The 56759-nt window shown below is 56.5% G+C and carries 58 protein-coding genes, 1 other RNA gene and 1 riboswitch (2 of these 60 cut by a window edge); of the genes, 16 read left to right on the forward strand and 43 right to left on the reverse strand.

The window, feature by feature from the left end; all coding sequences use genetic code 11:
* Positions 1–1601, reverse strand: the 5' portion of a protein-coding gene (glmS, locus tag ACRTGH_RS00550; protein ID WP_368847740.1) for a glutamine--fructose-6-phosphate transaminase (isomerizing). The gene continues 229 nt to the left of window position 1, outside the view; the window shows 1601 of its 1830 coding nt (coding positions 1–1601); its start codon is at positions 1599–1601; the stop codon falls past the left edge of the window.
* 496 nt (positions 1602–2097) lie between these two features.
* Here glmS and ACRTGH_RS00555 point away from each other — a divergent pair, with 496 nt between their 5' ends.
* A complete protein-coding gene (locus tag ACRTGH_RS00555) occupies positions 2098–2814 on the forward strand; it encodes a Bax inhibitor-1/YccA family protein (RefSeq protein WP_368847741.1) in 717 nt (238 codons plus the stop codon).
* A 140-nt stretch (positions 2815–2954) separates the two neighbouring features.
* Here ACRTGH_RS00555 and truA read toward each other — a convergent pair whose 3' ends face one another.
* The 25 genes from truA to ACRTGH_RS00680 form a co-directional block, all read right to left on the reverse strand.
* On the reverse strand, positions 2955–3740 hold the full coding sequence (truA, locus tag ACRTGH_RS00560; RefSeq protein WP_368847742.1) for a tRNA pseudouridine(38-40) synthase TruA: 786 nt from the start codon (positions 3738–3740) through the stop codon (positions 2955–2957).
* A complete protein-coding gene (locus ACRTGH_RS00565; RefSeq protein ID WP_368847743.1) occupies positions 3737–4543 on the reverse strand; it encodes an energy-coupling factor transporter transmembrane component T family protein in 807 nt (268 codons plus the stop codon). Before ACRTGH_RS00565 ends, truA begins: the two co-directional genes overlap by 4 nt.
* Positions 4537–5400 carry an energy-coupling factor transporter ATPase gene (locus tag ACRTGH_RS00570; protein WP_368847744.1) on the reverse strand — a complete coding sequence of 288 codons (864 nt, stop codon included), beginning with the start codon at positions 5398–5400 and terminating at the stop codon, positions 4537–4539. The genes ACRTGH_RS00565 and ACRTGH_RS00570 overlap by 7 nt, the downstream gene beginning before the upstream one ends.
* Positions 5391–6224, reverse strand: a complete 834-nt coding sequence (locus tag ACRTGH_RS00575) for an energy-coupling factor transporter ATPase (protein ID WP_368847745.1) — start codon at positions 6222–6224, stop codon at positions 5391–5393. The genes ACRTGH_RS00570 and ACRTGH_RS00575 overlap by 10 nt, the downstream gene beginning before the upstream one ends.
* Positions 6225–6371: 147 nt before the next feature.
* Positions 6372–6542: a 4Fe-4S ferredoxin gene (locus ACRTGH_RS00580; protein ID WP_368847746.1), complete on the reverse strand. Its 171-nt coding sequence runs from the start codon at positions 6540–6542 to the stop codon at positions 6372–6374.
* Positions 6526–6750 carry a PASTA domain-containing protein gene (locus ACRTGH_RS00585; RefSeq protein ID WP_368847747.1) on the reverse strand — a complete coding sequence of 75 codons (225 nt, stop codon included), beginning with the start codon at positions 6748–6750 and terminating at the stop codon, positions 6526–6528. The genes ACRTGH_RS00580 and ACRTGH_RS00585 overlap by 17 nt, the downstream gene beginning before the upstream one ends.
* Positions 6750–7307 (reverse strand): ribosome recycling factor, encoded by a 558-nt coding sequence (gene frr / locus ACRTGH_RS00590; RefSeq protein ID WP_368847748.1) that lies wholly within the window; start codon positions 7305–7307, stop codon positions 6750–6752. Before frr ends, ACRTGH_RS00585 begins: the two co-directional genes overlap by 1 nt.
* Positions 7304–8032: a UMP kinase gene (pyrH, locus tag ACRTGH_RS00595; protein ID WP_368847749.1), complete on the reverse strand. Its 729-nt coding sequence runs from the start codon at positions 8030–8032 to the stop codon at positions 7304–7306. Before pyrH ends, frr begins: the two co-directional genes overlap by 4 nt.
* A 273-nt stretch (positions 8033–8305) precedes the next feature.
* Entirely contained in the window at positions 8306–9178 is an 873-nt protein-coding gene (tsf, locus tag ACRTGH_RS00600) for a translation elongation factor Ts (protein ID WP_368847750.1), read from the reverse strand.
* The gene (gene rpsB, locus ACRTGH_RS00605; protein WP_368847751.1) at positions 9165–9887 is read right to left on the reverse strand and encodes a 30S ribosomal protein S2; all 723 of its coding nucleotides are present in this window, start codon (positions 9885–9887) and stop codon (positions 9165–9167) included. Before rpsB ends, tsf begins: the two co-directional genes overlap by 14 nt.
* Before the next feature lie 157 nt (positions 9888–10044).
* Positions 10045–11136 carry a 3-dehydroquinate synthase gene (aroB, locus tag ACRTGH_RS00610; protein ID WP_368847752.1) on the reverse strand — a complete coding sequence of 364 codons (1092 nt, stop codon included), beginning with the start codon at positions 11134–11136 and terminating at the stop codon, positions 10045–10047.
* Entirely contained in the window at positions 11129–11659 is a 531-nt protein-coding gene (locus ACRTGH_RS00615) for a shikimate kinase (RefSeq protein ID WP_368847753.1), read from the reverse strand. The genes aroB and ACRTGH_RS00615 overlap by 8 nt, the downstream gene beginning before the upstream one ends.
* Before the next feature lies 1 nt (position 11660).
* A complete protein-coding gene (gene aroC / locus ACRTGH_RS00620) occupies positions 11661–12815 on the reverse strand; it encodes a chorismate synthase (protein ID WP_368847754.1) in 1155 nt (384 codons plus the stop codon).
* A 119-nt stretch (positions 12816–12934) separates the two neighbouring features.
* Positions 12935–13453 carry a type IV pilus inner membrane component PilO gene (locus tag ACRTGH_RS00625; RefSeq protein WP_368847755.1) on the reverse strand — a complete coding sequence of 173 codons (519 nt, stop codon included), beginning with the start codon at positions 13451–13453 and terminating at the stop codon, positions 12935–12937.
* A gap of 60 nt (positions 13454–13513) precedes the next feature.
* A complete protein-coding gene (locus ACRTGH_RS00630; RefSeq protein WP_368847756.1) occupies positions 13514–14746 on the reverse strand; it encodes a PilN domain-containing protein in 1233 nt (410 codons plus the stop codon).
* Positions 14747–14765: 19 nt separating this feature from the next.
* Positions 14766–15272: a hypothetical protein gene (locus ACRTGH_RS00635; protein ID WP_368847757.1), complete on the reverse strand. Its 507-nt coding sequence runs from the start codon at positions 15270–15272 to the stop codon at positions 14766–14768.
* An 8-nt stretch (positions 15273–15280) separates the two neighbouring features.
* On the reverse strand, positions 15281–15844 hold the full coding sequence (locus tag ACRTGH_RS00640; RefSeq protein WP_368847758.1) for a PilW family protein: 564 nt from the start codon (positions 15842–15844) through the stop codon (positions 15281–15283).
* Positions 15837–16226, reverse strand: a complete 390-nt coding sequence (locus ACRTGH_RS00645; protein ID WP_368847815.1) for a TolQ protein — start codon at positions 16224–16226, stop codon at positions 15837–15839. Before ACRTGH_RS00645 ends, ACRTGH_RS00640 begins: the two co-directional genes overlap by 8 nt.
* A 2-nt stretch (positions 16227–16228) precedes the next feature.
* Positions 16229–16705, reverse strand: a complete 477-nt coding sequence (locus ACRTGH_RS00650) for a prepilin-type N-terminal cleavage/methylation domain-containing protein (RefSeq protein WP_368847759.1) — start codon at positions 16703–16705, stop codon at positions 16229–16231.
* A complete protein-coding gene (locus ACRTGH_RS00655; RefSeq protein ID WP_368847760.1) occupies positions 16702–17274 on the reverse strand; it encodes a prepilin peptidase in 573 nt (190 codons plus the stop codon). The genes ACRTGH_RS00650 and ACRTGH_RS00655 overlap by 4 nt, the downstream gene beginning before the upstream one ends.
* 2 nt (positions 17275–17276) lie before the next feature.
* Positions 17277–17741, reverse strand: a complete 465-nt coding sequence (locus ACRTGH_RS00660) for a competence type IV pilus major pilin ComGC (RefSeq protein ID WP_368847761.1) — start codon at positions 17739–17741, stop codon at positions 17277–17279.
* Between the two features lie 36 nt (positions 17742–17777).
* Entirely contained in the window at positions 17778–18974 is a 1197-nt protein-coding gene (locus ACRTGH_RS00665; RefSeq protein ID WP_368847762.1) for a type II secretion system F family protein, read from the reverse strand.
* Positions 18975–19010: 36 nt separating this feature from the next.
* Positions 19011–20096 carry a type IV pilus twitching motility protein PilT gene (locus ACRTGH_RS00670; protein WP_438474476.1) on the reverse strand — a complete coding sequence of 362 codons (1086 nt, stop codon included), beginning with the start codon at positions 20094–20096 and terminating at the stop codon, positions 19011–19013.
* Entirely contained in the window at positions 20077–21468 is a 1392-nt protein-coding gene (locus tag ACRTGH_RS00675; RefSeq protein WP_368847764.1) for a GspE/PulE family protein, read from the reverse strand. The genes ACRTGH_RS00670 and ACRTGH_RS00675 overlap by 20 nt, the downstream gene beginning before the upstream one ends.
* Positions 21469–21588: 120 nt before the next feature.
* A complete protein-coding gene (locus ACRTGH_RS00680) occupies positions 21589–22470 on the reverse strand; it encodes a shikimate dehydrogenase (protein ID WP_368847765.1) in 882 nt (293 codons plus the stop codon).
* 323 nt (positions 22471–22793) lie between these two features.
* On the opposite strand from ACRTGH_RS00680, the gene trpD reads away from it, so the two are divergent.
* From trpD to ACRTGH_RS00730, 10 genes are all read left to right on the forward strand, one after another.
* Positions 22794–23813 (forward strand): anthranilate phosphoribosyltransferase, encoded by a 1020-nt coding sequence (trpD, locus tag ACRTGH_RS00685; protein ID WP_368847766.1) that lies wholly within the window; start codon positions 22794–22796, stop codon positions 23811–23813.
* 334 nt (positions 23814–24147) lie between these two features.
* The gene (locus tag ACRTGH_RS00690) at positions 24148–24516 is read left to right on the forward strand and encodes a hypothetical protein (protein WP_368847767.1); all 369 of its coding nucleotides are present in this window, start codon (positions 24148–24150) and stop codon (positions 24514–24516) included.
* Between the two features lie 21 nt (positions 24517–24537).
* Positions 24538–25179, forward strand: a complete 642-nt coding sequence (locus tag ACRTGH_RS00695; protein ID WP_368847768.1) for a hypothetical protein — start codon at positions 24538–24540, stop codon at positions 25177–25179.
* Between the two features lie 3 nt (positions 25180–25182).
* Positions 25183–27465, forward strand: a complete 2283-nt coding sequence (locus tag ACRTGH_RS00700) for a hemagglutinin repeat-containing protein (protein WP_368847816.1) — start codon at positions 25183–25185, stop codon at positions 27463–27465.
* 3 nt (positions 27466–27468) lie between these two features.
* Positions 27469–28119 carry a hypothetical protein gene (locus tag ACRTGH_RS00705; protein ID WP_368847769.1) on the forward strand — a complete coding sequence of 217 codons (651 nt, stop codon included), beginning with the start codon at positions 27469–27471 and terminating at the stop codon, positions 28117–28119.
* 291 nt (positions 28120–28410) lie between these two features.
* Positions 28411–28611, forward strand: coding sequence for a hypothetical protein (locus tag ACRTGH_RS00710; protein ID WP_368847770.1), 201 nt, complete (start codon positions 28411–28413; stop codon positions 28609–28611).
* The gene (locus ACRTGH_RS00715) at positions 28574–30016 is read left to right on the forward strand and encodes a ShlB/FhaC/HecB family hemolysin secretion/activation protein (protein ID WP_368847771.1); all 1443 of its coding nucleotides are present in this window, start codon (positions 28574–28576) and stop codon (positions 30014–30016) included. The genes ACRTGH_RS00710 and ACRTGH_RS00715 overlap by 38 nt, the downstream gene beginning before the upstream one ends.
* Positions 30017–30290: 274 nt before the next feature.
* Positions 30291–30722 (forward strand): nucleoid-associated protein NdpA, encoded by a 432-nt coding sequence (locus ACRTGH_RS00720; protein WP_368847772.1) that lies wholly within the window; start codon positions 30291–30293, stop codon positions 30720–30722.
* A gap of 530 nt (positions 30723–31252) precedes the next feature.
* Positions 31253–31594: an Imm40 family immunity protein gene (imm40, locus tag ACRTGH_RS00725; protein ID WP_368847773.1), complete on the forward strand. Its 342-nt coding sequence runs from the start codon at positions 31253–31255 to the stop codon at positions 31592–31594.
* Between the two features lie 13 nt (positions 31595–31607).
* Positions 31608–32072 (forward strand): hypothetical protein, encoded by a 465-nt coding sequence (locus ACRTGH_RS00730; RefSeq protein ID WP_368847774.1) that lies wholly within the window; start codon positions 31608–31610, stop codon positions 32070–32072.
* A gap of 295 nt (positions 32073–32367) precedes the next feature.
* Here ACRTGH_RS00730 and ACRTGH_RS00735 read toward each other — a convergent pair whose 3' ends face one another.
* The 3 genes from ACRTGH_RS00735 to ACRTGH_RS00745 form a co-directional block, all read right to left on the reverse strand.
* Positions 32368–33315 (reverse strand): DUF1848 domain-containing protein, encoded by a 948-nt coding sequence (locus ACRTGH_RS00735; protein WP_368847775.1) that lies wholly within the window; start codon positions 33313–33315, stop codon positions 32368–32370.
* Positions 33316–33403: 88 nt separating this feature from the next.
* A complete protein-coding gene (locus ACRTGH_RS00740; RefSeq protein WP_368847776.1) occupies positions 33404–34429 on the reverse strand; it encodes a branched-chain amino acid aminotransferase in 1026 nt (341 codons plus the stop codon).
* Positions 34430–34601: 172 nt separating this feature from the next.
* Entirely contained in the window at positions 34602–35603 is a 1002-nt protein-coding gene (locus tag ACRTGH_RS00745) for a phosphatase domain-containing putative toxin (protein ID WP_368847777.1), read from the reverse strand.
* Positions 35604–35835: 232 nt separating this feature from the next.
* Between ACRTGH_RS00745 and ACRTGH_RS00750 the strand changes: the two genes are divergently transcribed.
* The 4 genes from ACRTGH_RS00750 to ACRTGH_RS00765 are packed head-to-tail and all read left to right on the forward strand — an operon-like array spanning position 35836 to position 40896.
* Positions 35836–36837 (forward strand): HlyD family secretion protein, encoded by a 1002-nt coding sequence (locus ACRTGH_RS00750; protein ID WP_368847778.1) that lies wholly within the window; start codon positions 35836–35838, stop codon positions 36835–36837.
* Positions 36834–38639 carry an ATP-binding cassette domain-containing protein gene (locus ACRTGH_RS00755; protein WP_368847779.1) on the forward strand — a complete coding sequence of 602 codons (1806 nt, stop codon included), beginning with the start codon at positions 36834–36836 and terminating at the stop codon, positions 38637–38639. Before ACRTGH_RS00750 ends, ACRTGH_RS00755 begins: the two co-directional genes overlap by 4 nt.
* Before the next feature lie 14 nt (positions 38640–38653).
* Positions 38654–39775, forward strand: coding sequence for an ABC transporter permease (locus tag ACRTGH_RS00760; protein WP_368847780.1), 1122 nt, complete (start codon positions 38654–38656; stop codon positions 39773–39775).
* Positions 39772–40896 carry an ABC transporter permease gene (locus ACRTGH_RS00765; protein ID WP_368847781.1) on the forward strand — a complete coding sequence of 375 codons (1125 nt, stop codon included), beginning with the start codon at positions 39772–39774 and terminating at the stop codon, positions 40894–40896. The genes ACRTGH_RS00760 and ACRTGH_RS00765 overlap by 4 nt, the downstream gene beginning before the upstream one ends.
* A gap of 179 nt (positions 40897–41075) precedes the next feature.
* On the opposite strand, the gene hslU is transcribed toward ACRTGH_RS00765, so the two are convergent.
* The 14 genes from hslU to ACRTGH_RS00835 form a co-directional block, all read right to left on the reverse strand.
* A complete protein-coding gene (gene hslU / locus ACRTGH_RS00770; protein WP_488657295.1) occupies positions 41076–42476 on the reverse strand; it encodes an ATP-dependent protease ATPase subunit HslU in 1401 nt (466 codons plus the stop codon).
* A 19-nt stretch (positions 42477–42495) separates the two neighbouring features.
* Positions 42496–43038, reverse strand: a complete 543-nt coding sequence (gene hslV, locus ACRTGH_RS00775) for an ATP-dependent protease subunit HslV (RefSeq protein ID WP_368847783.1) — start codon at positions 43036–43038, stop codon at positions 42496–42498.
* Positions 43039–43049: 11 nt separating this feature from the next.
* Positions 43050–44363 (reverse strand): methylenetetrahydrofolate--tRNA-(uracil(54)-C(5))-methyltransferase (FADH(2)-oxidizing) TrmFO, encoded by a 1314-nt coding sequence (gene trmFO / locus ACRTGH_RS00780; protein ID WP_368847784.1) that lies wholly within the window; start codon positions 44361–44363, stop codon positions 43050–43052.
* Positions 44360–46867 (reverse strand): type I DNA topoisomerase, encoded by a 2508-nt coding sequence (gene topA, locus ACRTGH_RS00785; protein WP_368847785.1) that lies wholly within the window; start codon positions 46865–46867, stop codon positions 44360–44362. Before topA ends, trmFO begins: the two co-directional genes overlap by 4 nt.
* A gap of 62 nt (positions 46868–46929) precedes the next feature.
* The gene (gene dprA, locus ACRTGH_RS00790; protein WP_368847786.1) at positions 46930–48021 is read right to left on the reverse strand and encodes a DNA-processing protein DprA; all 1092 of its coding nucleotides are present in this window, start codon (positions 48019–48021) and stop codon (positions 46930–46932) included.
* 53 nt (positions 48022–48074) lie between these two features.
* Positions 48075–48437, reverse strand: coding sequence for a dihydroneopterin aldolase (gene folB, locus ACRTGH_RS00795; RefSeq protein ID WP_368847787.1), 363 nt, complete (start codon positions 48435–48437; stop codon positions 48075–48077).
* 45 nt (positions 48438–48482) lie between these two features.
* Positions 48483–48848: a dihydropteroate synthase gene (locus ACRTGH_RS00800; protein WP_368847788.1), complete on the reverse strand. Its 366-nt coding sequence runs from the start codon at positions 48846–48848 to the stop codon at positions 48483–48485.
* A gap of 259 nt (positions 48849–49107) precedes the next feature.
* Positions 49108–49737 carry a C40 family peptidase gene (locus ACRTGH_RS00805; protein WP_438474836.1) on the reverse strand — a complete coding sequence of 210 codons (630 nt, stop codon included), beginning with the start codon at positions 49735–49737 and terminating at the stop codon, positions 49108–49110.
* Between the two features lie 39 nt (positions 49738–49776).
* A riboswitch (cyclic di-AMP (ydaO/yuaA leader) is annotated at positions 49777–49921 on the reverse strand.
* Positions 49922–49951: 30 nt separating this feature from the next.
* Positions 49952–50307: RNase P RNA component class A (rnpB, locus tag ACRTGH_RS00810), an RNA gene on the reverse strand.
* A gap of 43 nt (positions 50308–50350) precedes the next feature.
* Entirely contained in the window at positions 50351–51148 is a 798-nt protein-coding gene (locus ACRTGH_RS00815; RefSeq protein ID WP_368847790.1) for a Nif3-like dinuclear metal center hexameric protein, read from the reverse strand.
* Positions 51142–51837 carry a tRNA (adenine(22)-N(1))-methyltransferase gene (locus ACRTGH_RS00820; protein ID WP_368847791.1) on the reverse strand — a complete coding sequence of 232 codons (696 nt, stop codon included), beginning with the start codon at positions 51835–51837 and terminating at the stop codon, positions 51142–51144. Before ACRTGH_RS00820 ends, ACRTGH_RS00815 begins: the two co-directional genes overlap by 7 nt.
* 14 nt (positions 51838–51851) lie before the next feature.
* Positions 51852–52976 (reverse strand): RNA polymerase sigma factor RpoD, encoded by a 1125-nt coding sequence (gene rpoD / locus ACRTGH_RS00825; RefSeq protein ID WP_368847792.1) that lies wholly within the window; start codon positions 52974–52976, stop codon positions 51852–51854.
* Positions 52977–53054: 78 nt separating this feature from the next.
* Positions 53055–54845, reverse strand: a complete 1791-nt coding sequence (gene dnaG / locus ACRTGH_RS00830; RefSeq protein ID WP_368847793.1) for a DNA primase — start codon at positions 54843–54845, stop codon at positions 53055–53057.
* 185 nt (positions 54846–55030) lie between these two features.
* Positions 55031–56038: a deoxyguanosinetriphosphate triphosphohydrolase gene (locus ACRTGH_RS00835; protein WP_368847794.1), complete on the reverse strand. Its 1008-nt coding sequence runs from the start codon at positions 56036–56038 to the stop codon at positions 55031–55033.
* A gap of 205 nt (positions 56039–56243) precedes the next feature.
* On the opposite strand from ACRTGH_RS00835, the gene ACRTGH_RS00840 reads away from it, so the two are divergent.
* A protein-coding gene (locus tag ACRTGH_RS00840; protein WP_368847795.1) for an LptA/OstA family protein crosses the window boundary here: on the forward strand, positions 56244–56759 show its 5' portion. The gene runs 21 nt beyond the window's last position; only the first 516 of its 537 coding nucleotides appear in the window; it begins with the start codon at positions 56244–56246; the stop codon falls past the right edge of the window.

Here is a 56759-nt window from a genome sequence, read left to right on the forward strand (position 1 = left end):
ATGTTCGAGAGTGTCTTTTCGTAGACGCTTTTTTGCGTCGCCAGCGCGATGACGGGAACGCCTTCGACGATGAGCGCCAGGGTGCCGTGCTTGAGCTCGCCCGCCGCATAGGCCTCGGCATGGATATAAGAAATCTCCTTGAGCTTCAGGGAGCCTTCGAGTGCAACATCGTAGTCAAGCCCGCGCCCGATGAAAAAGACGTCCTCGTTGAAGCCGTACTGCTTGGCAAAGGTCTTGATCGGCTCTACATCGCTCAGAGTCTCGCTGATCTGCGCCGGAATCTTCTGGAGCCCTTCCAGAAGAGCCTCGCAGCGCTCTTCCTTCAGCATCCCCTTGATATTCGCCATATACAGCGCCAGCATGAACATGAGGATGAGCTGCGTCGTATACGCCTTCGTCGAGGCGACGGCGATCTCCGGGCCGGCCCAGGTATAAAGCACCTGTGCGGCTTCACGCGCGATGGAGGAGCCGACGACGTTCGTCACGGCAAGGCTCTTCGCGCCGAGACGTTTCGCCTCCTTCAATGCCGCGAGCGTGTCGCTCGTCTCGCCCGACTGGCTGACGACGATCATCAAGGTATTCTCATCAATAATCGGCGAACGGTAGCGGAACTCGGACGCAACATCGACCTCGACGGGAATGCGCGCAAGCTTTTCAATGTAATACTTGCCGACAAGCCCCGCGTGATACGCCGTGCCGCAGGCGACGATGTAAACCTTGTTGAACGACGCGAGGAACTCCTTGTCCCAACGCAGTTCATCCATAACGAGGGATTTGCCGTCCTTGGAAATGCGCGGCGACATCGTATCGCGCACGGCTTTCGGCTGCTCGTGGATCTCCTTGAGCATGAAATGCTCGTAGCCGCCTTTTTCCGCTGCCTCAGCATTCCAGTTGACCTCGAAGACCTTTTTCGTCACCGTCTCGCCCCGACGGTTCGTGATGTGTACACCATCGGCCTTCACGACAGCCATCTCGCCGTCGTTTACAATATACGTGCGCCGCGTGCGCGCAATGATTGCCGGGATATCCGAGGCAATGAAATTCTCCCCCTCGCCGAGACCGATGACGAGCGGGTTGTCCTGCTTCGTGCAGATGAGGCGGTCGGGATGCGCGCGCGACATGAATACGAGCGCGTAAGAGCCCTCGATGCGCGAAAGCACCTCGCGTACCGAAGCTTCAAAGTCGCCGTTGTAGACCTCTTCCAACAGATGTGCGACGACCTCCGTATCCGTCTCTGATTTGAAGGAATGCCCCTTTTCGATCAGGTCTTCCTTCAGCGACAGATAGTTCTCTATGATGCCGTTGTGCACCACAGCAAAATCGCCCGAGCAGTCCGTATGCGGATGGGCGTTGCTGTCCGACGGGCGTCCATGCGTCGCCCAGCGCGTATGGCCGATGCCGATCTGCCCCTTCGGCTCATCGCCCTCGATGATCCTCTTGAGCTCGGCGAGACGGCCCACGCATTTTTCCACACGAATCTTGTCTTCATTCAAAACGGCAATGCCCGACGAATCATAGCCGCGATACTCAAGCTTCGTCAACCCTTCGACGAGAAACGGCGTCGCCTGGCGCTTGCCGACATAACCCACGATTCCACACATAGGCAAAAACCTCCTTGGAAGTACAGCGGGAAGCCCTTCCCGCCCCATATTCGATTCCTGCCTGGCCTTATGCACTGGCTTGTCCCCACTGTCACCAACGGGCTTTCCAGCTTTTTACGACCGACCCGGCCGAGAGGCATCCGCTGAATGTTCGACAACCTCTTCCTCGTCCCCTTGCAGCTCTTCCCGCAAGATCTAGCGCTAAGGCATCCGCCTTTTCTCTTTTCCCTATGCTCCTTCCCATCACGGCGGCCGGCAGGCAGTGGCCGCTTGGACTGGCGCACACAGGCTGTATTCCGGCCCCATGCGCCCTGTGATACATATTTTCGCCATTTTAATTTATCTGCCCCGATTTGTCAATAGGGCTTCTACGCCCCTTTCCCACCTGCAAAAGCCGCTAAAGATAGACAAAACTGGCTTTTCCTATTATAATGGCAAATAGGCGCGCAAAAATGCGTCTTTTATTAGCAAGAAATAATGCAAAGGAGCTGATCCCTTGAAAAATCCCATGTTGGCAAAAGTAGGCAGCGCTTCCGAAAGCGTCTTTTCCGGTGAAGCCGCAACTTACAGCGGCATTGCCGCGAAGAGTATCGGTCTTGTCCTCATCGTGGCGGCTTCCGCCGTCATCACTTGGATGACGGGCTATGCAACACCGACAACCACGACGGTCACGGCCGTCATGGCTCTTGTCACGGTTCTGGTCGTCTCCTTCAAACCCAGCTTGGCAGGCCTTCTCGCGCCGCTTTACGCTATTCTTGAGGGCATGTGTCTTGCCTGCATCTCTGTGACGGTCGAAATCTTGTACCCCGGCATCCTCATCAATGCCGTCATGCTCACCTTCGGCATCGCTATTGCCGCGGGTATCATCTACTCACGCGGTCTTGTGACGGTCGACGCTAAGTTCATGCGCCTCACGATGATTGCCCTCACCGGCGTCGTCATCACCTATGTGGCGGAAATCGTGCTCGGCTTCTTCGGGATCCATTTCCCCATGCTGCACGACGGCGGCATCGTGGCCATTGCTGTCGAACTCGTCATCATCGGCGTTGCTACGCTCTGCCTCTTCATGGACTACGAGCTCATCAGCCGAAGCGTGCGCGAGGGCATGCCCAAAGACTTCGAATGGTACTGCGCCTTCTCCCTCCTCATAACGCTCATCTGGCTTTATGTCGAAATCCTCGACCTCCTGCGCATGTTGTCCGGCCGCGACTAACACGCAAAGGACTCCGCTGCACGCAGCATAAACGATATAAACGGCAAGCCGAATCACCCGATAAAGAAAGAGGCTGTGCACGCGTCGAATCCGACGGGAGCACAGCCTCTTTCTTTATCATCGTCTGCCGGCGGCAGGTCTCAATAAGCGCAATACTCCACGCTTTCCAAAAACAAGCCCCTGGCCGGGGCTGTCGCCGAAGCCCGTTTTCTCTCGCGGCTTTCCAAAATCGCCTGAAAATCGCGCACACTTAGGCGGCCTTTTCCCACATCAGCCAAGGTGCCGACAATATTCCGCGCCATATGGTAAAGAAAGCCGTTCGCATGAAAGCGGAACTCGATCCTGTCCCCTTCACGCTTTCTTCCCTCGGCCAAGAACATCGTGCGCACGGGCAGCATGGGCGCACCGCCTGCAGCACGGAAGGCGGAAAAATCATGTTCGCCGCAGAGAATCTGCGCCGCCTCATTCATCGCCGCAAGGTCGAGCGTCTGGCGAATGTACCAGGCATATCGCTCCGCGAAGGGGTTCGGCGTCTCTCCTTGCTGGATGCGATAGAGATACGTTTTGCTTTTCGCACTGTGGCGCGCCGAAAAATCGCGCCCGGCTTCCCGCGCCTCCTTTACGACGATATCGGGCGGCAGGATGCTGTTGACAGCCCGCGCAATGCGCTCCAACGGAATGCGCCCATCCGTGAAAAAGTTCACGACCTGCCCCATAGCGTGGACACCCGCATCGGTGCGCCCTGCCGCCGCCAGCTCGATCGCATCGCCAAAGACGAGGGCGAGCTTTTCCTCCAGGACATTCTGCACGGCGCGAATCGGCGGGCTCTGGCGCTGGAAGCCATGGTAGGCCGTGCCGTCGTATGCCACCGTCAGGCAGATATTGCGGCTGCGCGCCTTCATCATCGCTTTATGCTCCCGTTTCATGCAATACCTCCAAATTTCAGCACAGCAAGCACCGCAATAAAGACTGCGCTGAAGGCATAGGCGATGTAGTCTATAGAACTTATGCGAAAGGCCTTCATCTGCGTGCGCCCCATGCCGCCTCGGTAACAGCGCGCCTCCATCGCGAGCGCCAGCTCATCGGCTCGGCGAAAGGCAGAGATGAAGAGCGGAACCAGAATGGGAACGAAGCCCTTTATGCGCACGAGGAGGCTTCCCTCGGAGAAGTCCGCACCGCGCGCCTGCTGCGCTTTCATGATCTTGTCCGCTTCCTCGATCAAGGTCGGTACAAAACGCAGTGCAATCGTCATCATCATGGCGATCTCATGCGACGGTACACCGATGCGCTTCAACGGTTTCAGCAGCGTCTCGAGCGCGTCGGTCAAGGCAAGCGGCGATGTCGTATACGTCAAAAGCGCGGAAAGGAGCAGCAGGAGCACGAGCCGCAGGGCGATGAAGAAGCCTTTGGCCGCCCCCTGCCAGGTGAGATCAAAAATCCAGACATGAAAAAAAACATCGCCCGGCGTGCTGCAAAGGTGGATGAGAAAGGTGAAGCCGATCATCCACCAAAGCGGCTTCACCGCCTTGAGCATCAAGACGGGCGGCACACGGCTCACGCCGATCAGCGCCGCTGTAAAAGCCGTCAGCGCCGCATAGGCAGCGGGCGAGTCGAAAAGAAAAATCGCGGCGAGAAAGCAGAAAAGCAGGATGATCTTGGTACGGGCATCGAGTCTATGCAGCAGGGAACTGCCCGGAAAGAACTGCCCCAGTGTGATGTCCTTCAGCATGATCCCTGCCTCCCCAATGCACCAAGGATGCGCTCCGCCGCCTCTTCCAGCGAGAAGGCGTCGGCATCCAGCGCCAGTCCGGCTGCGTAGAGCTCCTGCAGCAGCTCTACGAGATGAGGCGGGCGCAGCCCTGCCTCAGCAAGCTTTTCCGTCGCCAGAAAAACTTCTTCCGGCCTGCCCTCAAGCGTCGCCCTGCCCGCGTGCATGACGATGAGCCTGTCCGCAAAGCGCGCGATATCATCCATATTATGCGAAACAAGCACGATGGCTGTTCCTTCCTTCTCGTGCAGCTCACGCACGCGGCTCAGAAGCTCCTCGCTGCCGCAAGGGTCAAGCCCGGCCGTCGGTTCGTCGAGCACGAGATAGCGCGGTTTCAGCGCCAAAACCCCCGCGATTGCGACGCGGCGCATCTGACCGCCGGAAAGCTCGAACGGCGAACGTGCGGCAAAGGTTTCGTAATCGAGGCCGACAAAAGCGAGCGCCGTGCGCACGCGTTCCTCCGTCTCCTCCGCCGAAAGTCCGAGACGCGAGGGGCCGAAAGCCACATCCTTGGCAACGGTCTCCTCAAAAAGCTGATGCTCAGGATATTGGAAAACCATGCCGACACTCCTGCGCGCCTCTTTCGCTTCCGGGCTCTTCTCCAAGAGATCCGTCCCATCGACGAGCACGCGCCCCTTGTCCGGGCGCAAAAGGCCGTTGAACTGCTGCACGAGCGTCGACTTGCCGGATCCCGTATGTCCGGCCAAAGCCGTGAAGCTGCCATCGGGAATCGTGAGCGTGACATCCTGCAAAGCCATGCGCTCAAACGGCGTATCCCGCATATAGGTATAGCTTATATTTTCCAAGATTATGGACAAAGCGCTCTCACCAAATCCTTATCCGTCAAAATATCCTCGGGCAAGGAAAGTCCCTTGCCGCGCAAAAAGGCTGCAAGCTCCACGGCCAGCGGCACGGCAAGGCCGCGCGCCTTCATGCCCGCCACATCCTGAAAGATCTCACGCGGCGTCCCTTCCGCCGCCGCGCGTCCGCTCTCCATGACGACGATGCGGTCGGCAGCGGCAGCTTCTTCCATAAAATGCGTGATATAGATGACGGTGATGCCGCGCTCCTTGTTCAGGCGCTGCACCGTTTCCAGCACCTCCTGCCTTCCCAATGGGTCGAGCATCGCCGTCGGCTCATCCAGCACGAGACAGTGCGTCTGCATCGCCAGCGCTCCCGCAATGGCGACACGCTGCTTCTGCCCGCCCGAGAGCAGGTGCGGCGCCGCCTTGCGGTAATGTTCCATGCCTACAGCACACAAGGCTTCGTCGACACGACGGCGGATCTCTGCCGGCTCTACCCCGAGGTTTTCCGGACCAAACGCGACATCATCTTCGACGACTGCTGCAATAAGCTGGTTGTCCGGATTCTGAAAAACCATGCTGACATGCCGGCGAAGCGGCCAGAGCGCCTCCGCTTCCTTCGTATCAATGCCGGCGACAATGCAGCGCCCCTCCGTCGGCAGAAGCAGCGCATTGAAGTGGCGTGCCAGCGTCGATTTGCCGGAACCGTTCGTACCGAGCACGGCGAGAAATTCCCCCTCCGCCACGGACAGCGAGACATCCGAAAGAGCCGTATAGGCCCCTTCTTCCCCCGCATGGAAAACATGCGAAAGATGCTCTGCGCGAATGAACTCTCCCATGCTTCTCCCCTTCCTGCAGCCTCCTGACAAAACACTATCATTATACTCGATTTTAATTGTCAACACAAACAAAAAGTCGAGATAACGGTTCAAACCTGCCCCCTATACGCAAAAACCCGCTGCCGAAGCAGCGGGCTTGCTTTTTTCTCAGGGCGCGGAAATCGCGGAAACGGGACAGCCTTCCGCACAAGCACCGCACTCAATGCACTTCTCAGGATCGATTACGTACTGCGTATCGCTTTCCGAAATCGCCTCGACAGGACAGGTACCAGCGCAGGAACCACACGAAATGCACTCTTCACTAATCTTGTAAGCCATTTGGAAACACCTCCTTTCGCAGCCGTGCTGCGAGCACGATTTTTATGATATCGCCCTCAGTCCTTTGGCGAACGACATAGGGCGAGCTCTCCTCCACCGAAAAAAAATCTCGTGTCGGCCGGGTCCAGACCGTTTCATAGGCAAGACCAAGCGCCTCGAGCCGCCGCTTCGCCTCATCCCATGAAAGACCCAAAACATCCGCTTCCATCAGACTTCCATGATTTCCTTTTCCTTGACGGCACGGGCGTCATCGACAGACTTGATATACTTGTCCACGAGCTTCTGCATATCATCCTGTCCCTTTTTCGCCTCGTCCTCCGTGATTTCCTTGGATTTTTCGAGCTTCTTCATCTGCTCGTTCGCATCACGGCGGATATTGCGGATGGCGACCTTGGCCTCTTCCGTCTTCTTGTTCAGAGACTTCACAAGCTCCGTACGCCGTTCCTGCGTGAGCTGCGGTATCGAAAGCCGCACGGCAGAACCGTCGGAGTTCGGTGTAAGCCCGAGATCCGACTTCATGATGGCCTTTTCAATCTCATGCAGGATCGTCTTCTCCCATGGCGTGATCATGAGCATACGCGGCTCGGGTACCGAAATAGTCGCTACCTGGCTCACCGGCGTGGGCTGGCCGTAATAATCGACCAGAACGCGGTCCAAAAGAGCAGGCGTGGCGCGGCCGGCACGCAGCGAGCCGAATTCGCGGCGCAATGCCTCGAGCGTCTTTTTCATGCGCTCTTCCTGCGTATTGAATATCTCCTTGATCATGCTTCATCTCCCCCTACAATCGTACCGATATCCTCACCTACTGCCGCTTTGAGGATATTCGTATGGTCATCGATATTGAATACAACGATGGGTATCTTATTGTCCATGCAGAGGCTCGTCGCTGTCGAATCCATGACGGCGAGACCACGGTTCAGGACATCCATGTACTTGAGGCGGCTGAATTTCTTTGCCGCCGGATTCTTGCGCGGGTCAGAATCGTAAACGCCGTCGACGCCCTTCTTTGCCATGAGGATGACATCCGCCTCGATCTCGGCCGCCCGCAGAGCCGCCGTCGTGTCGGTCGAAAAATACGGATTGCCCGTGCCCGCCGCAAGGATCACGACGCGCCCCTTCTCCAGGTGGCGCACAGCCTTGCGGCGAATATACGGCTCCGCAATCTGGCGCATCTCAATGGCGCTCTGTACGCGCGTATCGACGTCGATATTTTCGAGGGAGCTCTGAAGCGCAAGCGAGTTCATGACCGTCGCCAGCATCCCCATGTAGTCCGCCTGGGCACGATCCATGCCTTTGGAGCTTCCTGCCAGGCCGCGCCAGATATTGCCGCCGCCTACGACGACCGCTACATCGATGCCATGTTCTCGCACCTTCCTGACCTCGGCCGCAATAGCGTCCACGGTCGGCAGATCAATGCCGAATCCCTGGCTGCCGGCAAGGGATTCACCGCTGAGCTTGAGGACGACACGCTTGTAACTCGCTGTATCCAATATGAACTTCCTCCTTTTGCCATTTTTACAAAAATCGTTTTTTCTGCCCTTGTTCTTGTTCCCTGTTCTATTCGACAAAGGCAAAAATAATCCTTGTTCTTCCGTCAGAAAATGACGATTTATTTCCCCGTCTTCCCGAACGCCGCAGCGAGGAAACGATCATAACCCGACTGAAAAAAGGCAGGAAAAAGCTGCCGCACAAATGTCATTCCAGACTGGCAGATACCCTCTTGCCATGCGGCAGCTTCAAAGCATTTCAGCTATATCCTGATCTTATTTAATCTGGGCAGCGACCTCAGCCGCAAAGTCTTCCGTCTTCTTCTCCAGACCCTCGCCGAGCTCGAAACGCACGAAACGCTCCGCCTTGACATCGCCGAGAACATCCTTGATGCTCTTGTCCGGATCCTTGACGAAGGCCTGCTCCAAAAGGCAGACTTCCTGATAATACTTGTTGATGCGGCCCTCGACCATGCGCTCCACGATATTGGCCGGCTTGCCCTCTTCGAGAGCCTGCGCACGCAGGACTTCCTTCTCGTGCTCGAGGTCTTCCGCCTTCACCCCGGAACGATCAACAGCTGTCGGCGCCGACGCTGCGATATGCATGGCGATATCCTTACCGAGTTCCGCCGTGCCGCCGGAAAGGTCGACGAGAACGCCGATCTTGCCGCCCATATGGATGTAGCTCGCGATGCGGCCGGAGGCATTTTCGTAGCGCTCGAAGCGGCGCAGCGAAATCTTCTCGCCGATGCTCGCAACAGCTTCCGTGACGATTTCCGAAACCTTCTTGCCGTCCAGGACGCTTTCATTCAGCGCGTCCATATCGGCAGGGTTCGTCACGGCGATATGCTTGACGATCTTATCGCAGAGCTCATGGAACTTATCCGTGACAGCGACGAAGTCCGTCTCGCAGTTGATCTCGACGAGTGCGGCAACCTTCGCATCGTCTGCCACATAGGCTGCGACGACGCCCTCGGTGGCGATGCGGCCGGCCTTCTTTTCAGCCTTGGCAATGCCCTTCTCACGCAGGTAGTCGACGGCCTTGTCCATATCGCCATCCGTTTCCGAAAGCGCCTTTTTGCAGTCCATCATGCCTGCGCCCGTGCGCTCGCGCAGCTCCTTGACCATCTTTGCGTCAATCTTTGCCATCTTCAGCCTCCTCGCCTGCACCGTCCTGACCCTGGCGGCCTTCGACAATAGCGGCTGCCATCGAGCTCGTCAAGAGACGGACAGCGCGAATGGCGTCATCATTGCCGGGGATAACGTAATCGATCTCATCCGGATCGCAGTTCGTATCAACAATCGCCACAATCGGAATGTTGAGCTTCCTCGCCTCAGCGACAGCGATGCGCTCTTTCCTCGGATCAACGACGAAAATCGCGCCCGGCAGGCGGTTCATCTCCTTGATGCCGCCCAGGAACTTCTCGAGCTTCATCATTTCATGACGCAGCTGCAGAACTTCCTTTTTTGTCAAAACATCAAACGTGCCGTCCTCTTCCATGCGCTCGAGATCCTTCAGACGACGAATCCTCTTCTGGATGGTCTGATAGTTCGTCAACATGCCGCCGAGCCAACGCTCATTGACATAGAACATCCCAGCCTTCGTCGCCTCTTCCTTCACGGCCTCCTGCGCCTGCTTCTTCGTACCGACGAAGAGAACGCTCTTGCCTTCTTCCGCCAGGGAACGAAGGAAGTTGTACGCCTCGTCCACCTTGCGCACAGTCTTCTGCAAGTCGATGATGTAAATACCGTTTCTTTCCGTGAAGATGTACTTCGCCATCTTCGGGTTCCAGCGGCGGGTCTGATGCCCGAAATGGACACCGGCCTCCAACAGCTGCTTCATAGAAACTACTGCCATAATTGGTGCACCTCCTGTTTTTTCCTCCGCGCTCCCTCATCCTTTGCGCCACTCCCTCGACGGGGAGAACAGGGCAAATATCGGTGCGCGTGCGTTATAGACACCGCAAAAAATTTTAGCATACAGCTGCAAAAAAAGCAAGTGCGAATTTTTCCAATCAACCCTTTTCCAAACAGCGTTCCATAGCCTCGCGCACGACGTCTTCCGGCACATCGCTTCGCACGACAACTTTGCCGATATCCTCCATGAGCACCCAGTTGACCTTGCCGCCGACGGTTTTCTTGTCATGGAAAATCGCTGCGTAAAGAGCATCGACCGTGCATCCTTCAGCAGCCAGCGGCAAACCGAGCCGCTCCGTCAGCTCCCGCACGCGGGACACGGTCGTTTCGTCAATCATGCCAAGCGACCGGCTGATATAGGCGGCGCCCAAAGAGCCGATCGCCACGGCCTCGCCGTGATTGTAGCGCGAATAGCCCGTTTCTTTCTCGATGGCATGGGCGATCGTGTGCCCGAAATTCAAGATGCGGCGCAGTCCGCTTTCTTTTTCATCCTGGGAAACGACATCCGCCTTGATCTCGCAGGAGCGGGCGACCATATGCAGCGCCGCCTCCGGCGAAAGGCGCAGCACATCGTCGGCGTTCTCCCCCAGCCAGGTAAAAAGCGCCGCGTCGGCGATGATGCCGTATTTGATGATTTCTCCCAGTCCCGTACGGATTTCCCGCGCCGGCAAAGTGGCAAAAGCGGCAAAGTCGGCAAAAACGGCTTCAGGCTGGTAAAAAGCGCCGATCAGGTTCTTGCCGAGACGATGGTTTACAGCGACCTTGCCGCCCACGCTTGAATCGACTTGCGCCAGAAGACTCGTCGGCAGCTGCACGAACGGCACACCGCGCATATAGCTCGCCGCGACAAAGCCGGCGAGATCGCCGACGACGCCGCCGCCGAGCGCAAATATGGGAGAGCGGCGGTCAAGCCCCGTCTCGATGGCCCGCGTGAAGATCTCCTCCGCCACGGCAAGGGATTTGGCAGGCTCTCCCGCCGGAACGAGATGGAGCTCCGGAGACAGCCCCGCCTCACGCAGCTTCTCCAGCAGCGCGGCGCCATAAAGCTTTCCCACATTCGTATCGGAAATGACAAGCGCCTTTGCAGAAAAGCCTCGCGCTCCCACAAAGGCGGCGAGATCGGGCAAAAGCCCGTGGCCCAGGAAAATGTCGTAACTCGACGCGCCAAGCTCCACGTGCACCTTACGCACGAAAAACACCCTCCCTCTTCAAATAGGCAATGATATCATCCGCCACCTGCAGCGGGGAAAGGTCGCTCGTGTCCACCGTATAATCCGCCACCTCATAAAGGGCGCGGCGCTCTTCCATCAACGCCTCGACGGCACGCCGCCTGTCGCCTTTGTCCTCGCGGTCGAGCACCGGACGGCTTCCCGCATGCGCCGTGCGTTCAAGCACCGCGTCGACCGAGGCGGCGAGACAAACGATGCAGCCGTTCCGCTTGAGCTCCGCCACGTTCGCCGCATCCTTGATCGTGCCGCCGCCCGTCGAAATCACGCTGCCGCGCCGCGCCGCCATACGCTTTACCATATCCTTTTCCCGTGCGCGAAAATACGGCTCTCCTTCACTTTTGAATATCTCGGGAATCGTCCGCCCCTCCTCTTCCTCGATTTTGCTGTCGAGGTCGACAAAGGCGCGGCCAAGGCGGTTCGCAAGGAGACGTCCCGTGCTCGTCTTGCCTGTGCCCATGAAGCCGATCAACACGATATTCTTCATCTCACGCCTCCCCAATGCGCTTTTTGTACTGCGCGATGTCCGCCGCTAAATCGCGCATGTTGTCGCTGTCAAACTTTTCTATGACCGCCTCGGCCACGACAAAGGCCGTCATGGCCTCGCCGACAACGGAGGCCGCCGACACGGCGCAGACATCGCTGCGTTCCTTCGAGGCCAGTACCGGCGTCTTGTTCGCAATATCGACAGAGTGAAGCGGCTTCATCAAGGTAGGGATCGGTTTCATGACCGCCCTGACGACAACATCCTCCCCGTTCGTCATGCCGCCCTCCAGACCGCCCGCACGATTCGTCCTGCGGTATGTGTGCAGGAACTCGTCGTAGAACATCTCGTCGTGCGCCTCGCTGCCCGGCAGGGACGCATAGCCGAAGCCCGCGCCGATCTCCACGCCCTTGATGGCCTGAATGGACATCAAGGCGCCGGCCAGACGCGCGTCAAGACGCCTGTCCCATTGGATATGGCTGCCAAGGCCCAGAGGTACGCCATGCACGCGCACCTCGAAGATGCCGCCGAGCGTATCGCCTGCCTCCTTCGCCGCACGAATCCGTCCCTTCATCTTCTCTTCGGCCACCGCATCAAAGCAGTTGAGCTCGGACGTCTCCTTATGGGCAGCGCCCGCCTCCCGCTGCGCCTCATCAACGGCCACGCCGCCGATGTCGAGCACGGCCGACCCCAGCGTGATGCCGAGAGACTTCAGCATCTGCTTTGCCAGTGCGCCGACAGCGACGCGCAGCGCCGTTTCCCGTGCACTTGCGCGTTCGAGTATATCCCGTATATCCTTGCGGTCATACTTTTTTATGCCCGTCAGATCCGCGTGTCCGGGGCGTGCCGCCGTAACTTTTTCCCCCTGCGGTTCCCCGAAGGCCGCCATGCGCTCCTGCCAATTCTGCCAATCGCGGTTCTCGACCACAAGCGTGACAGGAGAGCCCAGTGTTTCGCCAAAGCGCACGCCGGAAAGAATCTTCATCTCATCGGTTTCAATCTTCATTCGCCCACCGCGCCCATAGCCTTGCTGGCGACGCGCCAAGTCACGGTTCATCTCTGCAAGGTCAAGCGTGAGACCGGCGGGGATTCCTTCGACAATCGCAGTCAGGCACGGCCCATGCGACTCACCTGCGGTCAAAAAACGCAATCTGCCCAAAATCCTTCCTTCTTTCATCAACGCCAAAAAACATTCATAAATTCCCAGTCAGTGCTTCCCTAAGTCTACAATAGAAAGCGGCTCCTCGGCAAGTCCCCAAAAACCTTGCCGGGAAGCCGCTATGCCTTGCCGGAAAAAATCGAGAGGCAAAGCTTTATGTGCAGCTTGCCCTCATCGCTCCTGATTTCTGTACTTTCTACGCGAATAAAGCGCTCGCTCGCCTCAAGCGCCTGCAAAAATGCGAGAAGCCGGAAATAGTCGCCCTCCATCTCCACATCGATCGGCAGGCGCAAGGCTTCGCCTTCTGCCGCAGCCTTGCCCGGTGCGACAGCGGAAAGGACGATTCTCTCATGCTGCGCCTCACGTTCCAAAAGCGCAATAAAGCCGCCTTGATCCATCTCCTCCGGCAAGCGCCGCTTTGCCGTCGTCAGCCTGCTTTTCATTTCCTTTGTACGATCAGAAACGCCCATATTCGCATTCATGAAGTTCTGGATTCGGATAAGTTCCTCCTTATCCTGCGCCACTTGCGCCTCGATGCGCGCAATTTCTTCCTCCTGCGGCAAATATCCCCAGCGGAAAAACGCTGCGCCAAGAAGCACGGTCAAAAGAGCCAAGGCCATTGTCTTTACCAGGTGCATCCCATCGCCTCCTTTCCTTTGCCGAAAAGCGCCGCTGCCGTGCCGGACGGAACAGCGCCTCTAGATCTTCGTCTGCACAGAAAAATACACGAGCAAACTCCCCTCCCGGTCCGCCTTGCGCTCCGAGCCTGTGAGCGCAGGTTTTTCCACAAAAAAGCCCTTGTCCTCTTCAAGGCATTTCAGGAAATTCGCCAGAGCATCGTAGCTCGTCGCCACCCCTTTGAGGACGATTTCACGGCCGTTCTCAACACGCAGATCACGAATCCAGACGCCTTCCACCGTGCGCGTACCGAGATGCACAAGGAGGCTGCGGCAAGGAATCCCGCCGTGCGCCAGGGACAGAAGCAGCCGTTCCCTCGTTTCGACCCCCTGTCTTTCCTGTTCTGCCGCCGCCATACGCTTCTTCTCGCCGGAGAGCAGGAAGAGCTCCTGCGCCATCTGCTGTTGTTCCTGCTGCAGATGATGGATTTTCCAGAAGTTAAAGCCGTAAACGAGCGTGAAACAAATAAACAGCAGCGCCATCAGAGCCATGGCAATTCTGCCGAACGCCCACTTGCCGGGACGCGCCTCCCTCGGCAGAAGCTGGATGACGCCCGCAGGCTCCAAAAGCCCTGCCGCCGCCATAAAGGCAGGACGCTCCGACGCCGCAAGATCGGCTGCGCCGCGCACGCGGGAAAAAACCGTCTCTTCCGCCCCCTGCATCGCCTGCGCGGGCTGCCCCGCCGAAACGTGCTCCACCCGCTCCCGCCCCGCGGACAAAGGCGGCAGCAGTGTCAACGCGGCCAAGGAAAGACCCGCCTCATCAAAGGCGTTTCGGATGCTGCGTGCCTTTTCCTTCTCCAGCGCCGCCAACAGCAATTCCTTTCCTTGTGCCGGGACAGTGTCCGACCCCAGCAGCAGAAAACCCAGCTCATACCCCTTCTCCGCCTCACCGCCCGGCAGGCTTGCAAGCAGATCCCAACGCGCAGCTTCTCTCATCTCCTCTAGAGGGAGCGCCGGAAATTCCTTCGTGTAGCAAAAGACATGTTCCTCCGGCAAAACGAGCGCGATACGGCTTCTCTCGCGTCCGTCCCGAGCCAAGGCGACCTTGGCAAGCGCAGCCGCTTCCGAAAAAATCCCCGGCCCCGGCACGGCCTCGGGCAGCGGTATGCAGCGTTTTCCGGCGACGCACCAACCTGCCTCGCCTTTTTCCAAGCAAACGAGACAAAGTTCCCCCGCGCCCAGCGAAATGCCGGCAAGGCAGCCGCACGGCTCCTGCCATAGGACGCAAAACCTCTCCCACCAGTTTTCCAAGCCGCTTCACCGCCTTTTCCTATCTCACCCAATGCTCAAAAACAAGACGTCCTTTTTCGTAACGATAACAGGCCGTGGAACGGGAACATTTTTTCCCCGTCTCTTCATCGTTTTTTAGCGGAAGCGCACCGCCTTCTCCTTGCGCCTGCCAGCTCACAGCCGAAATTCGGTACCGCACCGTTTCCTCTCCATCCGCCTTGGCAGGCGGCGTCCCTTCCTCCCATTCACAAGAAGCAAAGGCGCGCCAACGAATCCCTTCCGCCTCGATTTCGCCCTCGAGATCCTTCTGCAGCTCCGCACCGAGCGCCCCGCGTGCCGCCCCGTCGCGCTCCAGCTTCGCCGCTTCCATCTGCACGGCGCTTTCCGAAGCCTCGAGCAAACGCGTCATGGTCTGCGATTCGCGTGCCGCCAGATGATTGTGCCCCGAAATTTCAAAGAGCGCGGCGCCGAGCACAAACAACAGGAGCACCACGGCCAGCCCGAAGACAGAAGCCAGTCCCTCTTCATCGGAAACACCATGTCCCATGCCTTTTTTCACCTCCCGGCAGAAGCCGGACAGACCGCCGTAGAAAAGACTATGCGCTTCCTCGTCTGCCGGTTTTCCCCTTCAAGGCGCAAGAAAAGCAGCCCGTCACGTTCCTCACAGGAAAAATCGACGACAGCCAGGCTGCCGAAAGCGTTGCGCCCTCCCGTCATAGGCTGCGGCGCGGCATAGCCCGATATCTCCTCCCCCGCAGCATTTTTCAGCGATACATCCTTGCTGATATACGGCGGATCGCCGTGTTTTCCCATGCGCAGTTCATAATCCGTCCTGCGCACCAGCTCCTGCCCATTGACCTCCGTATAATCCTCCGTATGAAGCCTGTCCGACGCCCTCACCTCAACACGGCTTGCCGCCCGCGCATCCTGTGCCATGCGTTCAAGGGCAAGCCGCATCTCCTGCTGCAATTCCCAGTCGCCGAGAAGCAGGACATAGCTCCGGAGAAAGAAGAGCAGCGCCGCAAAGAGCCCGATGAGAAGCGCGAGATACACGGGCAGGCTCACGAAAAACTCCATGAGCGCATAGCCTTCTTCCCCCAAAGCCTTCTTCCTATTCACCGAGACGCACCGTCCTCTCGAGAGAAAAAGCCTGTGCCTTCCCCTTTTCCTGCCAATCTACGCGCGTACGCACGCGGCAAAGCTGCGGAAAATCCGCCCCTTTTCTTTCAAACTCCGTTTTGACAGAAAACTCCGTACCGTTTTCGCTCGCCCCGTGACTGCGGCCTGCGGGCAGTCTTCCCGGCCGCCCTGACAGCCGCGCCTCCCGCTCTGCCCACGCCAGTTCTTCCTGTGCCAGAAACATGGCGCCCGTCTCCGCCTCACTGCGTGCAAAAAGGGAAACGGAGCGCTCCAAAACAAAAAAGGATGCAGCAACTGCAAGGAGCAAAAAAGCGAGCACAGCAACCTCGACGGCAAGAAAGCCGCCGTCTTTCCCCTCCATCCTCACCAATGCCGCCTCCGATCCGTACGCACCCGTCCCGCCTCATCGATGATCACGTCGATGGAATAATGCGCCGACCGCAGCTCGATCGCGCTGCACAGAGGATGCGGCTCGCCGGACGAATAAAAAGCATAGCGGCTCGTCGCTCCATCGAAATTCCCCTTGTAGGGCAGAGCCGAAATTCCTTCAGGAAAAGAATGCTCCAGCCTTGCCTTTGCTTCGCCCGGAAAGCGAATCGCATAACAATGCGCCTCCAACACAAGCTGCGGCCGCTCCTCCCATTTCTCCCTGCCACCCAGCTCACGCCGCGTGCGCGACATCTCCTGCAGGCAGCGAAAATCACTCGCCAAAAGCGCCGCCTCCCGTTCCAGACGGGACAATTCCGTCAGGCGCACGACAGGGACGGCAAGCAAGGCGACAAGTGACAGCAGAAAGCAGACGAAAAGAAGCTCCAGCAGGGTAAAACCTTCTTCTTTCATCGGAACAGCCCTCCATAAAAAGCCAGCAGTTCAGGCGTAAAGAGCGCGGCTGCAAAAGCTCCCAAAGCAAGAAAGGGGCCAAAGGCGATGCGATCTTTTCTGCCGCGGCCGCAAAAAAGCAGCAAAAAAGCGGCAAAAATCCCGCCGGTAAAAAAAGCGAGAAAAAGCGCTGCGCATACCCCTGTCGGTCCCAGCCACAAGCCCAGGCAAAACGCGAACTTCACATCGCCGCCCCCCATGCCGCCCCCCGAGACTCTGCGCAGCAGTTCGAGCGCTCCGCCGGCGAGAATCCCCGCGACCAGGAATTCCCAAAGCGGGGCGGCCGCAAAGGCGGCGGAAAGGCAAACACCCAAAAAAGCGAACGGCAGAAGCAACCGATCAAAAATCAGGCCGTACACCATATCGAGCAGCGAAATGCGCAGAAGGAATGCAAAAAGCGAAAAGAGAACGAGGAATTCCCTGCCCCAGCCATAGCCGAGAAGCAATGCTGCAGCCCCGAGCAAAACGCCCAGCGAAAAGACAAACCTTCCGCCCGGCGGCAAGGAGGGAACCCTTTGCCTCCCGGCCACGATCAGCTTTTCCCCGGGGCGGCCTTCTCGTCCCCCTTGCGCCCAAATTCACTGAGCTTATGTCCGTCAAGCGTCGCCTGGATTTCTCCATGCTCCCCTGCGGTAAGGACATAGCTTGCCCCCGCCTTTTCCACAGTCGTGCCCGTGCGCAGGAAATAACTCCCTGTCGGCGGCCGCAATGCCTCGACATCGAGAATATAATCCTTCAATTGATTCACGTTCTGCGGATAAATGCCTTTCTCCGCCTTGTAAAGGCTCACCGCCGTATTAAGCGTGCTGAGATCGGCCTGGATTTTTGACGTATTCGCCAAAGTCATGGACTGGGCAAATTTCGGCACGGCAATCGCTGCCAGCACCCCGATGATGCAGATGACAAGCAGCATTTCCAGAAGCGTGAACCCGCCTTCTCCCAAGCGTTCTGCACGCTTTTCCCGCTTCTTCAGCAACAGCTCTGTTCTCTCATCCATAGCCAGCCCTCCTCGCCGTAAAAACCATCTTTCATCTTAATAACCGTAAGCGCCAATCATCTCAAACATGGGCAAGGCGACCGAAAGCACGACAAGCGCGACAACGGCGCCCAGCAGGAGCACCATCAGCGGCTCGATCATGGCTTCGAGCCGCTCGGCTCGCATTTCGCCGGTAAAGCGGCAAAAATCCGCCGCTTTGGCCAGCATAGCGGAAAGCTCTCCCGTGCGCTCACCCACGCGCAAAAGTTCGAGCACGAGCGGCGGAAAAACAGCCTCCGGACCAACCGCCGCCCCCAAAGCCCCGCCTCTTTCCACTTCCTTCTCCATCGCGGAAAACAAGGATGACAAAAAACGATTCTGCGTTACGCCTCCGGAAACAGCAAGCGCCTCGTGGAGCGGAATGCCGCTTTCCAACAAAACAGCCAGCGTATCAAAAAGTGTCATGAGCTCCAAGTCGAGACGCAGCCTGCCCCAAAGGGGCAGATGCAGCACGAAAGCATCGACCCGAAGCCGCCAGGCTTCCTTTTGCCGGAGAAGCAGCCACGCCGCTGCCGAAACGGGCAGAAGCGCCAACAGAAGCAGGCCGTGCTCCTCAAAAAGACTGCCGATTCCCAGAACCAACCGCGTCGGCAAAGGCAGCTCCACGACAAGCCCTTCAAAGAGGCGGACAAAATTCGGCAGCACAAAGAGAAAGATGAAGCCAAGGGCAAAGGCTGCCGCCGTTGCCAAAAAAGCCGGATAGACAAGCGCCGTCCGCAGTTTTTCGCGCACACGCCAGCTTTTTTCCGTCTGGTCGGCCAGCTTTTCCAGCATCGTCCCAAGGCTGCCGCCAACCTCTCCCGCACGCACAAGGCTGACGATTACAGCAGGAAAAACCTCCCCATGGCGTGCCATCGCATCGGCAAGGGACGCCCCCATCTCCATGCGTTCCGCCATATCCTTGAGCAGAGCCGCGCGCCCTCCCGGCGCACCTTCCGCCAAAATTCGCAGGCTCTCGCTGGCGGAAAGCCCTGCCGAAAGCATCAAGGCGATTTCACGGCAGAAGATCATGCAGTACCTTCGGTTTGCGGCACGGTAAAAAGCAAAATGCCATTTGTAGCGTCTCTTGAGTTCCAGCGCAAAAAGCCCATGCGCCTGAATCTGACGCGCCGCTTCCGTACGAGAGCGGGCCTCGACTTCGCCGCGGCGCAGATCTCCCGTCTCCGTCCTCGCCGTATAGGAAAAAGCCGGCACAGGACCACCCCCTTGCCATCCTTCCGATTCCCCGTCTCAGCAAGAAGCCAATGCTTCCTCCCATGTCGCCCGCGCAATCTTTCCGGCACGGAACAGCTCTTCCACAGACTGCGCCAATGTCTGCATCCCCGCCGCACGTCCTGCAAGAATGGCGTCCCTGAGCTGCGCCACCTTGCCCGCGCGTATGAGGTTGCGCACGGCAGGCACGGCGACGAGCGCCTCCGCTGCAAGGACACGGCCGCCTGAAGCTGCCGCAAGAAGACGCTGCGAAAAAACCGCACGCAGGACGAGCGAAAGCTGGCTGCGAATCTGCGCCTGCTCCTCCCCGGAAAACATGCCTTCAAGGCGCAGCGCCGCCTCCGCCGCGTCCTTCGTGTGCAGCGTCGCGAGCACGAGGCAGCCCGTTTCGGCTGCCTGCAGCGCGATGCGCACCGTCTCGGGCTCACGTATCTCACCGACAAAAATGACATCGGGATCCTCACGCAAGGCGCTCCTGAGCCCCGCCGGAAACGATAAGAAATCCCGGCCAAGCGCCCGTTGGCTGATAAAGCATCGTTTCGGCAAAAATTCGTACTCGATGGGATCTTCGAGTGTGACAATATGCGCCGCCCTCTGCCTGTTCATTTCCTCGATGAAAGACGCAAGCGTCGTCGACTTGCCAGAGCCAGTGCGCCCACCGACAAGTATGAGGCCATCCCCGGCAGAGAGCAGGGAGGACAGCACCCCCGGCACGCCAAGGGCGGCAAGCGGCGGGATGCGCTGCGGCAGCAAGCGCAGGGCCAGCGCCCAAGCGCCTTTTTGGGAGTATGCGTGCGCACGAAAACGCCGTCCCTGCGCCGTGAGGGAAAAATCAAGCTGCCTTTCCCTCCGAAGCGCGGCGTGCTCCGTCTCCGTCAGGAAACACCCGAGAAAGTCCTCCATCTCTGCTGCAGACAGCGGATCCTGCTCCGCTCGTGCTGCCAATGGTCTGTCGCTTTCGGGCAAGGACGCCGTCCCCCAAGCTGACAGGGCGCCGTCCACGCGCAGGAAGGGAACCTGCCCCTCTGCCAGATGGATATCCGAAGCCTCCTGCCGTATCGCCTCCGCCAACACCGCTGTCAGTCTAGACGCCAAAGGAACCATCCCCCTTGCCGGCGTCGCCGCCGCTTGATGCGCTGTTGGCGGCTGTATCATCCAGACGCCCCGCCGGCCTTCCGGACAGAACAGCCTCATCCCCATCAGCCTCGCCGCCGTAGAGCACACGCGCCACTTCCTCCAGCGTCGTCAATCCCTGCCCTGCTTTTTCAAGACCGTCCTCCAGCAGTGTCGTCATCCCCTGCTTTCGGGCAAGGGCGCGCATTTCGCCAAGGCTTGCCCTCTCCAAGACAGCCTGCTCCAGCGCCTCATCGACAAAAAGAAGCTCATGCAGGGCGATGCGCCCAAAAAACCCCGTACCGCCGCAGGCCGCACAGCCGGAATTTTTCCAAAGCGTCACGCGCCCCGTCCGTCCGTCTGTCTGCGCCCAAAGGGGCAGCTCCGCCGAAAAAGGCTCTCTGCAGCATGGACAGGACCGCCGCACAAGGCGCTGCGCCAACACACCTGAAAGAGCCGCCGCAAGCAGATAGGCCGGCACCCCCATATCGAGCAGGCGGAAAACAGCGCTCACCGCGTCCTTCGTATGCATCGTGGAAAAGAGCAGATGTCCCGTCAATGCCGCACGAATCGCCATTTCCGCCGTTTCGGCATCACGGATCTCGCCAAGCACGATTTCATCGATATCGGATCTTAAAAGCGCCCGCAAACCGACAGCATACGTCAGCCCTGTCTTCACATTCACTTGAACCTGGTTGATGCCGTCAATATGGTATTCGGGCGGATCCTCAATCGTCATGATATTGCGCTCGGGTGAATTTATTTCGGAAAGCGCCGCATAAAGCGTCGTCGTCTTGCCTGAATTCACCGGCCCCACGATCAAGGCCATGCCGCCCGGCTGATGACAAAGCCGGCGAAACAGTTTTTCGTTTCGCTCAGAGAAATACAGATTCCCGATCTCCAGGAGATCCTGCGAACGATGCAGCAAGCGCAGAACAGCTTTTTCCCCGGCCAGAAGCGGCAGAGTCGCCACGCGGATGTCAACCGTCTCCGTACCGTCGGACGGCGTGTAGCGCATGCGCCCGTCCTGCGCCGCGCGATGCTCCACGCTGTCGAGATGCGCCATGACCTTTATGCGCGCAAGCAAAAACGCATGAACCTCCATAGGGACAGGCGCATGCGTTTCCAGTAATCTTCCATCAACACGGTAACGGATGCGGACAGCGCCCCGATAAGGCTCGATGTGTATATCACTCGCCCTGAGCCGCAGCGCTTCTTCAATCATGCGATCGACAAACTCCACGACCGGCACACGCCCCAAATCACCCAGACGCCCCATAGGGCTTCCAGGCCTTTGCCCGCGTATGCTCTGCAGCAAGCGGCCTAACAGCGTTTGGTACGAATCTTCTGCGGTCCTTTGCATATGCATAGCCTCCAAAAGAATCCTCGCATCTGTCTTGCTCCGGCTTCCGTGCTGACTTTCCTTATTCGTGCTTTTTTCCTTGCCGCTTGCAGCGGCGTTCTTGCCTTCCTGCTCTTTTCCTCACCTTTCAGGCTTCGGTTTTTCCGGTCTTCCCCGCTCCAATGCCCCATGCAGGGCTTCTGCCATCACGGCGAAATCCGCCGTCTTGCCTGTCCAGAGCTTAAAAGCCGCCGCCCCTTGCCCCACAAGCATCCCTTCCCCATTCAGCACCGAGCAGCCCTGTGCCGCTGCACGCCGCAAAAATGACGTTTCGGCCGGCGTATAAATGATATCGTAGAAAAACGTGCCCGGCTGCACCTCTTCCCAAGGGACAGGGGGAGCCGCTTCGATCTCAGGCGCCATGCCGAGCGATGTCGCATTGACGACAAGCTCCGCCGCGCGAACAGCATGCCGAAAAGATTCTTCATGCCACTCGAAAAGGCGAATCGTACCGTATCGGGAGAATTCCTCCGCCAAAGGCCGTGCCTTCTGCGGATTGCGCACACCGATGACAATTTCTGCCGCGCCCGCCTGAAAAAGCCCCCAAAGAACAGCACGTGCCGCGCCGCCCGCCCCCAAAAGCACCACACGCTTTCCTGCGAGCGAAAAACTCCGTGCTTCCAATGCGCCGATAAAACCCGCCGCATCCGTATTGCAGCCTTTGAGCCTTCCCTCTTCCAACACGACCGTATTGACCGCGCCAATGGCACGGGCTGCCGCATCCACCTCATCGAGAAGCGGTATGATGGCCGTCTTATGCGGAATCGTCACATTGAAGCCGCGAAACCCCAACGCTCGGAGCCCGCGAACCGCTTCCGGAAGATCGGCGGGCGCCACAGGAAGCGCGATGTAGGCAAAATCCAGTCCCGCTTTCTGCAAAGCGGCATTCTGCATCACCGGCGAAAGAGAATGGGCAATCGGCCAACCGATGACAGCAAGATTCTTTGTCCTTCCACTAAACATCATTGTATTCCTTTCCATTGTATCAAGAAGAATTTTTTTCAGCAATAGAAGATTTGCCCTAAAATTTTACAAATAATCCTACTATTTCATTATTTCCTTCTTTTCCCTTGTCTATCGTAACAAGGAAACCCTCTTTTGTAAAGCCGCTGCTTCATCCCACCCTCCCTTCCTCAGAAATGCAGAATCACAAAGCGCACAGCCATTTGACACGGCACGGCCTTCGGCGTATACTGAATGCACTCAGCGCTTCTGCGGTACAGGAAGAAGCATGCTCCGACTTTTGCCGCAAAAGCAAATCCATCCCAAAGGAGCATCTGCACCCTATGATAAAAGAAGCCATCGAAAAGATTGTCGGCAAAAAAGACCTTACATACCGAGAAGCCTATGATGTGATGAATGAAATCATGAGCGGCAAAACAAGCCCTGTCGAAAATGCCGCCTACCTCGCAGCGCTTTCAACGAAGAGCGCCAAGGCTGAAACGACGGAGGAGATCGCAGGCTCGGCAGCCGCCATGCGCGAACACGCCCTCGCCGTCAGGCATCCCGGCATCGAAGTACTGGAAATCGTCGGCACGGGCGGCGACCACGCGGGCAGCATCAATGTATCGACGACGGCCTCCTTCATCATCGCCGCCGCAGGGATTGCAGTCGCCAAGCACGGCAACCGCGCGGCATCCTCCAAAAGCGGCGCCGCCGACTGCCTCGAGGCGCTCGGCGTCAACATCAGTCTGGAGCCGGAAAAATGTACCGCGCTTCTCAAGGACATCGGCCTCTGCTTCATGTTCGCACAGAAATACCACGCCTCGATGAAGCATGTCGGCGCCATCCGTCGGGAACTCGGCATCCGCACGGTCTTCAACATCCTCGGCCCCTTGACGAACCCCGCCCGCCCCGAGCGCATGCTTTTAGGCGTCTACGACGAATACCTGCTGGAACCGCTGACCAAAGTGCTCATCAGCCTCGGTCTCAAACGCGGCATGGTCATCTACGGCACGGACTGCCTCGATGAGATCTCCATCAGCGCTCCCACAAAAGTCTCCGAATTCAAGGACGGCTGGTACAAGACGTACACGATCAGCCCCGAAGATTTCGGCATGAAACTTGCCCAAAAGCAAGATATCGTCGGCGGCACAGCCGAGGAGAACGCCGCCATTACGCGCGCGATCCTCACGGGCGCCCAAGGCGCGAAAACCGACATCGTGCTCTTGAACGCCGGCGCTGCCATCTACATCGGCGGCAAGGCCGACTCCATCAAGGACGGCATAGAAAAAGCCCGCACCCTCATCCAAAACGGCGCGGCCGAAAAGAAGCTGCAGGAATTCATCGAACAATCGAATCACTGAAACGCAAACAGCCGCCATCATCGTATGGCGGCTGTTTGCGTTCGTTCAACATTGTCACAAAAATATTTCCGTCTTGCCCCTGATTCTAATGATGCACCTTCTTGCACACCCCTAGCAGCAAAACTGGACACGAGAATCTAAAAATCGGTCAGGGCTTCATGGCAAAGTCCGACACCAAAGACCAGCGCCATATTCCCCCGAAAAGGGCAATTCCAGTACCGACAAGAGACCCATCCTTAATTTTCTGGAACAATCCCTTGCAAAGCTTCATTGATTATGTTATCATTAAATCACTCTGTGATAAATACAGGAATCCATGAGGAGGATGTCGAATATGAGAAGAAACGACCTTGCACGAAAGATTACAAGCTGGCTCACCTTGGGCGTCTTTTCGTTGCAGCCGTCTCTTGCTTTTGCTACGGACATCGTTGCCGACGCTTCGGCGCCCGAAGCGCAGCGTCCCTATGTGACGGAGACGGCGAGCGGCGTCCCGCTCGTGCAGATCGCCCGCCCCGACGGCAGCGACGTCTCCGTGAACCGCTACGAGGCGTTCAGTGTCCCGGAACACGGCGCCATCCTCAACAACGCCTTTCTCTTCTCGAAGAACTTGCCGCCGCCTTCGACATGGAAAGGGGTCTCATTAAAGGAGATAATTAAAGCTGCAAAAAAAGAGATGCATCGGCAAAAAGCAAAAAATTACTAACAGATAAGAGGTTTAATAAAGGTGACAACAGAAAATAGCACAAATATAGAAGACTTGATTTCACTGATCAGGAGATACTTCCCATCAAACCTATCCTATGATGATCCGGCATATCAGTCATCAGTGGAGCATCAACGGCTTCTCAAGAGACAAAAGGAAATGCTTGAAAATACAAGCTTTTTAGAATGCCTTACAAGTAAACTGGAACAAATCTCATATCCCTATCCCTTAATTAATTGGATAGACCTAGAAGAATATCCTGACATTGAATATAAAATTCTCTTGCATAAAAATCAGGATATATTAGACAATAGTGATCTTCTCCTAACACAACTAAAAGGGGTACGTAGAGATATTTTTTTATGGGTTAGTATCATAGGAAAATACTATTACTACAGTATAGAGAAGATGATAAAAAAATCTGATAAATATTATTTTTGTTATGATGTCCTTCATGAAGAGGAGGAGGTTAAAATGACACATCGCCTGGAACAATTCTTTATGCATAAAGGCTATGCCAAACTTCCCGAGGATGCTGCAAATTATATTATTGAGGATATTGAAACGGAATTATCCGTAAGGGGAGAGACAACCATATTCAAGTGTTTGTTCAATGATCTATGGACAAATAAAATAACCAATTTAGGAATTTGGATGCCTTGAAAGATATCTAAAAATGCTTCTCTCGCCGCCAAGGGAGACGTGCGCCTCGAAGCCGGAGAAAACACCAGTGTCACGACGAGCGAGAACAAGACGAGCGCCGCAAGCATCGGGGCTTCCTTCTCGCCGCAAGGGCTTTCCGGCCTCAGCCTAAGCGCGAGCAGCGCCAAAGGAACGAGCAAGGAAAGCCGCACGTCCTACACCCCCACGGAAGTAAAAGCCGCAGGAACGCTCAAGCTGGAAAGCGGCAAGGATACGAACATCCTCGGAAGCAAAGCCAAGGGCGAAAAGATCGAGGCAAAAGTCGGCGGCAATCTCAACATCGAGACATTGCAGGAAAAAGAAACCTACGAGGAGAAGAACACATCGGCGGACTTCAACCTCTCCTGGAGCATGAACCAGATGCTCGACCCGGCCGACTCCGGCAAAATCCTCCGCTCCTTCTCCAAGCCCACGTTCGGTGCATCGGTTAGCAAGGGAAGCCTGGAATCCCACTACTGCAGCGCCCGTGAGCAGGCAGGCCTCTTCGCAGGGAAAGACGGCTTCGACATCTACGTCGAGAAGAACACCGGCCTCAAAGGCGGCGTTCTTGCAAGCGACGCAGAAGCGGAAAAGAACCGCCTCAGCACAGGGACATTCTCTTTCAGCGACCTTAAAAACGAAGCGGACTACAGCTCGGAAAGCATCGGGGCGGCCTACCACCACTACGGCAGCTATGACAAGATGAGCCAGAAGGAGAAGGACAAGGTCTATAACACCATAGGCCTCACCCCGAACATCTCCATGCCGGCCAAGGGAGAGGCAAACAGCACGACGAAGTCTGCCGTTGCACAGGGAACGATCGACATCCGCGACAATCCCACGCAGGATATCTCTGCCTTGAGCCGCGATACGAACAATACTTTGAACGAACTTGGACGTATCTTCGACAAGCAGAAGATCGAAGAACAGCAGGAACTTGCCGCCGCCTTCGGTGAAGAAGCCTTCCGCCTCGCGCATAACCTCCCCGACGACGGCAGCGGCCGAAAGATCGCCATCCACGCCATCATCGGCGGCATTATGAGCCAGATCACGGGTGCTGGCTTTGCTTCTGGTGCTGTCGGCGCCGGCCTCAACGAAGCTGTTATTAAGGCACTTGATGGCAAAGATCCAGGCACGGCTCAAATCGTCAGTGCCATCATCGGAGCAGCTGCGGCGAAGGCAATCAGTGGCAATGCACAAGCCGGAGCGTCTGCAGCGGCAAGCGGGACGAAGTGGAATAAATATGAGAGATTACCAGAAATCTTAGAGCAACTTAACGAGTTAAATGAACTAGAAAAATATAAGGAGCTAAAAGACGGGGAGTATTCCATTCGCTATGCAACAGTGGATGGAGAAAAAATCGCCGTTGCAGTTGATAAAGACGGGAAAGTATTTGATCTGGAAGTGATACATGACGCCGGTATTGATCGGATGATGCTTCACGGAAATCCTTTAACGAAAAAAGGAGAAGTATATATTGTTGATAAAATGGATCATTATGGGGAACCGACTGCACAAAAAACAGGAGAACAGTCTGTATTTAGGTGGGGAGATTCAGATGGAACATCAAAAGATATCGTCAACTTATATGGAGTAGAATACAGAGAGACTAAATCCCTTGAGGAAGCCAAGGATATCCTACGGCAAAGAGTCCATCAAGAATGGGTGGAGGGAAGAACCAACCTAACAGATATAATGAGAAAAAAATATCCGTTTTCATTTCTTGCGCCGGGGGCACGCCCAATGAAAAGGTTAGCGATACTAGGGGCCTTAGGTTCTTGGGCTCTCAAAGACACCCCCATGGCATCGAAGGCGCTAATATATGCACATATCGCAAATGGATGGCCGCGACATTTCCCCGTGGGGACTTTTACATCCTCCAATATGAGTCGTTCCGATGCAATAACCCAAAAGATCCGGAATCTTGGTGCGCATTTTTCTCCTGGGGAGACGCGAGACATCTATATGTCCATTAATCTGAATGTGGATCCTGCCACTCGCGATGAAAAGTGGTTTGCCGGCTGGACAAAGCTAGCTATGCGGGTGCATCGGGACATGGACGGAAAGATTTCATTCGACGGGCTTGCCGGAGATGCTTATAATTTCAATTTACATAAATATGGATTTGGAGACCCAAAGTATACTAAGGATGACGCTTTCACTGATACGATTAATAATGCGGCGTGGGTCAGTCAAAGCCTTGGATATCTACAGCCTTTCCCATGGACAGCAGAAATTCAAGGAACTGTTTCCTTGTCGGAGGATTGACCTATGGTGATAGATCGTATCAAAAAGATAGCTCTCCGCGGAGGCATACTGTGCGGTGCTTTATTAAGTGTATGGATCCTTTATCAGGTTTTGTTCGGATTTAAATATTGGCTGGTCACATGGTTCGATCCGCCATATGCACCATTTAGTTCCGGAAAATATTGTGTGGAGGTTTTTCATAGAGGGCAAATACTCGTTCATTGCAACGAATATAATGACCTGGCACTATGGGACATGCATTTGGAGGAATGGACAAGGTATGGCGGAGCGAGTAAAGTACGTGTCCTTGACGAAGAAGTCTACACATGGGAAAAGGATATGGGGTTGTTCTATCAGGAGAATAAGTTTTATGTGTATGGAAGCGTGGGGTTCTATGTAATCCAATCTGAGCCGTTTCATGTTACGTTCCTAATCAATCCGGAGGTCGATCTAACCTCTCCGGACTACAAATATTTATCAAAAGCACTGGCAAAATATAGTGACGATGAATTAACCATTCTTCACAGTGAAACAGAGTTGGAGGAGAGAGATTACCTCTTTTACGAACGAATCTTGGCATATCCCGTAATGTTGCACCAATTTGCTCATCCTCTGCCGTTGAATAGGGAAGGAACGATTGATTATCGAAAACTGTTGTTATATTATTTTGATTAGACATGACCTAGCAGACTAAAAGGATTTCCTTGCATCCCCCGCCAAAGGCGATGCAGACAGCACCACAAAATTTTCCGTTGCAGAGGAAACCATCGCCCTCTGCGAGAATCTATCACAGGACATCTCTGCCCTCAGCAGTGATACAGCGAATACGCTCAACGGCTTGGACGTACATTTAAAGTTTTGGATCAAATATCAGGGGGCATTAGAAGAAAACCTCAAAAAAATCCGCCTATTAGATGCCGAATATATGACAGCTTTATTCTTTGAACGTGTATGAGGTGACTCCACTTGAAAACACTCAAATCCCCCTCTTTCCTCCTTCTTGCCTCCATTCTCTTCCTCTCTGCTCCCCTAGTTATCGCCGCCCCTGCACAACAGGAGCAGCTCGACCAGTCGCGGGCACAGGAGGCGGCACGGCAGGAGCGGCTTGGCGAGGAGCGTGTGGAGACGATTGCGACCCCCTCCCTCCTCAAATCTTCCTGCCGATGAAACGGTTCGTTTCCCCATCGCCAAGATCGTGCTTGAAAATGAATCGGGGAGGTTCTATTTCCTTCGTCACATCGCTCGTGACTATGAAGGACACGAGCTTTCTCTCAAGGAGATCAATGAAGCTGTCGGCAAGATGAACCACGAGCTTATGCAGCGCGGTTTTTCGACAAGCCGCGTCGTCATCCCCGAGCAGAATCTCTCAGAGGAAATGCTCCGCCTTGTTTTGCAAATCGGGCGCATCCATGCCGTGCGCTTTGCCGAGGACAGTGATACGCTCTATACCTACAACCTTTTCCCGTTTCGCGAAGGCGACGTCTTGAACGTGCGCGACATCGAGCAGGGCATCGAACAGGCGAAGCGTCTGCCTTCACAGGATATCTCCGTCCAACTCCGCCCGTCCGATCAGCCGCAGAGGACAGACGTAGTTCTCACGGTAAAACGCGGGAAGAATTTCTACGGCACGATCTCGGTGGACGACTCAGGTCTTGAGGATACGGGAAAGCTCCAATGGTATACGTCCGTCGGCGTCGATCAGATATTTCAGAGAAACGACATCCTTCGCGTCGGCATGAATCTAGACGGCGCACAGGACGGCTATGCGAAGGGTACACGCGGACATAATGTCAGCTACACGATTCCCTACGGGGCGCATACGTTTACACTCTCTTACCAACGCTCGAAATATCATCAGACGGTGGAGAGCCGCCCCTACGATTTCATCAGCGCGGGCGATACGAATATCTCGACGTTTTCCTGGGATTATGTGCTGCACCGTTCGTCAAGCATGAAGACGAGCATGGATATTCGTCTGAAGAAGCGCAATTCCCATAGTTTTATCAACGATGTGGAGCTTCCCATCCAGGCGATGCACCAGACATCCATGGAGATCGGCTTTGCCGAGCGTCTCTATCTGCAGCGCAATACGCTTTATTTTCGTCTGGCACACCGCTTTGGTCTTGGCTGGCTGGGCGCACAGAAGGAAAAGCCCTATGCCGATGCGCCCAAGACGCTCTATCGAATGTGGCTGCTCGATGTAGACTTTGTGCATCCGTTTGAGTTCTGTCATCGTCCCGCAACACTTACAACATCCTTTCACGGGCAGTGGACGATGGATAATATGCGGCTCTACGGGGTGGATATGATCAGCATGGGCAATCGCTATACGGTGCGCGGCTTCGACGGTGAAACAACGCTGATGGGAACGAACGGCTGGTATCTTCGGAATGAGCTTTCAACACGATTCCCGAAACAGAAGGCGGAACTCTACCTCGGGCTTGACGTCGGTGCAGTCTACGGCTACGGCACGGAGGTCTACAACGGACATGCAATGCGGGCGCAGCAATCGGTCTGCGCGGTACACTCGCCGACGCTTCCTATGACGTATTCGCCGCTGCGCCCATCATAAAACCCGAAGGATTCCATACGCCGGATGTGACGTATGGGTTCTCCCTCGGGTTGAAATTCTAGGGATTCATTTTCCAACATCAAGCCCAATCGTATAAAACGCGCGAATAAGAACATCACGGGCGCAATTTTAGCCATGGAGCAAGCATGAACAAAAAGCGCAGGAATTTCTCCATCAGTTCGCACATGATATGTACCCCCTCTGCATCTGCCTTAAAGTAATCCGCTCTTTTGGCAAGTTCCCTATACTCTATATTTATTGCTTAGGAGGAAAAATGAACTTAGATGAATTTTTTTCAAGAATAAATTTCATAACTTATGAAAAACCACCAGAAAGAACTAGAGAAATAAAAAGATTCTTGAATTACATTAATGGAGAAATCCCAGAGAAAGACATACAAAGTATTTTAGAGTTTATACAATCCGGAAAATATCTCATTTGTTGGCTCTATGCAGTTGTTTTTTCTTCATTTCAATGTCTAATCAATCATGGTATTTGGAATGAAGCTTTAGCAAAAGCATATCATGAATATTTGGATGAGTTGGGATGGGAATATGAGCTTGAGATTGTCGAGAAAATGCTTTCTGAAGGAGACATAGAAAGTGTTCGGGAGTTTTGTTTGGATAGCAAATTGGCCGATGAAGAAAATAATACATATTTTATGACGAGTACAGTATGGCATGGAAAGGATTATGGGAAACTCTGATAAATCATGGATAACCAATGTCATATTATTTTAGATAGAACAAATTCTGCCAAATCACCCGCAGTGCACTGAAATGTTGTTTGCACAAAGTTCTTGACACATCCTTGCGGAAAAGAACCGCCTCAGCACAAGGACATTCTCTTTCAGCGACCTTAAAAACGAAGCGGACTACAGCGCGAACGACTATGGCATTTCCGTGCAAACGCAGGCATATTGAATGTCGTGGCATATTTCGCGGCATTAAGTTCGTACTCTATGAAGTATCCCACAAGAGCAGAGCAATTTGACTGGGATTTGTTGAAGGGACGAATCGACCCCATCTTACTTGATCAACTGATACGAATCAACAATCCCAATGATTCGATTCATGCCAGCGATATGATCAATGATGTGCTGAACCGAATTGTCACAACCACATACGGATGGGAAGCGACATTTCTTACAAACCGATTACATTACGGAACTACGAAAAAAATCCTTGGAAATGATGGCATAATGTGTAACCATCGATTCTTTAGAGTACCCGAGAAATGGGAGAATACATGGACAGTAAAGCAATTGTACCAATGGAGATGTTAAAGAAATCAATTTCGTTAAAGAGCATAGGCCTTAATGAACTTGCTTGGTATGGAAAAGATGCCATTAAAGCAATTGAATATTTATCAAATAAAGGAACACTAATATTAGGTGGTGATGTTTATATAATATCTGAACAGAAAATAAAACTCACATACGATAGCTGGTACTATATGCTCACAGAAAGCAGGACTCAACAAGAGAATATAGATGCCGCAAAAGAAAAAGCCATATCCTATATTCAGCATTTTATCCGCAAAAATGGAAATGACTACCTTTATTCTATTATATTCTAAGGAGAAATAACGCATGGACAAACAGATGGTGGAAGTATTAAACAATATTCACTTTGCAGAGAGATATCAAGCTCTACGCACACAATATTCTTTTGATCTAAAAGAGAGTTTTGAAGACTATGATAATCCGTATGTCTTGGAGATGCTTCAGGAGATAGGTTATGCAAGCGTAAAATATTGGAGAAAAGAAGACTTTTTTCAAGCAAAAAAAAAGATCAACCTATATGAATTTAGATACCATATACGTATAAAGTATGGTGTTGCTAAATTGATGTGGTATGCTATGAAAGATAATAAATATTATGAAGGGGATACTTTCCCAAATTTAGAATACGAACTGTTGAATCTGGAAAATAGAAACCACCTGCCAAATTTCCGCAACTATGAAGACCTCCGAGGAATTCTCACAATAGCATTTCAAATGTGCGAAGATATGACAGCTGAGTTTTTGAAAGTATACGGTGACTCCATCGGATAACACAACCACCTTTCGTATACGGAACAATAGCTGTACCGTTAAATATTGGCGCAGGCTGGCTAGCAATACCAGGCAAAACAGAAAGACCCGATGTCTACAGAACATATATTCCGGTTGGTCTGGATCATTTACAGCACGCAAACAATACAACGAAATCTGCCAATGCCCAAAATACGAATAATCGTCTTTCGTATGCTCCTACCACAATCAAGCCTCTTCCGTCTCCGTGATGTGAATCCATTTGATCTCAAACAAGCTCCCATCTGCCCTCCTGCTCACAGCAGCCATCCTCCCTTTATCTGCATTTCCCACCAAACAAATCCATCTGCTCGCTCTCCATCACATACGAAACCTGCCGTGCGTCTTGCACGATATCGCCGGGCTCGACATGCCCTACGAGGAGCGGCGAGGCGGGGTCGTGCAGGGCGCGGTTCCTGCGGACGGCGGCGGCGCTCGCGTTCGCGTAGCAGTAGCGGCAGAAATGGGCGCAGGTATTATAGGCGCCGATATCGTTGCCCAAAAGGCAGGCGCACCCCTTGCGCGCTGCCGCAAGGCGCGGCACACGAAAGCGGCAGCCGGCCGCCTCTTCAAGCACCGCCTGCGTCATGCAGCCTGCCGTATCGATGCCGAAAGGCGCGAGATCGTCGCCTTCAAGGCAGGTGCGCACCTTGATGCCGAACTCGCGCCCGACCGCCGCAAACACCTCGCCAAGCGCGAGCCGTTCTTCCGCATGGACTTCGCGCAAGGAGGGAAAATTGCGTTTCGTCTTCTGGTAGAGATCGACGAAGCTCACGACGCAGTTTTCCACCGCGCCTGCAAGCCCTTCCGCCATACGGCGGAAAGCGCTCTTATGAAACTCGAGTGTATACTTTTCCGTGATGAGCACGGGATCGTAGCGCCAATGCACGGCGCGGCTGCCCACGACGCGCGCGAGAGTGCGGATGCTTTCCATAGCCGCCTCCACAGACGGCGCCTGCGGCTCGATATCTGTGCCGTAAGGCGTGACGGTCACGCCCCAAAACTGGCGGAACGGCGCGAGCGCCTCCCCATGCGTGAGAAGCGGCGCAGGATTCTTTGTACAGAATACGATGAGGTCGACGACGGTGGGATCGAGAATATAGCGCGTGATGCGCCGCGGGTCGTAAGGGCTTCTCGCCATGACGAAGCCCTCGCGGACGCGCCGCACGAACCACTCGGCGTAAAAGGCCGGAATATCCGTGCGGCTTCCCGTATTCAAAATCATCGCATCTCTTCCTTTCCACAAAAAGGCCGGGCGGGGAAAGTCCCTGCCCGGCTTCTCGTATTCTCCCCGTGCCTCATCTGCACAAGTCTTATTTTATTTCGTAAATCCAGCCTTCGGGCGCCTCGATATGTCCCATCTGGATGCCCGTCAGCGTATCGTAGAGCTTCTTGATGACGGGTCCCATCTCTTCCATGCCGCTTGAGAAGCAGATCTCTTTGCCGTGGTCGTTGATCTTGCCGACCGGCGAGATGACGGCCGCCGTGCCGCAGAGTCCGCATTCCTTGAAGTTCGGCACCTCGGAGAAGAGCACTTCGCGCTCGTCGACCTTGAGGCCAAGATAATGCTCCGCCACATAGGTGATGGAGCGACGCGTGATCGAGGGCAGAATGCTCGGCGATTTCGGCACGACGAGGTTGCCGTCCGCATCGACGAAGATGATGTTCGCACCGCCCGTCTCCTCCACTTTCGTGCGCGTCGCCGCGTCGAGGTAGATGTTCTCGGCAAAGCCTTCGCGGTGCGCCGTCATAACGGCATGCAGGCTCATCGCGTAGTTGAGCCCCGCCTTGATATGACCCGTGCCGTGCGGTGCGGCGCGGTCAAAATCGCTGACCTTGAGCGTGATGGGCTTCGCGCCGCCCTTGAAATAGGGGCCGACCGGCGTGACGAAGATGCGGAACTGATACTCGTCCGCCGGAGCCACACCGATGACGGGACTCGAGCCGAACATGAAAGGACGGATGTAGAGCGTCGCGCCGCTGCCGTAGGGCGGCACCCAAGCTTCATTCGCCTTGACGACCTGACGCACGGCATCGAGGAAGCGCTCCTCCGGAAAAGGCGGCATCTCCAGGTACTGCGCCGATTCGTACATGCGGTGCGCGTTGAGGTCGGGACGGAAGCAAACCGTCCTGCCGTCCTCCGTCGTATACGCCTTGAGCCCTTCAAAGACCGACTGCGAATACTGCAGAACGCCTGCGTCCTCGCTCAAGACGATCTTATCGTCGCTCGTAAGACCGCCCTCATCCCATACACCGTTTTTATAATTGGCAACATAACGCTGCTCCGTTACATGATAGGAAAAGTCCAGATTTCCCCAGTCCATATTTTTTTTCTCCATGATGAATCCTCCTCTGTCCGTGCCGCAAGCAAAAGGCGCCTATTCCGAATCAGCAAAAAGACATTTGCTTCGTCGAGAGGAATCTCCATCCGCAGCCGCAATCATCCTTCTGTAATTCTATAAAGCATATAGTACATCGAACTTTTTGCGCCGTCAATCCCCTTTTCAAAACTTATTCCCCTGCAGCGCTTTCTTCCGCGTGTGCCGTCAGCCAATCTGACCACGAAACGGCAAAGTCCGCCTCCTTGTTTTCCCGCACATACTGTTGAAACCGTGCGATATGGCGCGCTTTTTCCAGATAGTACGGCACCTTCCAATACGTCGACCCCGCAGGTTCCACATGCGCTACGTAGCTGCCGCCCAACAAGCATTGGCGGTAGAGGATGTCCTTGAGCGGTACATCCGGGTTGCGCAGAATGTCGTACATCGCAAGAAATTCCGTCGTGCGCCCCTCGCCCGCCTGGCAGTGGAAGTGCAGCCAGACATTTTCCGGCAGCGACTTGTAAAAGCGCACGAAGTCATCGACAGCGGCGGGCGCAGGCCATATATGATCCGTCGCCGTAATGCGCTTGTAGCGAAGACCCGCAGCCTCGACAAGCTCCGCTTCCGTCTGCGCTTCCTCCACAAAAATCTCGTGCTCATCCAGAGGATTCTTCTCTCCGCCGAGATGTGCAACCGCCGTCATCTGTCCTGCTGCCCCATGAATGCGCGCTTCCTCATCGGCAAGCGCTTCCTCATGCGTCAGCCCCACATTGCCCCAATCGCGCTCGCCGTACCAGCTGACCGCCGTGCCGTTGAAAAATCCGTGCGACTCCTCGCGCAGATCGACGATGCAGATCGGCTCCCGCGTTTTCAGAGCAAGCACTTCCAGCAAAGCCCGCAGCCCGCTCGCGGAAAACTCCCCGCTGCCCGAAGCATGCAGACGATCCAGCCCCTCGCGCGTCGGTATATAGGAAGCATCCATATCCGCCTTGTGCGCGGCGCGGAACTCTCCGTCCATCGTGCGGAAATTGCGCGGCAGCCCCGGCACATCGTCGGCATCAATGCGCCAGATATAGCCCGGATTGCACATGCGCGGCGGGGCTTTTGCCGCCTCTGCCCCTACTGTGCCGAACGCCGCTCCTGCCAAAACAAAGATCGCCGCCAAAACACCCGCCAGTTTTTGTCCCTTCATCTCTTCACTGCTCCTTCGCTCGACCATTCTCTATGGGAATATCATTCTCTTCTATCTTTGCCTGTGTATCATTGTACGGACTTTTGCGGCGCAAAGCAAGGAAAAACTGGCTGTTTTTCAGCGGACGGCGGACATTTCATTCAGCGAGATATAAGTTGCATCCATCAACTTCATCTGCTATCATGAAACCATCAACAACATAACGATCTCGCAGGCAAAGGGGGCAATCCTTATGAAAACACGGGCAAAAGCTTTGTTGTTTCTGCTCGTCCTGCTCACAGCGGGAAGCGCCGCCTATCTTTATCATGCGCATCAGGAAACCTTGCGGCAAGAGGCAGCAAAGCATCTCGTTCTCTCGGGCAATGTCGATATCCGTGAAGTCACGCTCGCTTTCCGGCAGAATGACCGCATTGCGGAAATCCTTGTGCAGGAAGGCGACGCGGTGGAAGCCGGACAGCCTCTCGCCCGCCTTGATTCCGCGGAAATCAGGCTCAACCTGCAGAAGGCACGCTCCCAAGCCGCAGCACAGCAGGCTGTCGTCGACCGCCTGCATAACGGCACGCGCCGAGAAGAACTCCGACAGGCCGAGGAAAACGTCAACGCTGCACGCGCCGCATCTGCCAATGCAGCGGGCGTTTACGAGCGAATGCAGCAAATCTATGCGACAAGCGAGGGCATCAGCCTGCAGGAACTCGACAACGCACGCGCCGCTGCAGCTTCAGCGGCAGCAAGGACAGCAGCGGCCGAAGCCGCTTTCGCGGAAGCCGCTGCCGGTCCCCGCAGCGAAGATATTGCCCAGGCCGAAGCTTCCCTGCAGGCAATCCACGACGAAGAGGCACGCCTTGAATATCTCCTCTCGCAGTATGAGCTTTGCGCCCCGTCCCCCGGCGTCATCCGCACGCGCCTGCTGGAAGTCGGCGACATGGCCTCGCCTGCCGCTCCCGTCTTCAAGCTCTCGCTCCTTGAGCGCAAATGGGTCCGCGTCTATGTAAGGGAAGCCGATCTCGGACGCATCCGCGAAGGTCAGACCGCACGCGTCACGATTGACAGCGCACCCGAGCGCCCGCTGGCGGGACAGGTCGGCTACATTGCCGACACAGCGGAATTCACGCCAAAAACGGTGCAGACCGAAGAGCTGCGCCCATCGCTCGTATATGAGGTGCGCATCCTGGTCGAGGATCCCGGCAATATCCTGCGGCTCGGTATGCCCGCAACCGTACAGGTCGACTTATGAGCATCCTGGAAAGCACACCGACCAAAGACCTTGCAGCAAGCATCGCCCGTGCCGGTGCACACAGCACAGAAACTGCCGTCGAAGCAAAGAACCTCTGCAAAGTCTTCTCGCCCTCCAAAGGACCTCTCGTCACCGCACTGGACGACATCAGCCTCAGCATCCCCCGCGGTCGGCTCACAGCACTCGTCGGGCCGGACGGCGCCGGCAAAACGACATTGATGCGCCTCCTTGCCGGCCTGATGACAAAAACGAGCGGCGAACTCTTCGTGCTTGGACGTGATGTCGCAAAAGAGGCGCAGGAGGTACAGAGCCTTTTAAGCTATATGCCGCAGAAATTCGGTCTTTACGAAGATTTGAGCGTCGAGGAAAACATGCGCCTCTATGCCGATCTGCACGATATCCCTGCCGCCGCACGCCCCGCCCACTTCGAGCGCCTGCTGCACATGACGGGGCTTGCCCCTTTTACAAAGCGGCTTGCCGGAAAGCTTTCGGGCGGCATGAAGCAAAAGCTCGGCCTCGCCTGCACCCTCGTGCGCACCCCCGACCTCCTCCTGCTCGACGAGCCGACCGTCGGCGTCGACCCGCTCTCAAGGCGCGAACTATGGGAAATTCTTCAGGAAGAAACAAAGGCCGGCGGCTTGACTGTCTTCGTCAGCACAGCCTATCTGGAAGAAGCCGCCCTCTGTGAAAAAGTCTGCGTCCTCAACCACGGCCGCCTCCTTGCCGAAGGCACGCCTGAGGAACTGTGCCGTCTCGCGCACGGGCGCTGCTTTGCCGTCCGCCCTCCCGACGGTATGCCGACGCGTCTGCTGCAAAGCCGTCTGCTCGCCGAAGACGCCATTGCCGATGCCTCGCCTGTGGGAAAGCACGTGTATTTCACGACCGAAAAAGATCCCGCCGACATCCGCCTTTTTGAAGAACTCGGCCTCACGTCCAAACCCGTCAGAGAACGTCTTGAAGACGCCTTCATGCTGCTCCTGGGAAAAGGCGCGCAGCAGCCTCCTTCCCTCGTAAAGGCGGAAGCGATCGGCAAAGCGCTGCAAAGCGGCATTTCCCCCCAAAAAGGCCCCGTTATCATCGAGGTGCATGATCTCGTAAAAAAATTCGGCGATTTCACAGCTGTCGCCCATACTTCCTTTCAAGTGCATGAAGGGGAAGTCTTCGGTCTCCTGGGACCGAACGGAGCGGGAAAGACCACAACCTTCCGCATGCTTTGCGGCCTTTTGCCCGCGACTTCCGGCTTCCTGCGTGTCGCCGGGGTCGATCTCGCGAAAGCCCGCACCGAGGCGCGCGCCCAAATCGGGTATGTCGCACAAAAATTCTCGCTCTACGAGAGCCTCACGGTCTTTGAAAACCTGCGCTTTTTCGGCGGTGTTTACGGACTTGGCCGCAAAGAGCTGCAACAGCGCATCGAAGAAGTGCTCGAGGAATTCCAACTGGCGAAACGCCGCGACAACCGTGCAGGCGCTCTCCCCGGCGGCTATAAAGAACGGCTTTCGATGGCGGCCGCACTCATCCACCGGCCGCGCATCCTCTTTCTGGACGAGCCGACGAGCGGCATCGATCCTCTCGCACGCCGCCTCTTCTGGCAAAAGATTTCTCTTCTTGCAGCTTCGGGCACGACCGTCATCATCACGACGCACTTCATGGAAGAAGCCGAATACTGTGACCGCATCATGATACAGGATCAGGGCCGCCCGCTCATCCTGGGCAGTACGGCCGAAATACGCGCTGAACTCTCCATGCCCGAGGCTGACATGAACGAGATCTTCATCCGCATTGTGGAAAAAGCACGCGCCTGAAGGGAGGAGCCAACATGAATCACTTCGCCTTTTTCCGGCGTCTTGCGGCTCTCACACGCAAGGAATTCCACCAGCTTCTGCGCGATCGCGGCAGCATCCTGCTCGGCATCGTGCTGCCGCTCGTCCTCATCCTCATCATCGGCTACGGCCTTTCCCTCGATGTAAAAAACGTAGCTGTCGCCGTCGTCTTGGAAGACAGCTCCCCCACAGCGCGCGAAACCCTGCGTTTTCTCGACGGAAGCGACTATTTCGCTCCCACCTACCTCCATGCACGCGCCGAAGCAGAAGAGATGATGCGCCGCCACGAAGCCGACGCCATTCTCATCGTTCCCTCCGACTTCAGTGAAAACCTCTATCGCGGCACCGCCCGCCTGGAACTCCTGCTGAACGGCGTCGAGGCTACGACCGCCATGTCGGCACAAGGCTATTTCGAGGGAATCATCCTGCAGCAGGCGCTGAAAAACAGCCTGAAAAACCGGCCGGTCGGGCACGCGGAAATCATCAACCGCGTTTGGTTCAACGACGCCAACACAAGCACATGGTTTTTCGTGCCCGGTCTCCTGATGCTCGTTCTGACCATCGTCGGCGTATTCCTCACAGCAGTCGTCATGGCACGCGAGTGGGAGCGCGGCACCTTCGAGGCACTTTTTGTCACGCCCGTGCAAAGCATTGAACTCGTGCTTTCCAAAATGATTCCCTACTTCGTCATCGCCATGACAGGCATGGTTCTCTGCCTCATCGTCGGCCATCTGCTCTACGATCTTCCCATGCGCGGTTCCCTCGTGCTGATCCTCGGCACGGCCATGCTCTACCTCGCCATGGCGCTCGGCTTGGGACTCGTGATTTCAGCTCTGACAAAAAATCAGTTTCTCGCCTGCCAGATGGCGCTCCTCTTGAGTTTTCTTCCCACCGTCATGCTCTCGGGCTTCCTCTTCGATCTGCAAAGCGCACCGCTCGTCATACGTCTCGTGAGCACGCTCCTTCCCATGCCCTATTTTCTGCAGCTTCTAAAATCCCTTCTGCTCACGGGGAACTACTGGCCGTTTGTCCTGAAAAATTCGGCTGTCCTTCTCGGCTTCGCCGCATTTTTCATCGGCACGGCCTTCCGCCTGACGCGAAAGAAGGTGGGGGAATGACTGCCCTGCAGAAGCTCCTGCGCTTTTTTGCCCCCATATACTATCTCGGACAGAAAGAGCTGCTTTCCATGCTGAAAGATCCCAGGATGCGTCTTGCCCTGGTCATGCCCGTGCTCATCCAAGGATTTCTCTTCGGTTACGTCGCCAACTACAATCTCGATTCCGTTCCCTATGCCGTCGTCGACGCCTCGAGAAGCGAGGCATCGCGCAGCCTGATCGCACATTTCGACGGCTCACCCGCCTTCTCACGGGTCGCTGTGCTTGCCGTCCCTTCGGACATCGAAGCCCTCGTTGACGCCGAGTCCATCCGCATGGCCATCGTGATCCCCTCAGACTTCGAGAGACGCCTCTCACGCGGGGAAGCCGCCCCCATCGAAATCATTACCGACGGGCGCAATGCGCTCGTTTCCACACTTGCCACAGGATACGCCGGCGCCATCGTCACCCGTTGGAACAACGAGCGTCTCGGCCTCCGGCCTGCCGTCTCTCTCACGATTCGCACCTGGTACAATGAGAACCAGATCACACGCTGGACATTCCTGCCGAGCCTGATCGCCATGATTTCCTTCGTGCAGGTCATCATGCTTTCGGGGCTTTCCGTAGCCAGGGAACGTGAACAAGGCACCTTCGACCAACTTCTCGTCACGCCGCTCTCCACGAAAGAAATCCTCGTCGGCAAAGCCATACCGCCCATGCTCATCGGGCTTATGCAGAGCACGCTGCTCCTCCTGCTCTGCCTCTTCTGGTTCGAGATACCTTTTTCCGGCTCCTTTGCCACGCTCTACTTGACGCTTTTCCTCTTTATCCTGAGTTCGACGGGCATCGGGCTTTCCATCTCCGCCATCGCACGCAATATGCAGCAGGTTCTCGTCTACACCTTCGTCCTCCTGCTGCCGCTCGTACTTCTTTCGGGCATAGCGACTCCCGTCGCCAACATGCCGCCGCCGCTCCGGCTCCTCACGCATATCGATCCCCTGCGCTTCGCCGTCGAGGCCATCCGGCGCATCTATCTGGAAGGCGCAGTCGCCGCCGACCTCATCGGCGACTACATCCCTCTGCTCTGCATCGCCGCCGTCACGCTGCCCTTTGCCATGTGGCTGTTCCGGAATCGAGCGATATAAAAAAAGAGATTGCCGCAGTCGTCACCCTGCGGCAATCTCTTTTTTATAATATTTCAGAACATCTCGCACGCAGCAATCTTTTCTGGAACCTCCTTCGAGAGGAGGAAGAAGCTCTCTCCGCCGTAGAATATGGACAGCCCTCGGTCCAGTTCACAGGAGCATAGGGAGGACGGCATACATCACAAAATAAACTGGCTCAAATCGCGATTGACGACGATATCCTTGAGTTTCTTGTCGACATAGGCGGCGTCGACGGCGACTTCCTTCTCCTCCATTTCCGGAGCCTCGAAGGAAAGATCCTCCAAGAGCTTTTCCAGAATCGTATGCAGGCGGCGTGCACCGATGTTTTCCGTCTGGTCGTTGACGTCACAGGCAAGCTGCGCGAGGCGCTCAATGGCGTCATCCGCGAATGCAAGCGCGATGCCCTCGGTGGCGAGAAGCGCCTTATACTGCTTCAAGAGAGCATTCTGCGGCTCGGTAAGGATGCGCTGGAAATCCTCTTTCTTGAGGGATTTGAGCTCGACGCGAATCGGGAAGCGGCCCTGCAGCTCGGGGATGAGATCGGACGGCTTCGCCGTGTGAAAAGCTCCCGCCGCGATGAAGAGGATGTGGTCCGTCTTGATCGGACCGTACTTTGTCATGACGGTCGAGCCTTCGACAATCGGCAGGATGTCGCGCTGCACGCCCTCGCGCGAGACATCAGGGCCGGAACCCTGTCCCTTGACGGCCACCTTGTCAATCTCATCGAGGAAGACGATGCCGCTTCTTTCTGCCGCATGGCGTGCAGCCTCCGTGACTTCCTCCATATCGACGAGCTTCGCCGCCTCCTCCTGCTGGAAAATCTTGCGTGCGGCCTCGACGGATACCTTGCGCTTCCTCTGCTTCTTCGGCATGAGATTCGCCATCATATCCTGCAGATTGTCGCCCATGCTCTCGAGACTGGAGCCTGCGAACATGCCGACCAGCGGCTTTCCCGAGTCCTCAACCTCGATCTCGATCAGCTCTTTCTCCAATTCGCCGTTTAAGAGACGCTTCCTGACCCATTCGCGGCCGGCGGCATACTTAGGCTCCTTATCGCCTTCCGCTGCCTCTTTTTCCTCATCGTCTGCGCCGCCGAAAAGCCTTCCCAACGGGTTCTGCGACTTCTTCGGCTGCGGCACGAACACATCGATAATGCGCTCCTCCGCCATCTCGGCCGCCTTTTCCCGCACCTTTTCCATGCGCTCCTGACGCACCATGCGCACAGCCGTCTCGGCGAGGTCGCGCACAATGGACTCGACATCGCGTCCCACATAGCCGACTTCTGTGAACTTCGTCGCCTCGACTTTGATGAACGGCGCCTTGACAAGCTTCGCCAGGCGGCGCGCAATCTCGGTCTTGCCGACGCCTGTCGAGCCGATCATCAGGATGTTCTTCGGTATGACCTCATCCTGCATCGACGCCTCAAGCCTGCGGCTGCGCCAGCGGTTCCGGAGTGCAATGGCGACAGCGCGCTTCGCATCCTTCTGTCCGACGATATACTTATCGAGTTCCTCCACGATCTGCCTTGGGGTCTGCTCGTTCAGCAACTCTTCCTCCACTTCGACCTTTTCCTTCAAATCAGTCCAGCTCCTCTACCTTGATATTGTGATTCGTGAATACGCATATATCTGCGGCAAGCGTCAAAGCTTCCTTGGCAATCTCAGCCGCTGCCATTTCCGTGTGCTTGACGAGGGCGCGCGCCGCCGCGAGCGCGTAGAAGCCGCCCGAGCCGATTGCTGCCACATTGCCGTCCGGCTCGATGACCTCACCGCTGCCCGAAATCATCAAGAGCGTTTCGGCATCCGCCACCAGGAGCAGCGCCTCGAGCTTACGAAGGACGCGATCCGTGCGCCACTCTTTGGCAAGCTCCACCGAAGCGCGCATCAAATTTCCGTTGAATTCCTCAAGCTTTGCTTCAAACTTCTCGAACAGTGTAAAGGCATCGGCCACCGAACCTGCAAAGCCTGCGATAACCTTGCCATGATAAAGGCGGCGTACCTTGCGCGCCGTCGATTTCATAATGGCGTTCTGCCCAAACGTGACCTGCCCGTCGCCTGCGATTGCCGTCTTTCCCTTCTGGCGCACAGCGACGATGGTTGTCGCGTGAAATGTGTTTTCCATGCGTTGTCCTCCTAATCCAGCCCCTCCTGGAAGTTCTTCAATGACGCAAGAGCGCGCTCGGCAAGCATCTCTTTCCTGCGCTTCTTATCGCGGATCTTGCCTGCCGGCGGCGGCAAAAGGCCAAAATTGATATTCATCGGCTGAAAATGACGCGGCTCCGCTTCCGTGATATAGGCCGCCAGCGCCCCATGACATGTCTCCGGCGGAAATACGAGCGGCGTCTTGCCCGCAGCAAGGCGCGCGGCGTTAAGTCCCGCGACAAGTCCCGAAGCGGCCGACTCGACATAGCCCTCGACGCCTGTCATCTGCCCGGCAAAGAAAAGCGCCGGCTCCTTTTTGAGCTGATACGTCGGCAGAAGAAGACGCGGCGAATCGAGGAACGTATTGCGATGCATGACGCCGTAGCGCATAAACTCAGCGTTTTCCAGTCCCGGAATCATGCGGAATACGCGCCGCTGCTCGCCCCATTTCAAATGCGTCTGGAAGCCCACGATGTTGTAGAGAGTGCCCGCCGCATTGTCCTGGCGCAGCTGCACGACGGCATAAGGCCGTTCGCCGGTTCCGGGATGTTCCAAGCCAACGGGTTTCAACGGACCGAAAAGCAATGTGCTTTCACCGCGCGCGGCCATGACCTCGACGGGCATGCAGCCTTCGAAGAAGCGCGGCTTCTCAAAGGCATGAAGCTCCGCCGTTTCCGCTGTCGTCAAGGCCTGCCAAAAGGCGCGGTACTCCTCCTCGGTCATCGGGCAGTTGATATAAGCAGCCTCGCCCTTGCCATAGCGCGAGGCTCGATACGCTTTTTCCATATCAATGGACTCAAGCGTCACAATGGGCGCCGCCGCATCGTAAAAATAAAAAGAAGCCTCGCCTGCGAGCTTCTGTATGTCCTCAGCGAGAGCCCCATCCGTCAATGGGCCGGAAGCCACAATCGTCACGGCGCCGTCCTCACGGGGGATGCGGTCGAGACGCTCACGGCGCAGGCGCACCCGCGGATGCGCCGTGACCTTTTCTGTGATATAGCGGGAAAAGCCCTCCCTGTCAACGGCAAGAGCCCCGCCCGCAGGCACCCTCGTGGCGTCCGCCGCCTCAAGAACGACGGACGAAAGGCGGCGCATCTCTTCCTTCAGGACGCCGACAGCATTCTCAAGCCCGGCGCCGCGCAGGGAATTGCTGCAAACGAGCTCGGCAAAGTCCGCTGTTTTATGCGCCGGGGTCGTATGCAGCGGACGCATCTCATAAAGCTCGACGTCCGCACCGTGTCTGGCCGCCTGCCAGGCCGCTTCACTGCCCGCAAGCCCGGCGCCCACGATGATAACCTTCTTCAATCTTCCGTCCCCTTCTTCGTGCCCGTCTTTGCCGACGAAGCCTTTGCAGCTTTCGTTTTCGCAGCCGTTTTGGCCTTCGTATTCTTCGGCTTCACAGCTTTTGCGGTTCCTGTACTTTTCGCGGCAGTCTTTGCGGCTTTTGCAGGCTTTTCTTCCGTCGCCGCCGCTTTTTTCTTGGCGGTTCCCGTCTTCGCCTTTGTTTTTCCTGCCGCCTTCGTCTTCGCCTTTGTTTTTCCTGCCGCCTTCGTCTTCGCCTTTGCCGCTTTCGTCTCAGCAGCCGTGCCTTCCGCAGCCCCGTCTCCGACGGACGCCGCCTCTTTCAAAGCCGCCTCTTTCGCCTTCTTCGCTTCCAGGCGCGCCTTGCTCTTTTCGATCTCCTTATTGATTGGATGATCCACGCGCGAGAGGCAGGCGTCATTGCCGCAATAGGGCAGCATACGGCCATTCTTATAGCGATGGCGGAACATGGGGCCGCCGCATTCGGGGCACTTGTCCGTAAGCGGCTGATCCCATGTCACATAATCGCATTCCGGATACCTTTCGCAGCCATAGAAGAGCTGGCCGCGTCTGGAACGGCGCTCGACAATCCGTCCGCCGCACTTGGGGCACGCCACTCCCGTATCCTTCAAAAGCGATTTCGTATTGCGGCAGTCGGGGAAACCCGGGCAGGCCAGGAATTTGCCGTAGCGTCCCTGCTTTACGACCATATTACGGCCGCATTTTTCACAGACGACATCCGACACTTCTTCCGGAACCTCGATTTCGCCAATCACCTCTTCCGCCTTTTCCAGTGTCTTCTCAAAAGGCTCATAGAAGCCGCGGAGCAATTCATTCTTGTCGACCTTGCCCTCGGCAATCTCGTCCAGCTCATTTTCCAGCCCCGCCGTAAATTTCACGTCGACGATATCCTTGAAATGCTCCTCCAGCATATCGTTGACGAGGAAGCCCAGATCCGTCGGCTGAAAATGCTTTTCCTGCCGCACGACATAGCCGCGCGCGAGTATCGTCTCGATGATCGGAGCATAGGTGCTCGGCCGGCCGATATCCTTTTCCTCAAGCGTCTTTACAAGCGACGCCTCGTTGTAGCGCGGCGGCGGTTCCGTAAAATGCTGCTCGGGCAGGATCCGCACGAGCGAAAGCGCATCGCCCTCCGCGATTTCCGGCAGGAGCACGTCCTTTTCCTTCTTGCTGTCCTCATAAACAGCGAGGAATCCCGGGAACTTGAGACGCGAGCCTGACGCACGGGCGACATAGCGCTTGCCCGCCGCAATACGGATGCTCACGGTATCGAATACGGCAGGCATCATCTGGGAGGCGACAAAGCGCTGCCAGATCAGCGTATAGAGACGCAGCTGGTCGCGCGAAAGGTACTTCGCGACAATCTCCGGCGTATTCTCAACGCTCGTCGGGCGAATAGCCTCATGCGCATCCTGCGCCTTCTTGCCCGCGGCATAGATCTGGGGCTTTTCCGGCAGATACGCCACGCCGAACGCCGTTTCCACATAGCCGCGCGCTTCTTCCAGCGCAAGGTCGGAAAGACGCGTCGAATCCGTGCGCATATAGGTGATGAGGCCGACAGGACCCCTGCGGCCCAGATCGACGCCCTCGTAAATCTGCTGCGCCACCATCATGGTCTTGCGCGAAGTGAAGCCGAGCTTTCGGGATGCATCCTGCTGCATGCTGCTCGTGGTGAACGGCGCGACGGGATTCCTCCTGCGCTCGCGCTTTTTGATTTCCTGCACGCGAAGCTCCTGCCGGCAAAAGTCCTCGACGAGCGCATCCGTTTCCGCCCTGGAATGGAGGCTCAGTTTTTTGCCGTCGACCAGGGCAAGCTCGGCGTTGAATTGTGTCGTGCCTGCCTTTTTGAGCTTCATGCCGACCGTCCAGTATTCCTCAGGCACAAATGCCTGGATTTCCTTTTCACGGTCGCAGATGAGCTTCACGGTCACAGACTGCACGCGTCCGGCAGAAAGCCCCTTCTTGATCTTGCGCCAGAGAAGCGGGCTGAGCTTATAGCCGACAATGCGGTCGAGCATACGCCTCGCCTGCTGGGCATCCACACGGTCGATATTGATCGGATGCGGCTCCCTCACAGCCGCCTGTATAGCCGGTTTCGTTATTTCATTAAAAACGATGCGGCAATCCTCCTCGGGATCCACTCCCAGGATATAGGCCAAATGCCAGGCGATTGCCTCTCCTTCGCGGTCGGGATCGGAGGCCAGATAAATCTTGTCGGCATGTTTTGCGTCCTTTTTCAGCGCCTTGATCAAATCCCCTTTGCCGCGGATATTGATGTACTTGGGGGCAAAATCATGCTCGACGTCGATGCCGAACTGGCTTTTGGGCAAATCGCGCAGATGTCCCATGGAGGCGCGCACCATATACTTCTTGCCAAGATATTTCTCAATGGTCTTCGCCTTGGCCGGAGACTCGACGACAACCAATGTCGTTGGCGCTGCTCTCTTTCCTGTTTTCTTGCTCGTCTTCTTCTGCGCTGTTGGCAAAACCGCCCCTCCTCAAAACTCTCTTGACGTCCAAATTCCTTAAACCCCACGGCCCTGCCGCTTCAGGTGTCTGAGCCTTTCACGGCGCGAATATAGCCATGAGCCGGCGTTTCCTCGACAAGCCCGCGCAGGCGCATTTCCAGGAGCAAGAACGCCACGTTCGATGCCTTCCCCTGCAAACGATAGATCAACTCGTCCAAAGAGCGCGGCTCATCGCGTGACAGCAAGCCGTAAACAGCCCGCTCCTCGTCCGACATCGTCTGCTCCCCTGCGGATTTCTCTGCAGGGCTTGCCGCGATTTCAGACACGATATCTGCCGCCGACACAGCGATGTGCGCCCCCTGACGCAGCAGCTGATGGCAGCCGCGGCTCGTCGCCGAATAGATGCTGCCCGGCACGGCAAAGACATCGCGCCCTTCGCTCAGGGCGAATTCCGCCGTAATCAGGGAGCCGCTGCGTTCCGCCGCCTCGACGACGACCGTGCCGTGCGAAAGACCGCTGATAATGCGGTTCCGGGCAGGAAAAAAAGCGGCGAGCGGCGCCGTTTGCGGAGCATACTCGGAAACGACCGCGCCCTTTTCGGCAATTTCAGCCAAAAGCCGTGCGTTCTCACGCGGATAAACGACATCTACGCCGCAGCCAAGCACGGCGACCGTCGCGCCGCCTTTGAGCGCCCCTTTATGCGAGGCCGTATCGATGCCGCGCGCCGCACCGCTCACGACGACAAAACCGCGCTCGGCAAGGCCGAGCGCGATATCCTCCGCCGCAGCCTTGCCATAAGCGCTGGCATGACGCGAACCGACCATCGCGACGGCAGGCTGCGCCAAACAATCCAAAGAGCCTCGGCAAAAAAGCGTCTGCGGCGGATTGTAAATCTCCCGCAAAAGTGCCGGATAGGCTTTATCTGCCGGCGTAAAAAGCGTTATGCCTCCCCGCTTGCAGACCTCGGCGATCTCCTCCGGCAAGCCCTCGCTGCGCCGGCAAAAAGCATGGACAGCCGCCGCTTTTTCTCTGGAAAGGCCGGCCGCCGTCCATTCGTTCGCCGCCGCACACCAAGCAGCTTCCGCGCCGCCCATCACTTGGACAAACCGCGCCGCTATCCGGCTTCCCACGCCGGGCGCCTGGCACAACGCTGCCAGAAAAAAGCGCTCCATGGCGCACCCCCTCTTTGCCAAGCCCGGAAATTCACCCGCGCCTTTTTACCTGCTCACGCGCTGCGCGTCACCTCGACTTCCACATAGTCGAGCGGTCCATGGATCGGCACGGCCTGCTTGCGAATGCGCGTCGTGACCTCGACAACCTGCGGGAATTTCTTCAAGATGCGATCCCCCGTCTTAGCCGCCAGCGTCATCAGGAGATTGACCTTCGTCTCCTCCACCGTATCCTGAATCAGTGGGTAAACGGAGGCCGCATCCACAGCGCCATCCTCGAGTCGATCCGTGTCGCAGGCCTTGTCGTCGCGCGTCACCATCTCAACGTCGACGCTGAACTTTGCCCCCTGCTCCTTTTCATACTCATAAATGCCCTGGAAACCGTAAAACAGCATGTTCATCAACCGAATCTTTGCCATGAAAATCATTCCTCCCTTGCCTGTCCCAACCGGATCGGCGCTTCCTTAAATCCCCAGCAGAACACGAAGATCCGCAGCGAGCACAGCAAGCCCCCACGGCTGCCGCTCAAGCACGGCAGTCGCCTCGCGATACTGCGCCAGCGTCGCAAAAAGCAGCACATCGGTGCGTTCCTCGCTGAGATCGACAGCATGACGTGAAACAGCGGCATCCGCCCCCTTGGAGAGAAAGGTCTGCTTGACGACATTCGCCGCCTTCGTCGGCAGATCATGCACGCGAACCACGGAAAAAACCGCCTTGTCCCGCATGATCTCGACCCCGGCTTCCGTACAGCCGATATCCCTGAGAGCCGCTGCCGCCGCTTCGCGTCCCCAAGGCTCCATCCTCTCGAGGGCAAAGCCTTTTCGCTCCATTGAACTCCCCCTTGCGCTCCATTTCCTATCATTGTATCATAAAGAGAACGGAAACGACAGAAAATTTTAGGGAAGCGCTGTCCGGACAGGCGCACGGCTTCCCGAAACAACAAAAGAGAGGTAAACAATGGGTGATATCTTCCTGCTTCTTCTCGTCCTGCTCATGCTCGCCTATGCGTTCTGGGATGAGCTTTTTACGAGATAAGCCAGAAACAGCTGCAAAAAAAGAAGGAGGCGAATGCCTCCCCCAAAAGATGAATTACATCACTCTGCGAGCCCCGATGTAGCAGGACCCCCAGTAAGAGCTGTAAAGCGAATCAATCGCCACCCCACGGCTCGAAGATGCGTTGATAAAGTTGCCGTCGCCAATATAGATGCCGACATGCGATGCACCGTACGTGTACGTCGAGAAGAACACGAGGTCTCCCGGAATGAGCTCGCTCGTCGAAACCGGCGTACCGACCTCGAACTGCTCATCGGCCATGCGCGGCAGATAGACGCCGGCGTTGGCAAACACATAACGGACATAGCCCGAGCAGTCAAAGCCGCTCGGCGTGGTGCCGCCGAAAACGTACGGGACACCGAGGTACTGCATCGAATCGGCAATGACGCGGCGCGAGATGTAGTTCGAACCACGGCTCACTTCCGGCATATTCTTGCCAAGAAGCGCCGAGTAGGTGGCCGGTCCGACGAGACCGTCGGCATCGAGACCCTGCGAGCTCTGGAAAGCCTTGACCGCCTCGGCTGTCGCAGGACCGAAGTCCCCGTCCGCCGCCACGTCATATCCAAGGCTTGCAAGCTGCCCTTGAATCTCCGCTACATCGCTTCCTTGGTCCCCAATGCGAAACGCCGAAGCTCCTGCAATGGAAAACCCACACATCATCACCATAGTTAGTACGAAAATACGCATTACTCTACTCAAATGGACACTCCCTCTCTGATTTCGCCTACGAGGTTAGCTGTCGGGTTAGGGAAGAGAACACCCTTTTTGATGCCAAAAAACGCGGCATCATCATTCACCCCAAAGAACTATGGTTCCCCCGCTCCTGAGCTGGATTCGGCTTTTCTTCGCTGCTATGCGTATTTGCTCATCTGTTGCTTTGCTTGCCGGGCACCCTGTAAGCCGGGTTCTGTACTGCCAAAGCAGCGGCAATCATTTATCTGGGCTGTCCGTTGCCGAACAGCTCGAGCGACGCTACCCGGAAGGTCGGCGGGCCGCCTCATCCCTTCCCTATTTGGTCTTGCTCCGCGTGGGGTTTGCCTAGCCAGCCAGTCACCTGACTGCTGGTGCGCTCTTACCGCACCTTTCCACCCTTGCCGAACCGACTTGCATCGGTTGGCGGTCTAAGTCTCTATAGCACTTTCCCTAGGGTTTCCCCCGCTGGACGTTATCCAGCACGCTGCCCTTCGGAGCCCGGACTTTCCTCAGGCACATGCCCGCGATTGCCCGGATGCTCAACAAACTCACAACGCGATTATTATACCACTTTTCATATATTTAGTCAAAGAATCTGAAAGAAATCGCTAGATTTTGTATCAGCGAACATTTCTACGGTCCCGCCAAGCTGTGCCGTCAAAGCCTCGGCGAGCCTTTCGACGATCAGTTGTTCGGTTGCAAAATGCCCCGCATCGACGACATGGATTCCCAAACCGACCGCACGTTCCCCATCGTGATATTTCACATCGCCCGTCACATAGACATCGGCGCCGAGCGCCGCCGCGCGGCCGACGAATTCTGCGCCGCTGCCGCCGCAGAGGGCGACACGGCGCACCTTGCGGTCTCCTGCACGCACGACACGCACGGCAAAAAGGCCGAGGCGCTGCTTGACAAGTTCGGCGAACGCATCGAGCGGCAGCGGCTGCGATGCCGCAAGCGTACCGACGCGTCCGAGTCCGAGGCCCTCCCCCTCGGCTCCCGGCATCAAAGCGGCAACCTCCGCAAGGCCGAGACGCTCGGCAAGCACGTCGTTCACGCCGCCTTCGGCGCTGTCGAGATTCGTATGGGCGGCAAAGACGGCTATGCCGTGACGCAGCAGCCGAGCGATCTTGCGCCCTGTCGCATCATCCGTACGCACGGCTTTGAGACCGCGAAAAATAAGAGGATGGTGCGATACGATCATATCACAGCCATCCTTGATTGCGCGGTCGATTGTTTCCTCGCGCACATCGAGCGCGACGAGGATCTTGCTTACCTCATCCCCGGGCGAGCCGACGAGCAGGCCGGGATTGTCCCATTCCTCCGCCAGACGGCGCGGCGCTATGCGCTCCATCGCCTCCATGACGGCCTGACATCTTACCATATAAGCTTCTCCTCCAGTGCAGCTATTTTCTTTCTTACGGCTTCATAGCCGGCGCTTTTTTTCGCGCTCTCGCTTTTCCCTATACCGTTCGCAATGCGGCGCTCCCGTGAAAGCAGCCGCTCGATATGGCGCCGCAAAAGCGGCGGCTTCTTCCGCCAGAGCACCGGACCGATTTCAAGGAGCAGGGCATCGGGCTTTTTTTCTTCCCCCGGCTCTGCCAAAAGAATCTCGTATATCCTGCCGTCCTCCAGCGCCAACGCCTCGTCGGCGATATGCCAGCCATGATCGTACAACCAAGCGCGCAGCTCTGCCGCATCATTCTGCGGCTGCAGCACGAGGCTCTTCACTTCCGTGAGCACGGCGGCGCCTTCTGCAAGTATGTGGCAGATGAGCGATCCTCCCATGCCCGCAACGGCAACGGCGTCGACTTCCCCGGGTGCAAGGACGGTGAGCCCGTCCCCTCGGCGCACCTCGATGTTCTTTGCCTTCCGGCTCTGCACTGCTCGGTTTGCCGCTTCAAAGGGACCCGCATGCACATCGGCGGCAACGGCACAGGAGATTTTACCGGCAGCGAGCAGTTCCAGCGGCAGGCCGGCATGATCCGTCCCGATATCGGCAAGACGGGCTCCCGTGTGCACGAAAGCTGCGACAGCCGCCAGACGCGCACCAAGCCCCTGCTTTTTTCGCACGCCCTCCCTGCCTTTCAATCAAGAAAATCCTTGAGCTTGCGGCTGCGGCTCGGATGGCGCAGCTTGCGAAGAGCCTTGGCCTCGATCTGGCGGATACGCTCGCGCGTCACGCCGAAATTCTGTCCGACTTCCTCAAGCGTGCGCGCCCTGCCGTCATCCAGGCCGAAGCGCAGGCGCAGAACCTTTTCTTCCCGCGGTGTCAAGGTATCGAGGACTTCCTCAAGCTGCTCCTTCAAGAGCATGAAGGACGCCGCCTCTGCCGGCGCCGGCGCATCCTGGTCCTCGATGAAATCGCCGAGGTGGGAATCCTCCTCCTCGCCTATCGGCGTCTCAAGGGAAACAGGCTCCTGGGCAATCTTCATGATCTCGCGCACGCGTTCCACGCTGATTTCCATGGCTTCGGCGATCTCCTCCGGCGCCGGCTCACGGCCCAGCTGCTGCAGCAGCTGGCGCGATACGCGGATCAGTTTGTTGATCGTCTCGACCATATGCACAGGGATGCGAATCGTACGCGCCTGATCCGCGATGGCGCGCGTAATGGCCTGGCGGATCCACCACGTCGCATAAGTGCTGAACTTATACCCCTTGTTGTAATCGAACTTTTCCACGGCCTTGATGAGCCCCAGATTGCCTTCCTGGATGAGGTCAAGGAAAAGCATGCCCCGTCCGACATAGCGTTTCGCTATGCTCACGACGAGACGCAGGTTTGCCTCAGCCAATGCCTTCTGCGCCGTTTCGTCGCCGTTTTCCATGCGCTTGGCCAAATCGATTTCCTCATCGGCAGACAAAAGGGGTACGCGGCCGATTTCCTTGAGATACATGCGCACCGGATCATCTATGCTGATGCCCTCGGGGATGCTCAAGTCAATATCCGCCTCTTCCTCCGGCTTTTCCTCCTCGTTCTCCGTCTGGCTGCGATTCGAGTCGTCAACCACCTCGATGCCCTTGCGGTTGAAAGTTTCATACAGATCGTCAATCTCGTCAGGCGTGAGCTCCTGCTCCTGCAGCGCCGTCATCAGCTCACCATAGGTGAGCACGCCGCCGTTGCCGCGCCCCTTTTCCAAAAGGGATGCCACTACGGCAGAGCTATGGGTCGGCTTCCTGTCTTCCTCAAGGACATCCTTCTTTGCCTCAGCCATGAACTCGCGCCTCCTTTCTGCTGCTCTTTTCATTTTGCGGAACAAGGCTGTCCGCACTGGAAAATGCCTTTTCTTTGCTCATAGTCCTTCCATTTCGTTCTTTATTCGCTGAATTTCTTCCAATTCCTGCAAAAATCGTGCGTCGTTTTCCTGTTCCCAACGATCGGCACGCCGCGTATGCTCCTCGTAAAGCTGGGCAAGATGCGCCTTGCGGAGTTGATGCATCGCATCCTCATAGGCCTCCAGCAAACGAGGCGTCTCGCCGCCCGCCTCCTCGACGAGGGCACGGCTGAGCTCGGCAGAAGCTTCCTCGGAAAGCTCCGCCTGGGCTCTTACATCCGTCGGGATTTCACCCGCGAGATAGAGCCCGTGCATCCATGCCAAAACCTCCGCCTGTTCCTTCACCGGGAATGTCTCGAAAGGGACGAGGGATGCTATATGTTCGGTTGCCCCCGCATCCTGCCAGGCCGTTCGCAAAACGATGCGTCCCGCCCGCCGCAAGGCGTCATCCACCTTCCGAAACGCGCGCCGCGTCGTTTCCCGCGCAGACGCAGGCTGCGACAAGGAGCCGGCAACACGGCCGATCTCGGCACGAACCAGCCCTTCATCGAGCGTCAGATCCCGCGCCACGCGCAGGACATAGCTGTTGAGCTCCGCCGGACTCCGTATCTCGCCGAGCACGGGCAGAAGAGCTGAAAGCGCATCCAGCCTTCCCTGCAGGCTCTCCCTGTCCGCCGTTTCCAAAACGCGCGCGAGACGGTATTCCACAAGCGGCACGGCCTCCTCGACCAGCGTCTTGAATGCCGCCGCGCCGTTGTTCCTTATAAATTCATCGGGATCCTTTCCCTCGGGCACTCGCAGAACCTTGACGGCGGCTCCCGCCGCACGGGCAATGGAAAGCGCCCGCAGCGTCGCCTCCTGTCCCGCCGCATCGCTGTCGTAGCAAAAGCGGATCTCCGGCGCATAGCGCGTCAAGAGCTTGCATTGCTCCATCGTAAAGGAGGTCCCAAGGGAAGCAACGACATTTTCAATGCCGGCCGCCGCCACAGAAATCGCATCCATATACCCCTCGACGACGATGGAGAAGCCGGCGCGCGTTATCGCGCGATGAGCCCTGTCGAGACCGAAAAGCAAAAAACGCTTGTTGAAAACGACGGTTTCAGGCGAATTCAGATACTTGGGCTGGCCGTCACTGAGGACACGTCCGCCAAAAGCCACGACGCGCCCCCTGGCATCACGGATCGGAATGATCACGCGATCGCGAAAGCGGTCATAATAGCCCTCGCCCTTCGCGCGCTTCACCGCCAGACCGCTTTCCACGAGAAGGGTGGGCGCAATACCGCGCTTCCCGAAGGCCTTCACAAGCTTGTCCCAGGCAGGGGGCGCATAGCCGATCCCAAAAGCCTCGATCACCGCCGCATCCACGCCGCGTCCCATAAGATACGCCTTCGCAGGCGCACCGTAGCGGGTTTTTGTCAGGCAGTTATGAAAAAACGCCTGCGCCATCTCATGCACCCTGCGGAGCGCCTCTACCTTCTCATCATGCGCGATTTGCGCCGGAGTACGCTCCCGCGCCGGCAAGGGAATATTGAGTTTCTCCGCCTGAAACTTGATCGCCTCGAAATAAGAAATGTTTTCAATCAATGAGAGGAACTTGAATACATTGCCCCCGGCATGGCAGCCGAAGCAATAAAAAAATCCCTGTTCGGGGACCACCGAAAAAGACGGTGTATTCTCATGATGGAAAGGACAGCAGCCCCAGTAACGGTTTCCTTTTTTCTTCAACGCGACGTAAGAGGAGACGACGGAAACGATGTCCGCTTCCGAGCGCACGCGCTCTACAAAAGCGTCCAGCGCCTCATTTTTCATACGCTTTCATCCTTTGCCGCTTCCCTCTCTTCCACGCAGGAAATCCGAACCCTGCCCCACTAAATTTTATATTCCCTACAAAATGAAAATATCCTCTTTTTTCCCCTTGACAATCGGAGAAAAATTTGCTCACTGCAGCCTCCCTGCAGCAAACAAAGGAAGCGGCACGAGGCGGCAGCGGCGCCTCATTCGCCGCCCGGCACGGAAAAGCCGACAGGCGGCATGAAGATGCGGGCAAACGTATGGACAGCGTAGTTGTCACTGAGCCCCGCCACATAGTCGACAACGGTCTGCCGGCGCCCCCAGCGCGCTTCGCGCACACGGAATTCCTCAGGAAGCTCCGCGAAATGTTCCATATAGTAACCGAAGAGCTCGCGCAATACAAAGACGGCCTGCCGCCTTTCCCTCGCCAGTCGGTCCGAATGATAGATCTGCTTGAACATAAAGGCGCGAAACACGTCCATGACCTCCTGCATTTTCGGCGAGAGCAGGATGTCATCCCGCTCCGTCGACTGCACGATGAGGTCCGAGACCATGCCCGTAATCATCTCCGAAGTCGTCCCTCCGATCGTCTCATAAACGATTTTGGGCAAATCTCCCGCCTGCAGCATACCGGCTCGTATACTGTCATCATAATCGTGGCAAAGGTAAGCGATGCGATCGGCAATGCGCACGATACGGCCCTCCAGCGTCTTGGGCCTATGCTTTCCCGTATGGTTCACGATGCCGTCCTTCACTTCAAAAGTAAGATTCAGCCCCTCGCCCTCGCGTTCCAAATATTCGACGACGCGCAGGCTTTGCTCGTTGTGCGCGAAGTGCCCGATGATTTCCGCCATCGCCGCCTCTCCCGCATGGCCGAACGGCGTATGCCCGACATCGTGACCCAGAGCGATCGCCTCCGTCAGATCTTCGTTGAGCCAAAGCCCGCGTGCAATCGTGCGCGCGATCTGCGACACCTCGAGGCTGTGCGTCATGCGCGTGCGGTAATGATCTCCCGACACGATGTAGACCTGCGTCTTGCGTTTCAGGCGGCGAAACGCCTTCGAGTGCAGGATGCGGTCGCGGTCGCGTTGGAAATCCGTGCGAAACGGGCAGGCATCGATGGGCTTGTTCCTATGGCTTTCCCTGCTCTTCGCCGCCCAGGGCGAAAGCATCGTATATTCCAGCTCCTCACGCTTTTCCCGTATCGTCATCGTGCCGTCCCCTTTCCGCGCTCCTCCGCTGCCAGACGGTGCCATGGCAAAGCGGCATTTCTTTCTGCTATATTCGTATAAATACGGCAGAGCCGCCTCTTTGTCCTGCCAAATTCTGTACTAAGAAAAATCTTACTGGAAAAACGCCGCCGCTTGCTGTATCATAGAGAAAAGATTTTTTTCTCAGCAGAAAGGAAGAACCACCGTGAAAAAACTGCGCTTTTCGTTTCTTTTGCTCCTTGCACTCCTCTCTTTGGCTGCTGCAGCCTCTGCCGCGCCCAAGTTCACCTACGATTCCATGCGCCTCGACTTCTCTGCCGGACGCTGCATCTTCGACGGGAATGTGCGCATCGCCGACAACGGCCGTACCGTTTCCGCCGACCATGCCGAGGTGGACATCAAGACTGCCCTGAAATTCCTGAAAAACGGCGTATTCGACACCTCAACCAACCAGGAGGTCACAGACTTCGAAGTCTGGTGCGAAGGCTCCATCGTCGTCGAACAGCAGGGCCTCAAACTGACAAGCGACAAGGCACATGTCATCGGCGAAAGCCACGATGTCGCCGTTGAGGGCAATGTCCTGCTTGAGCGCCCCGGCCTCTCCATTCGTGCCTCCAGCGGTATCTTCAACTGGGATACACAAATCGCCCAGTTCGACGACAACGTAAAGATCAAGAAAAACGGCACTGAAATCCGGGCAGACCACACCTTCTACGACGTA

This window comes from Selenomonas oralis, from assembly GCF_051603425.1.
Lineage (GTDB): Bacteria > Bacillota > Negativicutes > Selenomonadales > Selenomonadaceae > Selenomonas > Selenomonas sputigena_A.

What these genes read in the sequence shown, in the direction of transcription:
- truA (WP_368847742.1), bottom strand. Translation starts at nt 3,740, where the DNA reads ATGAAACGGGAGCATAAAGCGATGATGAAGGCGCGCAGCCGCAATATC.
- ACRTGH_RS00565 (WP_368847743.1), bottom strand. Translation starts at nt 4,543, where the DNA reads ATGCTGAAGGACATCACACTGGGGCAGTTCTTTCCGGGCAGTTCCCTG.
- ACRTGH_RS00575 (WP_368847745.1), bottom strand. Translation starts at nt 6,224, where the DNA reads ATGGGAGAGTTCATTCGCGCAGAGCATCTTTCGCATGTTTTCCATGCG.
- ACRTGH_RS00580 (WP_368847746.1), bottom strand. Translation starts at nt 6,542, where the DNA reads ATGGCTTACAAGATTAGTGAAGAGTGCATTTCGTGTGGTTCCTGCGCT.
- ACRTGH_RS00585 (WP_368847747.1), bottom strand. Translation starts at nt 6,750, where the DNA reads ATGGAAGCGGATGTTTTGGGTCTTTCATGGGATGAGGCGAAGCGGCGG.
- frr (WP_368847748.1), bottom strand. Translation starts at nt 7,307, where the DNA reads ATGATCAAGGAGATATTCAATACGCAGGAAGAGCGCATGAAAAAGACG.
- tsf (WP_368847750.1), bottom strand. Translation starts at nt 9,178, where the DNA reads ATGGCAAAGATTGACGCAAAGATGGTCAAGGAGCTGCGCGAGCGCACG.
- rpsB (WP_368847751.1), bottom strand. Translation starts at nt 9,887, where the DNA reads ATGGCAGTAGTTTCTATGAAGCAGCTGTTGGAGGCCGGTGTCCATTTC.
- ACRTGH_RS00615 (WP_368847753.1), bottom strand. Translation starts at nt 11,659, where the DNA reads ATGAAGAATATCGTGTTGATCGGCTTCATGGGCACAGGCAAGACGAGC.
- ACRTGH_RS00625 (WP_368847755.1), bottom strand. Translation starts at nt 13,453, where the DNA reads ATGCACCTGGTAAAGACAATGGCCTTGGCTCTTTTGACCGTGCTTCTT.
- ACRTGH_RS00635 (WP_368847757.1), bottom strand. Translation starts at nt 15,272, where the DNA reads ATGGGACATGGTGTTTCCGATGAAGAGGGACTGGCTTCTGTCTTCGGG.
- ACRTGH_RS00645 (WP_368847815.1), bottom strand. Translation starts at nt 16,226, where the DNA reads ATGGAGGGGAAAGACGGCGGCTTTCTTGCCGTCGAGGTTGCTGTGCTC.
- ACRTGH_RS00650 (WP_368847759.1), bottom strand. Translation starts at nt 16,705, where the DNA reads ATGAAAGAAGAAGGTTTTACCCTGCTGGAGCTTCTTTTCGTCTGCTTT.
- ACRTGH_RS00660 (WP_368847761.1), bottom strand. Translation starts at nt 17,741, where the DNA reads ATGGATGAGAGAACAGAGCTGTTGCTGAAGAAGCGGGAAAAGCGTGCA.
- ACRTGH_RS00670 (WP_438474476.1), bottom strand. Translation starts at nt 20,096, where the DNA reads ATGGTTCCTTTGGCGTCTAGACTGACAGCGGTGTTGGCGGAGGCGATA.
- ACRTGH_RS00675 (WP_368847764.1), bottom strand. Translation starts at nt 21,468, where the DNA reads ATGCAAAGGACCGCAGAAGATTCGTACCAAACGCTGTTAGGCCGCTTG.
- ACRTGH_RS00680 (WP_368847765.1), bottom strand. Translation starts at nt 22,470, where the DNA reads ATGTTTAGTGGAAGGACAAAGAATCTTGCTGTCATCGGTTGGCCGATT.
- trpD (WP_368847766.1), top strand. Translation starts at nt 22,794, where the DNA reads ATGATAAAAGAAGCCATCGAAAAGATTGTCGGCAAAAAAGACCTTACA.
- ACRTGH_RS00690 (WP_368847767.1), top strand. Translation starts at nt 24,148, where the DNA reads ATGAGAAGAAACGACCTTGCACGAAAGATTACAAGCTGGCTCACCTTG.
- ACRTGH_RS00705 (WP_368847769.1), top strand. Translation starts at nt 27,469, where the DNA reads ATGGTGATAGATCGTATCAAAAAGATAGCTCTCCGCGGAGGCATACTG.
- ACRTGH_RS00720 (WP_368847772.1), top strand. Translation starts at nt 30,291, where the DNA reads ATGAACTTAGATGAATTTTTTTCAAGAATAAATTTCATAACTTATGAA.
- imm40 (WP_368847773.1), top strand. Translation starts at nt 31,253, where the DNA reads ATGGGAGAATACATGGACAGTAAAGCAATTGTACCAATGGAGATGTTA.
- ACRTGH_RS00730 (WP_368847774.1), top strand. Translation starts at nt 31,608, where the DNA reads ATGGACAAACAGATGGTGGAAGTATTAAACAATATTCACTTTGCAGAG.
- ACRTGH_RS00735 (WP_368847775.1), bottom strand. Translation starts at nt 33,315, where the DNA reads ATGATTTTGAATACGGGAAGCCGCACGGATATTCCGGCCTTTTACGCC.
- ACRTGH_RS00740 (WP_368847776.1), bottom strand. Translation starts at nt 34,429, where the DNA reads ATGGAGAAAAAAAATATGGACTGGGGAAATCTGGACTTTTCCTATCAT.
- ACRTGH_RS00745 (WP_368847777.1), bottom strand. Translation starts at nt 35,603, where the DNA reads ATGAAGGGACAAAAACTGGCGGGTGTTTTGGCGGCGATCTTTGTTTTG.
- ACRTGH_RS00750 (WP_368847778.1), top strand. Translation starts at nt 35,836, where the DNA reads ATGAAAACACGGGCAAAAGCTTTGTTGTTTCTGCTCGTCCTGCTCACA.
- ACRTGH_RS00755 (WP_368847779.1), top strand. Translation starts at nt 36,834, where the DNA reads ATGAGCATCCTGGAAAGCACACCGACCAAAGACCTTGCAGCAAGCATC.
- ACRTGH_RS00760 (WP_368847780.1), top strand. Translation starts at nt 38,654, where the DNA reads ATGAATCACTTCGCCTTTTTCCGGCGTCTTGCGGCTCTCACACGCAAG.
- ACRTGH_RS00765 (WP_368847781.1), top strand. Translation starts at nt 39,772, where the DNA reads ATGACTGCCCTGCAGAAGCTCCTGCGCTTTTTTGCCCCCATATACTAT.
- hslV (WP_368847783.1), bottom strand. Translation starts at nt 43,038, where the DNA reads ATGGAAAACACATTTCACGCGACAACCATCGTCGCTGTGCGCCAGAAG.
- dprA (WP_368847786.1), bottom strand. Translation starts at nt 48,021, where the DNA reads ATGGAGCGCTTTTTTCTGGCAGCGTTGTGCCAGGCGCCCGGCGTGGGA.
- folB (WP_368847787.1), bottom strand. Translation starts at nt 48,437, where the DNA reads ATGGCAAAGATTCGGTTGATGAACATGCTGTTTTACGGTTTCCAGGGC.
- ACRTGH_RS00800 (WP_368847788.1), bottom strand. Translation starts at nt 48,848, where the DNA reads ATGGAGCGAAAAGGCTTTGCCCTCGAGAGGATGGAGCCTTGGGGACGC.
- ACRTGH_RS00805 (WP_438474836.1), bottom strand. Translation starts at nt 49,737, where the DNA reads ATGGTGATGATGTGTGGGTTTTCCATTGCAGGAGCTTCGGCGTTTCGC.
- ACRTGH_RS00815 (WP_368847790.1), bottom strand. Translation starts at nt 51,148, where the DNA reads ATGGTAAGATGTCAGGCCGTCATGGAGGCGATGGAGCGCATAGCGCCG.
- rpoD (WP_368847792.1), bottom strand. Translation starts at nt 52,976, where the DNA reads ATGGCTGAGGCAAAGAAGGATGTCCTTGAGGAAGACAGGAAGCCGACC.
- dnaG (WP_368847793.1), bottom strand. Translation starts at nt 54,845, where the DNA reads ATGAAAAATGAGGCGCTGGACGCTTTTGTAGAGCGCGTGCGCTCGGAA.
- ACRTGH_RS00835 (WP_368847794.1), bottom strand. Translation starts at nt 56,038, where the DNA reads ATGACGATACGGGAAAAGCGTGAGGAGCTGGAATATACGATGCTTTCG.